The sequence below is a fragment of the Faecalibacterium sp. AF10-46 genome (assembly GCF_003604105.1).
GTDB lineage: Bacteria > Bacillota > Clostridia > Oscillospirales > Ruminococcaceae > Faecalibacterium > Faecalibacterium taiwanense.
Genome location: NZ_QVGY01000004.1, coordinates 57,672 through 98,928, shown reverse-complemented (window position 1 = coordinate 98,928; position 41,257 = coordinate 57,672). Strand labels below are relative to the sequence as shown.

General features: G+C 56.7%; 32 protein-coding genes, 8 tRNA genes and 1 pseudogene (1 of these 41 running past the window's edge). 20 read left to right on the top strand and 21 right to left on the bottom strand.

Annotated features, from left to right (window positions below):
- The 5 genes from DWV57_RS06390 to DWV57_RS06370 all read left to right on the top strand — a co-directional run bounded on the left by DWV57_RS06390 (position 1) and on the right by DWV57_RS06370 (position 586).
- A tRNA-Gly gene (locus DWV57_RS06390) sits at positions 1-76 on the top strand.
- Between the two features lie 6 nt (positions 77-82).
- Positions 83-158 (top strand) — tRNA-Val (locus DWV57_RS06385).
- Between the two features lie 3 nt (positions 159-161).
- A tRNA-Asp gene (locus DWV57_RS06380) sits at positions 162-235 on the top strand.
- Positions 236-404: 169 nt separating this feature from the next.
- Positions 405-480: transfer RNA gene (locus DWV57_RS06375), tRNA-Phe, on the top strand.
- A gap of 30 nt (positions 481-510) precedes the next feature.
- Positions 511-586: transfer RNA gene (locus tag DWV57_RS06370), tRNA-Gly, on the top strand.
- 192 nt (positions 587-778) lie between these two features.
- Here DWV57_RS06370 and DWV57_RS06365 read toward each other — a convergent pair.
- Positions 779-1,768, bottom strand: coding sequence for a nucleoid-associated protein (locus DWV57_RS06365; RefSeq protein ID WP_120020294.1), 990 nt, complete (start codon positions 1,766-1,768; stop codon positions 779-781).
- A gap of 143 nt (positions 1,769-1,911) precedes the next feature.
- On the opposite strand from DWV57_RS06365, the gene DWV57_RS06360 reads away from it, so the two are divergent.
- Positions 1,912-2,289 (top strand): PH domain-containing protein, encoded by a 378-nt coding sequence (locus DWV57_RS06360; RefSeq protein ID WP_097777588.1) that lies wholly within the window; start codon positions 1,912-1,914, stop codon positions 2,287-2,289.
- A gap of 91 nt (positions 2,290-2,380) precedes the next feature.
- On the opposite strand, the gene DWV57_RS06355 is transcribed toward DWV57_RS06360, so the two are convergent.
- Entirely contained in the window at positions 2,381-3,544 is a 1,164-nt protein-coding gene (locus DWV57_RS06355) for an MFS transporter (protein ID WP_120020293.1), read from the bottom strand.
- 170 nt (positions 3,545-3,714) lie between these two features.
- Between DWV57_RS06355 and DWV57_RS06350 the strand changes: the two genes are divergently transcribed.
- A complete protein-coding gene (locus DWV57_RS06350) occupies positions 3,715-4,704 on the top strand; it encodes a helix-turn-helix domain-containing protein (protein ID WP_243112314.1) in 990 nt (329 codons plus the stop codon).
- An 18-nt stretch (positions 4,705-4,722) separates the two neighbouring features.
- Positions 4,723-6,042, top strand: coding sequence for an MATE family efflux transporter (locus DWV57_RS06345; protein WP_120020291.1), 1,320 nt, complete (start codon positions 4,723-4,725; stop codon positions 6,040-6,042).
- A 143-nt stretch (positions 6,043-6,185) separates the two neighbouring features.
- Here DWV57_RS06345 and DWV57_RS06340 read toward each other — a convergent pair whose 3' ends face one another.
- The 3 genes from DWV57_RS06340 to DWV57_RS06330 form a co-directional block, all read right to left on the bottom strand.
- Positions 6,186-7,712: a hypothetical protein gene (locus DWV57_RS06340; RefSeq protein WP_120020290.1), complete on the bottom strand. Its 1,527-nt coding sequence runs from the start codon at positions 7,710-7,712 to the stop codon at positions 6,186-6,188.
- A 133-nt stretch (positions 7,713-7,845) separates the two neighbouring features.
- Complete coding sequence (locus DWV57_RS06335) at positions 7,846-8,934, bottom strand: sugar kinase (RefSeq protein WP_005945787.1); 1,089 nt, start codon at positions 8,932-8,934, stop codon at positions 7,846-7,848.
- A 144-nt stretch (positions 8,935-9,078) separates the two neighbouring features.
- Complete coding sequence (locus tag DWV57_RS06330) at positions 9,079-9,999, bottom strand: radical SAM protein (RefSeq protein WP_120020289.1); 921 nt, start codon at positions 9,997-9,999, stop codon at positions 9,079-9,081.
- Positions 10,000-10,154: 155 nt separating this feature from the next.
- Here DWV57_RS06330 and DWV57_RS06325 point away from each other — a divergent pair, with 155 nt between their 5' ends.
- From DWV57_RS06325 to DWV57_RS06315, 3 genes are all read left to right on the top strand, one after another.
- Positions 10,155-12,173, top strand: coding sequence for a fructose-1,6-bisphosphatase (locus tag DWV57_RS06325; RefSeq protein ID WP_120020288.1), 2,019 nt, complete (start codon positions 10,155-10,157; stop codon positions 12,171-12,173).
- A gap of 269 nt (positions 12,174-12,442) precedes the next feature.
- Positions 12,443-13,726 (top strand): UDP-N-acetylglucosamine 1-carboxyvinyltransferase, encoded by a 1,284-nt coding sequence (locus DWV57_RS06320; protein WP_242959267.1) that lies wholly within the window; start codon positions 12,443-12,445, stop codon positions 13,724-13,726.
- A gap of 66 nt (positions 13,727-13,792) precedes the next feature.
- On the top strand, positions 13,793-14,581 hold the full coding sequence (locus DWV57_RS06315) for an MBL fold metallo-hydrolase (protein WP_120020287.1): 789 nt from the start codon (positions 13,793-13,795) through the stop codon (positions 14,579-14,581).
- A 38-nt stretch (positions 14,582-14,619) separates the two neighbouring features.
- On the opposite strand, the gene DWV57_RS06310 is transcribed toward DWV57_RS06315, so the two are convergent.
- The 5 genes from DWV57_RS06310 to DWV57_RS06290 all read right to left on the bottom strand — a co-directional run bounded on the left by DWV57_RS06310 (position 14,620) and on the right by DWV57_RS06290 (position 18,686).
- The gene (locus DWV57_RS06310; RefSeq protein ID WP_120020286.1) at positions 14,620-15,597 is read right to left on the bottom strand and encodes an ATP-binding protein; all 978 of its coding nucleotides are present in this window, start codon (positions 15,595-15,597) and stop codon (positions 14,620-14,622) included.
- A 9-nt stretch (positions 15,598-15,606) separates the two neighbouring features.
- Entirely contained in the window at positions 15,607-16,521 is a 915-nt protein-coding gene (locus tag DWV57_RS06305) for a DnaD domain protein (RefSeq protein WP_097777598.1), read from the bottom strand.
- Positions 16,522-16,524: 3 nt separating this feature from the next.
- Positions 16,525-16,902: a hypothetical protein gene (locus DWV57_RS06300; RefSeq protein WP_118526057.1), complete on the bottom strand. Its 378-nt coding sequence runs from the start codon at positions 16,900-16,902 to the stop codon at positions 16,525-16,527.
- A gap of 81 nt (positions 16,903-16,983) precedes the next feature.
- A tRNA-Gly gene (locus DWV57_RS06295) sits at positions 16,984-17,059 on the bottom strand.
- Between the two features lie 55 nt (positions 17,060-17,114).
- Complete coding sequence (locus DWV57_RS06290) at positions 17,115-18,686, bottom strand: peptide ABC transporter substrate-binding protein (protein WP_120020285.1); 1,572 nt, start codon at positions 18,684-18,686, stop codon at positions 17,115-17,117.
- Between the two features lie 255 nt (positions 18,687-18,941).
- Here DWV57_RS06290 and murD point away from each other — a divergent pair, with 255 nt between their 5' ends.
- The 4 genes and pseudogenes from murD to DWV57_RS06270 form a co-directional block, all read left to right on the top strand.
- A complete protein-coding gene (murD, locus tag DWV57_RS06285) occupies positions 18,942-20,345 on the top strand; it encodes a UDP-N-acetylmuramoyl-L-alanine--D-glutamate ligase (protein WP_005945808.1) in 1,404 nt (467 codons plus the stop codon).
- Positions 20,342-21,115: a GNAT family N-acetyltransferase gene (locus DWV57_RS06280; RefSeq protein ID WP_120020284.1), complete on the top strand. Its 774-nt coding sequence runs from the start codon at positions 20,342-20,344 to the stop codon at positions 21,113-21,115. The genes murD and DWV57_RS06280 overlap by 4 nt, the downstream gene beginning before the upstream one ends.
- A gap of 194 nt (positions 21,116-21,309) precedes the next feature.
- On the top strand, positions 21,310-22,572 hold the full coding sequence (locus DWV57_RS06275) for a methionine gamma-lyase family protein (RefSeq protein ID WP_120020283.1): 1,263 nt from the start codon (positions 21,310-21,312) through the stop codon (positions 22,570-22,572).
- A gap of 29 nt (positions 22,573-22,601) precedes the next feature.
- Positions 22,602-22,874, top strand: a pseudogene (locus tag DWV57_RS06270) (aminotransferase); the annotation flags it as partial.
- 78 nt (positions 22,875-22,952) lie between these two features.
- Here the strand turns inward: DWV57_RS06270 and DWV57_RS06265 are convergent.
- The 4 genes from DWV57_RS06265 to proC form a co-directional block, all read right to left on the bottom strand.
- Entirely contained in the window at positions 22,953-23,393 is a 441-nt protein-coding gene (locus DWV57_RS06265) for a methylglyoxal synthase (protein WP_097777603.1), read from the bottom strand.
- Positions 23,394-23,829: 436 nt separating this feature from the next.
- Positions 23,830-25,092 carry a glutamate-5-semialdehyde dehydrogenase gene (locus tag DWV57_RS06260; RefSeq protein WP_120020282.1) on the bottom strand — a complete coding sequence of 421 codons (1,263 nt, stop codon included), beginning with the start codon at positions 25,090-25,092 and terminating at the stop codon, positions 23,830-23,832.
- 4 nt (positions 25,093-25,096) lie between these two features.
- The gene (gene proB / locus DWV57_RS06255) at positions 25,097-25,873 is read right to left on the bottom strand and encodes a glutamate 5-kinase (RefSeq protein ID WP_097775355.1); all 777 of its coding nucleotides are present in this window, start codon (positions 25,871-25,873) and stop codon (positions 25,097-25,099) included.
- Positions 25,874-25,880: 7 nt separating this feature from the next.
- Positions 25,881-26,687 (bottom strand): pyrroline-5-carboxylate reductase, encoded by an 807-nt coding sequence (proC, locus tag DWV57_RS06250; protein ID WP_120020281.1) that lies wholly within the window; start codon positions 26,685-26,687, stop codon positions 25,881-25,883.
- A 337-nt stretch (positions 26,688-27,024) separates the two neighbouring features.
- On the opposite strand from proC, the gene DWV57_RS06245 reads away from it, so the two are divergent.
- Positions 27,025-27,606, top strand: a complete 582-nt coding sequence (locus DWV57_RS06245) for a TetR-like C-terminal domain-containing protein (RefSeq protein WP_118526041.1) — start codon at positions 27,025-27,027, stop codon at positions 27,604-27,606.
- Positions 27,607-27,766: 160 nt separating this feature from the next.
- Entirely contained in the window at positions 27,767-29,200 is a 1,434-nt protein-coding gene (locus DWV57_RS06240; protein WP_118526039.1) for a radical SAM protein, read from the top strand.
- A gap of 262 nt (positions 29,201-29,462) precedes the next feature.
- Here DWV57_RS06240 and DWV57_RS06235 read toward each other — a convergent pair whose 3' ends face one another.
- The 6 genes from DWV57_RS06235 to typA form a co-directional block, all read right to left on the bottom strand.
- A complete protein-coding gene (locus DWV57_RS06235; RefSeq protein ID WP_120020280.1) occupies positions 29,463-30,989 on the bottom strand; it encodes an Ig-like domain-containing protein in 1,527 nt (508 codons plus the stop codon).
- Positions 30,990-31,046: 57 nt separating this feature from the next.
- Complete coding sequence (locus tag DWV57_RS06230; protein ID WP_118526035.1) at positions 31,047-32,159, bottom strand: HlyD family efflux transporter periplasmic adaptor subunit; 1,113 nt, start codon at positions 32,157-32,159, stop codon at positions 31,047-31,049.
- 2 nt (positions 32,160-32,161) lie between these two features.
- Positions 32,162-32,611, bottom strand: coding sequence for a hypothetical protein (locus tag DWV57_RS06225; RefSeq protein ID WP_097777610.1), 450 nt, complete (start codon positions 32,609-32,611; stop codon positions 32,162-32,164).
- Positions 32,612-32,976: 365 nt separating this feature from the next.
- Positions 32,977-35,307 (bottom strand): peptidase domain-containing ABC transporter, encoded by a 2,331-nt coding sequence (locus tag DWV57_RS06220; protein WP_120020279.1) that lies wholly within the window; start codon positions 35,305-35,307, stop codon positions 32,977-32,979.
- Between the two features lie 459 nt (positions 35,308-35,766).
- Positions 35,767-35,843, bottom strand: a tRNA-Asn gene (locus DWV57_RS06215).
- 159 nt (positions 35,844-36,002) lie between these two features.
- Complete coding sequence (gene typA / locus DWV57_RS06210) at positions 36,003-37,826, bottom strand: translational GTPase TypA (protein WP_005945857.1); 1,824 nt, start codon at positions 37,824-37,826, stop codon at positions 36,003-36,005.
- A 216-nt stretch (positions 37,827-38,042) separates the two neighbouring features.
- On the opposite strand from typA, the gene DWV57_RS06205 reads away from it, so the two are divergent.
- On the top strand, positions 38,043-39,650 hold the full coding sequence (locus DWV57_RS06205) for an MBL fold metallo-hydrolase (protein ID WP_120020278.1): 1,608 nt from the start codon (positions 38,043-38,045) through the stop codon (positions 39,648-39,650).
- A 48-nt stretch (positions 39,651-39,698) separates the two neighbouring features.
- On the opposite strand, the gene DWV57_RS06200 is transcribed toward DWV57_RS06205, so the two are convergent.
- A tRNA-Gly gene (locus tag DWV57_RS06200) sits at positions 39,699-39,773 on the bottom strand.
- Between the two features lie 145 nt (positions 39,774-39,918).
- On the opposite strand from DWV57_RS06200, the gene DWV57_RS06195 reads away from it, so the two are divergent.
- Positions 39,919-40,614 (top strand): DNA alkylation repair protein, encoded by a 696-nt coding sequence (locus tag DWV57_RS06195; RefSeq protein WP_120020277.1) that lies wholly within the window; start codon positions 39,919-39,921, stop codon positions 40,612-40,614.
- A 129-nt stretch (positions 40,615-40,743) separates the two neighbouring features.
- Positions 40,744-41,257 carry the 5' portion of a UMP kinase gene (pyrH, locus tag DWV57_RS06190; protein WP_120020276.1) on the top strand. Its footprint extends 197 nt past the window's final position, so 514 of the gene's 711 nt are visible here — the first part of the coding sequence; the start codon lies at positions 40,744-40,746; the stop codon falls past the right edge of the window.

Here is a 41,257-nt window from a genome sequence, read left to right as displayed (position 1 = left end):
GCGGCCGTAGCTCATCTGGTAGAGCGCCACCTTGCCAAGGTGGAGGTAGCGAGTTCGAGCCTCGTCGGCCGCTCCATTTTGTGGAAGTTTAGCTCAGCTGGGAGAGCATCTGCCTTACAAGCAGAGGGTCAGCGGTTCGAGCCCGTTAACTTCCACCATTTGGCCCGGTAGCTCAGTTGGTTAGAGCACCAGCCTGTCACGCTGGGGGTCGTCGGTTCGAGCCCGATCCGGGTCGCTTCGTCGAAAGTCCTGCAGTTCATCGGGCGGTCTTGCAAGCAAGACTGCCGTGATGAACGCCAGACTTTCTCCTCTTCCCCACAAAATCTTGCTTCGCAAGCTTTCGCGGGGGCCCCGAAATTCGAGAGAATCGCTCGGGAGGGTGCAGGGATAATTGCACCGCTTATGCCTCTGTAGCTCAGTCGGTAGAGCAGGGGACTGAAAATCCCCGTGTCATTGGTTCGATTCCGATCGGAGGCACCAGTCAAGGAAACCCAGCAGGGTTTCCAATATGCGGCCGTAGCTCATCTGGTAGAGCGCCACCTTGCCAAGGTGGAGGTAGCGAGTTCGAGCCTCGTCGGCCGCTCCAATACGAAGCCATCGTTGATGCAGAAATGCAAAAACGATGGCTTTTTTGTTGTTCCCCGTTACGGCTCCTTCCTGTGAAAAAAGAAAAGCCGGAAAATCCGCAGATTTTTCGGCTTTTGCAAATATGAAAATAATGATTCCGCTGATATTGTCAGAGCGCGATCCGTGCGCGGAGACAATTTTAAATCGTTTCTTACAGGATCACATTTTTAATGAGCAGCGAAATGCTGCCGTCGTCGCTGTGCAGAAATTCCACCTCGTTGTCCGAGTTGAGCAGTTCGGTGGGAATCTTCACCTCAATGCCGTTGGCGGTGTGGATGCTGCGGCTCTCCATGCGGCGGATGCGCGCGGGGGTCACAGTCACGGGCTGCTCAGGCGCTTCCAGCACATCACTCTTTTCCACATAATCATCAAAGGGCACGGCGGCAAGGGGATATTCCTCTTCCAACTGCTGACGCACCTGCTGGATGGATACCTGATTGTCGTTGTCAACGGCCTGATTGGCGATCAGCATCGCGACCTGAGCCTCTACGTGGGGCTGGTCAGCATAGTTTTCCTGCACGGCCTGAACAGCGGCTTCCTGAATGGCCTGCAGCTTCTTTTTCTCCGGCTGAGCGGTGGTGTACTGGAACACCACAGTGGAAAGATAAAAATCCTTGTGCCCGTCGATATCAAATTTTTTTTCCAGCAGCTTCATGGAGTAGTCGGTCAGATTGACAAGGGCACCTTCCTCCACCTTGCCGCTCTGGCTGGGCAGGCAGGCCCGCTGCTGTATGATGGAGTTCACCGGGGCACCCTCTACGGTCTCGGTGTAGTGGGTGTAGCCGTTTTTGTAGTTCAACTTCAGGATGCCCAGCCACGGCTCACCATCGCGGGTAAAATCCACCACGGCAAGGTCTGCCCCCGGAATGGTGGTGTGCGCGTGCATATAGTCGAACAGAACGCCCGCGATGCGGCAGGAGAGATCCACAAAATCGTGGTTGTGCTCCAGCTCGTTTTTAAAGGCGGAATCCGGCAGCGGGCGGCACTGGCGGATATCGTCGCTGGCAAGCAGCTTTTCGATGTGGTACTGGAAATAGGCGGTCTTTTCGGCGGTCATTTCCATGCCGCTGCCGCTGAGTACAGGCGCATCCATGGTGGTGTCCAGCACGTGCAGAATGGCCTGATGAATGATGATCTCCATGGGAGTTACCTCGTTTTTATAAGAATCTCTTTGGCATACAGTATAGCACAGCCCGGCCCAAAAGGCGAGAGCACATCTTGTAAACCGCCTGCAGGAATGCTACAATAAGGGCAGGAAACCACGCAGGAAAGGGGACAAAAACCATGGAATTCCGTGATAAGCCAATGGAAAACCTCATCCGCCTTCAGGAAAAGGATATCTGCAAAAATGCCCGCGCGCTGCTGCTGGACGGTGAGAGCATCGTGGGTGCCTACAAGACGGTGCGCGATCAGGTGATCTTTACCACCCACCGCATCATCATGGTGGATATGCAGGGCGTTACCGGAACCCGGCAGCAGATCTTTGTGCTGCCGTACCGCAAGGTGCTGCACTTCGGGATCCAGACGGCAGGCTTTGGCGACCCGGTGCAGGCATCGCAGCTGACCGTCTGCTTTGCGGACGGACACGAGGCAAAGTTTGGCTTTATCGGCCAGCAGGAACTGTTTGCGGTCGCCAACGCCATCAGCCGGTGCATCCTGTAAATAACTCCTTTAAAACAGCAGGCTCCCCGCCCGAGACCGGACAGGGAGCCTTTTGCTGTATATGAAATAGGAGAATAGGAGAATGGCAGAATTAGCAGCGGCTTGTTTTGCGCACCAGCTGTTCGTGCATGAATACCATGAGCACCAGCAGTGCCAGCAGGTAAAAAGGGAACAGTGCCGGAGTGATGTTGTTTGCCAGCAGGCCGAACAGCGGCGGCATGGCCAGATTGCCCAAATAGGCGCTTGCCATCTGGATGCCGATGACCGCCTGCGATCTGTCCGCACCGAAGTGTTCCGGCGTGGAGTGGATGATGCTGGGATAGATGGGCGCACAGCCAAGCCCCACAAGAACAAGACCGCTCAGGGCAAGGATCTGCGGCCCGGGCAGCAGCAGAGCCAGCACCCCTGCGGCCAGAATGCACTGACCCATGCGGATCATCTGCGTATCGTTGAATTTCAGGGTCAAAAAGCCGCAGGCGGCGCGCCCGGCAGTGATGCCGATGTAGAACAGGCTGGCAAAGCTGGCGGCAGTGTCGGCGGCAACGCCTTTCGTCAGCGTGAGGTAGCTGCTGGCCCACAGACCGGCCGTGGTCTCCAATGCACAGTAGCAGAAGAAGCACAGCATCACCTCTCTGGCACCCGGCAGGCAGAATACCTGTCCAAGGCTCAGCGCCTGCGGCGAAGCAGCTTCGGCTTCAGTGCCTGCAGTACGGCCCTGCCATAGCGGCAAACTGAAAAAGAGCACTGCGCTCAGCAGGATCTGGAGCAGGGCAATGTACTGGTAGCCGGATGTCCACGGCCCGCCGCCTGCCAGCACCCGGCCCATGACCATGGGGCTGATCATGGTGCCGATGCCCCACATGCAGTGCAGCCAGCTCATGTGGCGGCTTTTATAATGTAAGGCAACATAGTTGTTCAGGGCCGCGTCTACGCTGCCTGCGCCCAGCCCGTAGGGCACGGCCCACAGGCAGAGCATCCAGAACTGTGTGGAGATCGAAAAGCCGAACAGCGCGGCAGCTGTCATGGCCACACTGAGGACGGTCACTTTTCCAGTGCCCAGCGCACGGGTGAGCCGGTCGCTGTTCAGGCTGGAAACGATGGTGCCAAAGGAGATAATCATGGAGATCAGCCCCGCATAGGACACCGGCACACCGAGCGCCGGATACATGGAGGGCCACGCCGACCCCAGCAGGGAATCCGGCAGGCCCAGACTGATGAACGAGATGTAAATGATCGGAAGCAGAAGCTGTACCATAAATCTTGAGTTCCTCCGGGAAGCATGTTATACTTGCAATGCATCGTGTGCTTTGCTGATGTAATAATATCACACATCGGAGCGGAATATTAGGATAAAAACGCCCGATTGGTACAACAAAACCGGCGCGGATGCGGATGTGCACCTTGACGGAAAGGAGATGGCAGACTGTGGCTTTTCAGACCAGCTGTGCAGCAGCGGGCGGGCTCAACTGCCCGCCGGATATTGTGGCGGATAGCGAGGGCAGGGAGCTGGTGCAGCACGGCAGCGCACTGTTTCCCATTGCCTGCTATGAAGAGGACCTCAAAAGCTACTCGGTAGCATGGCATTGGCATGAAGAGTTTGAATACATCCTTGCCGTAAAAGGTCCGCTGGCGGTGGACGTGAACAAAGCCCGTCTGATTTTGCAGACCGGGCAGGGCGTGTTTGTCAATTCCGGAGTGTTCCATGCGGTGGAGCAGGCTGAGACCGGGGATGCTCTGCTGCATTCCGGGGTATTCCATCCGCGCCTGATCGGCGGCATGGATACCATCTTCTGGCAAAAGCTCGTACACCCGCTGCTTCAGCCGGGAGCACCGGCGTTCTTTCTGCTGAACGAGGCACACGACGGGCAGAAGGCCGTGCTCTGCCATTTGCGGGAAGTCTGGGACGCAGTGGCCCAAGAGGTCTTTGACTATGAGAATCAGGCGCGGTACCATCTTTCGGCGGCGGTGCATCTGCTGGGAATGCAGTGCGAGGGTGGAAAAACAAAGGTCTCTCAGCAGGAGCAGATCGCGGCCCAGCGCATGAAACAGATGCTGCGTTTTGTGGAAGAGCATTATGCTGAGGAACTAAACGTGGAGCGCATTTCCGACTGTGTGGCCCTGAGTGAGAGCGCCTGCCTGCGCAGCTTCCGGCAGCTGCTGGGGATCACACCCATCCAGTATGTCAAGCAGTACCGCATTGAAAAGGCCGCCGAGCTGCTGCTTTCCACCAGCATGAAGATCGGCGAGATCGGTGCCGACTGCGGCTTTTCGGATACCAGCTACTTTACAAAGACCTTCCGGGAGATCAAGCACTGCACGCCCAGAGAGTACCGTCAGAAGTTTGCAGGAAGAGAGCAGTCTCTTTCAAGGCGGGACGGCGGCAGAGCCAGTGCACCGGCTGAAACAGCGTTATAAAAAGGAGAATCGGAAACAATGCAGCGTAGTTTGACCAAAGGCCCCATCACCGGCAGCATTTTGCTGTTTGCTCTGCCGATGATGCTGGGCAATCTGCTGCAGCAGATGTACAACATTGCGGATACATGGGTAGTGGGCCGCTTTCTCGGCGCAGACGCGCTGGCGGCAGTGGGCTCGTCCTATACCCTCATGACCTTCCTCACCTCTATTTTGCTGGGCCTGTGCATGGGCAGCGGTGCGGCCATTTCCATGCAGTATGGCAGCGGCGAGCAGGACCGGATGCGGCAGAGCGTGTTCCTTTCGTTCGTCCTCATTGCAGGCATCTCGCTGGTGCTGAACGTGCTGGTGTATCTGGGACTGGACGGAATCCTGTGGGTGCTGCGGGTGCCGGAGGAGCTGCGCCCCCTGATGAAGGAATACCTGCTCATCATCTTTTTGGGCATTACGGCTACTTTTTTGTATAACTACTTTGCAAACCTGCTGCGCGCCATTGGCAACTCGGTGGTGCCGCTGCTGTTTCTGGCGGTTTCGGCGGTGCTGAACGTCATTCTGGACCTTGTGTGCGTGCTGGTGCTGAACTGGGGAGTGAAGGGCGCGGCGGGCGCAACAGTGTTCTCGCAGTTCGTGTCCGGCATTGGCATCGTGTTGTACACTCTCAAAAAATTCCCGCAGTTGTGCCCCAAAAAGGCCGACTGCCGCTGGGACAAAAAGAATCTGGATATCATCCTCAATCTGTCCGTCATGACCAGTGTCCAGCAGTCCATCATGAACTTTGGCATCCTGATGGTGCAGGGTCTTGTGAACAGCTTTGGCACCGTGATCATGGCGGCGTTTGCGGCGGCGGTCAAGATCGATTCCTTTGCCTACATGCCGGTGCAAGACTTCGGCAATGCGTTTTCCACCTATGTGGCCCAGAACTACGGCGCGGGCCAGACCGACCGCATCAAAAAGGGCATCCGCAGTGCGGGCCTGTGCAGCGCAATGTTCTGCGTGTGCATCAGCGTGCTGGTGTGCGCCTTTGCTTCGCCGCTCATGAGCATCTTCATCGACCCGGGCGAAGGGGCCATTATTGCAGCCGGTGTGCACTACCTGCGCATTGAGGGCGCGTGCTACATTGGCATCGGCATTCTGTTTTTGCTGTACGGCTATTACCGCGCCGTCAACCAGCCGCAGATGTCGGTGGTGCTCACCATTGCATCGCTGGGCACCCGCGTGGCGCTGGCCTATCTGCTTTCGGCCACGCCGCTGGGCGTTACCGGCATCTGGCTCAGCGTGCCCATTGGCTGGGCGCTGGCAGATGCCATTGGCATTGGATACTACCTGAAAAAGAAGCGCTAAAAAAGCAAATAGCACAAAAACAGGAACCCGGAACCTTCTTGAGCCGCTTGGCTCGGAACAGGTTCCGGGTTCCTACTTTTGCACGATGCTAGCGCATTTTTATTTTGCAACAGCCCCTTTTTTGCTCTGTGAGAAAGCAGGCATCAGCCTGCAGCGTCCAGAACGACCTTTTTATGATTGAAGTATTCCGCCAGAGCTTCGTTCTGCCAGTATTCACCGTCATCTTCGGATGCGGCAAGAAGATCATCCTCAAACGGCGGGCAGGGCGGCAGAAGCCCCGGAAGAACACAGACATCAGAAGGTGTCAGAAGAAGCTCCAGACGTTCCTGATAAGCCTGTTCATGCCGGTCTGCAGAGCCATCGACAATGGCAGTGATTGCCTTGCCGGAGGTAAGCCGCTGGAGAGAGGGCAGAGGATCCTCCGGTCCCACCAGACCGACGGCCAGCATGAGGATGCCTGCCAGAAAGAAAGCTGCCCGGTGGGATGGTACAGCAAGAAAAGCGGGCAGCCCTGATGGCTCGGAACGGGTGTGTTTGAACCAGTTGATCCAGTAATAGAGGATTGCAAAAATGCACCAGTAGGAGCTGTAGCAGTAAATGTTGATCTGACGCCCGGAGCCGATGTAGCCCATAGCATACAGCGGCGGGGTGTACTGCGAAGCGTAAAGGCCAAAGATCAGAGTACTTGCCAGCACCGGATGCCGGAACGGAAGGATGCGGCGATCCGGCAGGCAGTAGAAAAACACCCCGGCGATCGCAAACAGGACGATCTGAGGTAGATTGACCCAGCTCATCACCCAGATAACAGCGTTGGACAGAGAAAGAAGAATGGCCAGCACGGGGGAAATGGATGCCTCGCGGGCAGCCCGGACAGCGTTTCCGGGCGCAAGAACGCTGATTGCAAAGGAAACCAGCAGGATCAGAAGAATCACAGCAAGGCGGAACCGGCCGGGCTTTTTGAAAAATAACCATGCGGCGCAGAGAACAGAGGCGATGAAGCTGGTGGTCAGGGCGGTGCTGTAATTTCCGCCGCCGATCAGAACCGCAAGCAATGCACAGCACCCAGTCAGCACCGGATGCACTTTTTTGCCGGCGTCCAGCAGCAGGGTACCGATCCCGGCAAAAAAGAGAAGCGAAAACGAATAAAAGACCGCATAATAGGAAGCGCCGTTGAACCAGTAAAACGCCTGCGCCTGATTGGTCACCATCTGAACTGAGAGCAGAAGCGTCAGCGCGGAGAGGATCACGGCCTGACTGCTTTTTCCGCCCAGAAGCCTGCAATAGACAAAATGCATCAGGACGAAGGTGGAAAGGCTCAGGCAGCCGATAATGATGAATGGGGTGAGAAAATAGGCAGACTCTGAAAAAGCCCCCGGCTGTAATGCAAATAGAAAAATTGCTGAAAACGTCCCCTGACAAGTGAAATAGTAGTCGCGCACCGTTTCCGCTGCAGCGGACAGAATCTCCGGGATCCCGCCGCCGGAAACAACCGCCCGATGCACAAGCAGTCCGTATGTAAAATCGTCTGCCAGAGGGTGACAGTAAGATGAAAACAGGAAAATCGGGATCAATGAGATCAGATAGAGAAGAACGGCCAGAAAGGCGATCCTGGATGGCATCAGTGCGGCACCGAACCTCCGGTGCAGGCGCTGGAAACGGGTCGAATGCATGAAAAACCTCCTGAAATAAAGTACAAAATGACATACCTGTAGTATAACAGAAAAAACCGGCAGGAAAAGTGTTTGCCCACAAAAAAATCTGGTCTCCTGCACAAAAGCAGGAAACCAGACCGGGAAAAAGCGCTTACCGCTTGATATCGTAGTTCATGTTCATCAGGTTGCGGATAGTGCTCACATCATCGGTGATGTTGGCATCGCCGTGGATGGTGTGCTTGATGGCACTGCTTGCCACCGCAAAGTTGATCATATCCATGGCTCTGTAGTTGTGCAGCATGGCGTAGATCAGGCCGCTGGCAAAGGCATCGCCGCCACCCACGCGGTCAAGGATATTAAAGGTGAACAGCTTGCTCTCGAAGGTGTGGCCGTCGTACCACATGAAAGCCTTCAGGCTGTTCTCGCTGCCGCTGTGCGCATAACGCACATGGCGGGCAATGCACTTGAGGTTGGGATACCGCTCGATGAAGTGCTGGAAAATCTCGTCCTGCTGCTCATAGCTGGGCTGCAGAGGCACGCCGTCCTTCCAGTCGCCCTTGGAGTGGTCGCTCTCATCCTTCCACAGGTGGTACGGCTCAATGCCAAGCAGCACATCCACATAGGGCAGGCACTCGGTGCAGAAATCGCGGGCTTCTTCCCAGCTCCACAGGGTGGAGCGGAAATTGCCGTCGAAGCTGACGGTCAGGCCCTTGTTTTTGGCGACCTTGAGCATATCCAGAATGAGGGTGCGGCAGTTGGGTGCCAGTGCCGGGGTGATGCCGCTCAGGTGCAGCCAGTCGTAGCCGTCCAGCAAAGCATCCAGATCCACCTGCGAGAAATCGTACTCAGTAATGGCACTGTGCTTGCGGTCATAGATGACCTTGGACGGGCGGATGCCGTAGCCGGTCTCCAGATAATAAGTACCCAGACGGTTGGAAGGAGTCTCGTTCGGCTCGGTCAGGATCATAGGGGTGCAGTGCACGTCGTTGGAACGCAGCCAGCGCACGGCGCTCTTGCCCAGACTGTTGTTGGGCACCACGCTGAAGAAGGTACTGTCCACACCAAGGTTAGCCAGTGCCAGTGCAATGTTGGCCTCGCTGCCGCCGTAGCTGGCCTCAAAGCCGGATGCCATACGGATCTTCTCGTAGTTCGGCGGGGTCAGGCGCAGCATGATCTCACCGCAGGTGATGAATTTCTGGCCGGTGGTATCGTTGCCAAGGATCGGGTTGAAATGTTCCATAACGCTCCTCCTGATATTTACAGCTCATCAGAGCTCTGTTAACACATCGTTGTATCCATTATAACCCGGCCCGGATGGGATTGCAAGCACTTCCGCGGGGATGAAAGAGAAAATAATCAGCCTTTTTTGGGAGATTTGACGAATTCATACCCCTGTCAAGTCGAAAGAAGGCGTATACTCTTCCTTTGCGCTGCTCTTCTGCTGCATGTAGCCCTGCGCCAGTCCCTTGTCTATGGCATAGTTGACCACCCGGCGGTATTCATAGGTGGTAATGCGCCGTCCGATGCCGTGCTCTGCGGCTTTGTAAAACGGTGTGTACTGGCTCATGACGCTGGGGATGAAGCATCCGGGGTCTGCATCGTTCCACGCGGCCATCTGGTCAAGCACCGCAAAGCTGTCGTCAACATGGCCGGGCAGGGCAAGGTGCCGCAGAATGACCCCCTTTTGCAGGATGCCCTCTGCATTGAACACCGGGTGCCCGGCCTGTGCCATCATGGCTTCAATGGCGGGCTTTGCCTGCGCAAAATAGTCCGGTGCAGAGGAAAGCTCTGCCGAGAGGGCGGAGGAGACGTATTTCAGGTCGGCCAGCCAGATGTCGATGTATCCGCGCCATGCTTCCACGCTTTCCACCGTTTCGTAGCCGCCGGTGTTGCATACGATGGGCAGATGCAGGCCCTTAGCCCGGGCAATATCCAGCGCGGCAATGATCCAGGGCCGCCACTGGCCGGGCGTGACTAGATTGATGTTGTTGGCACCCTGCTCCTGCAGATTCAGGAAAATCTCTGCCAGATGTTCCAAGCTGATCTCTTTGCCAAGGCCCTCGGCGCTGATGGGATAGTTCTGGCAGAAGCAGCATTTGAGGGTGCAGCCGGAAAAGAACACCGTGCCGCTGCCCTTTGTGCCGCTGATGCATGGCTCCTCCCAGTAGTGCAGGGCAGCGCGGGCTGCTTTTAAGGTGCCGCCCGCGCCGCAGAAACCGGTGCGTCCGGCAGCACGGTCGGCCCTGCACCGGCGCGGGCAGAGGGTGCAGGAAGAGGGAATGGAGACGAAATCGCTTTTCGGCATAATATCCAAAGTCCTTTGCTGAAAGTTTGTCAGCCCCAGTATACCACTTTTCGCCCCGGACGTGCTATACTATAAGATAAGGAAAAAATAATACATATGGAAAGCAACATCTTTGCAAGGTCCGTGTGGCGGACTGCGGCGGAGAGAACGTTGTGATGGAGGAGACCATGCGCACCGAAACCGATGAGATCCGCGATAATCTCAAGTACCTGACCCTGCTCTCGCGGGATTATCCTTCGCAGGCGGCGGCAGCCAGTGAGATCATCAGCACGCAGGCACTGCTCAAGCTGCCCAAGGGTACCGAGCACTTCATGAGCGACCTGCACGGCGAGAATGAAGCTTTTGTGCATATTCTGAATTCCGCCTCCGGTGTCATTCGCGAAAAAGTGGATCAGGTGCTGGGCGATACCGTGCCGAAGCATACCCGCGCCGAGCTGGCAACGCTGATCTATTACCCCAACGAAAAGCTGCCCCAGCTCAAGGCACGCTGTACTAGCGAGGAAGCACTGAATCAGTGGTACACCGAAACGCTGCTGAGGCTCATTGATATCTGCCGTCTGGTGTCCTCCAAGCATACCCGCGACCATGTGCGCAGATGCCTGCCTGCCAGCTGCGGCTACATTCTGGACGAGCTGCTCCACGCCCATTTTGAGGATCACGACAAGGACCTGTACTACGGCCAGATCGTGGGCAGCATCATTGAAAATGGCCGCGCCGACCGCTTTATCGTGCGGCTGTGCGAGCTGATCAAGCATCTGGCAGTGGACAAGCTGCACATCGTGGGCGACCTGTTCGACCGCGGCCCACGCCCGGATATCATCCTCGATCTGCTCATGCGCCACCACAATGTGGATATCCAGTGGGGCAACCACGATGTAGTATGGATGGGTGCCGCTGCGGGCAGCCCCATCTGCATCTGCACGGTGCTCAAGACCACGCTGGCTTATCATAACCACGGAATGCTGGAGGACTGCTACGGCATCAACCTGCGCCATCTGCAGCGCATGGCCGAGCAGTTCTACGGCAATGATGATCTTTCCATCTGGATGCCTCATACCGATGCGGCCCGCGGCCCCTACACCAGGGGAATGCTGCACCGCTGTGCCGTGATGCACAAGGCCATCAGCATTCTGATGTTCAAGCTGGAGTGCCATGTCATCGACCGCAACCCGGACTTCCAGATGCAGGAGCGAGATTATCTGCGCCGCATCGACTGGGAAAAGCACACGGTAAAGATCGGCGAAAAGGAGTATCCGCTGCGGGATACCTCGTTCCCCACGGTGGACCCCGCCGACCCGGCCACACTGCACCCGGATGAACAGCTGGTGCTGCGCAAGCTGGTGCAGTCCTTCCGCCAGAGCGAAAAACTGCAGCAGCATGTGGAATTTCTCTATGCAAAGGGCAGCGTGTACCACATTGAGAACGGCAACCTGCTCTACCATGGCGCTGTGCCCATGACCAGCCGCGGCACCTTTGCCATGGAGCGCTTTGAGGGCCACCGCTACTCCGGCCGCGCACTGATGGACTACTGTGATGCCCGCGCCCGCCGAGGCTACTATGCGCCGGAAGGCAGCGCTGCCCGCCAGAGCGGACAGGATTTTTTGTGGTATCTGTGGTGCGGCAAGCTTTCGCCGCTGTTTGGCCGCAGTGCCATGACCACCTTCGAGCGGCTCTATGTAGAGGACGCTTCCACCCACACCGAGGTGAAGGACCCCTATTATACATGGTATAACGATGAGGCCGTCTGCCGCCGCATTCTGGCCGAGTTTGGCCTGCCCGGTGCCAGCCACATCGTCAACGGCCACGTGCCGGTGCGGGAAAAGAACGGCGAAAGCCCCATCAAGGGCGGCGGACGGCTGGTGGTGATCGACGGCGGTTTCTGCCGTGCCTACCACGAAAAGACCGGCATTGCGGGCTACACGCTGGTGTATTCCAGCCGCACCATGTCCCTGCGTACCCATCAGCCCTTTGAAAGTGCCGAGAAAGCGGTGAAGGATAATCTGGATATCATTTCCCAGAAAAACATTCTGGAAACCGAAAATCATCGCATTCTCGTGGAGGACACCGACGAGGGCGAGGTGCTGCGGGAGCGTGTGCACGACCTCAAGCAGCTGGTGGCTGCCTATCAGCTGGGCTGGATCACTGAGACTCGGTGCGAAGACCACATCTGGTAAAGAAAGCGCAACAGCAATGGATCTGGTTTTTGTAAAATACCTGAAAAAGAAATCAAAATTTTGGAATATCCTGCGCGAAAATGGGCAAAACAGAAAATAATAAAACAACACCAAGCGGGGCTTTGCTTTTTTGTGAAAGTTGTGTATAATAAGATAGCTGTACGTGTACGGCCTTATGGCCCATGCACATCAGGCAGCTTTTATGGAAAATGCTTTCAGGAACCTTAACAGGCCTGCGGCTGCGGGCCTCCGACAAGGAGATCATAAAATTGGAGAAATTTGTTATTACGGGCGGCAAGCCCCTGCACGGCGAAGTTACCATTTCGGGTGCCAAAAATGCGGCGGTGGGCGTCCTGCCTGCAACCATTCTGGCAGCGGATGTCTGTGTGATCGAGAATCTGCCGGATATCAGTGATGTGGCGGTGAGCCTGAAGATCCTCAGCGTTCTGGGCGCACAGATCAAAATGATCAACCGCAACACCTACGAGATCGATACCACCCATCTGAACGGTACCAACGTCCCGGACGACCTGTCCCGCCAGATGCGCGCCAGCTACTACTTTCTGGGCGCACTGCTGTCCCGTTTTGGCAAGGCTCAGGTGGCCATGCCCGGCGGCTGCAACCTCGGCCCCCGCCCCATTGACCAGCACCTGAAGGTGTTCAGTGCTCTGGGCGCAGAGGACAGCGTGGACTACGGCATGATCACCGTGCGCGCCAAGGAGATGAACGGTGCACACATCTTCTTTGATAAGGTCAGCGTGGGCGCTACCATGAACGGTATGCTCTCCGCTGTAATGGCCAAGGGTCAGACCATTCTGGAAAACTGTGCCAAGGAACCCCATGTGGTGGATCTGGCAAACTTCCTGAATATGTGCGGTGCGAACATCCGCGGCGCAGGCACCGATGTGATCAAGGTGCGCGGTGTGGAAAAGATGCACGGCTGCACCTACAGCATCATCCCGGATCAGATCGAGGCTGGCAGCTACATGGTGGCTGCTGCTGCCACCGGCGGCGATGTTCTGGTGAAGAACGTCACCCCCAAGCATCTGGAACCCATTACCGAAAAGCTGCGCCGTGCAGGCGTGGAGGTGGAAGAATTTGACGATGCTGTGCGTGTGCGCCGCACCGGCGATATTCTGCCGCTGAAGATCAACACGATGCCGCATCCCGGCTTTCCCACCGACATGCAGCCCCTGATGGGCGTGCTGCTGAGCGTGGCCAAGGGCACCAGCACCGTGACCGAGAGCGTGTGGGACAACCGCTTCCGCTATGTGGACGAGCTGCGCAAGATGGGTGCCAACGTGCAGGTGGACGGTCAGGTGGCTGTGTTTGAGGGCGTGGATAAGCTCACCCCTGCACCGCTGCGCGCACTGGATCTGCGTGCAGGCGCTGCCATGGTGGTGGCTGCCCTGATGGCAGATGGCACCAGTGAGATCGAGGAGATCGGCCACATCGAGCGCGGCTACGAGAATATCGTGGAAAAGCTGCGCGGTCTGGGTGCAGACATCAGCAAGGTGGAGCGTATGCCCGCTGCACTGGATCAGGCACTGTAACTTATAAAAAGCAAACAGCCTGCTGCATATGCGGCGGGCTGTTTTTGAGTGTATCAGAGGTTTTTCATGGCAGAATTCATCTCGTTATATTCGGGTTCCTCCGGCAACAGCAGTGTGGTGCGCTGCGGGCAGCGGTATCTCATTGTGGATATGGGCAAGGGCGTGCGTACTACCTCGACGGCGCTCAAGGCGCTGGGCCTTGCCGTCAGTGACTGCGACGGCATCCTTGTCACCCACGAGCACAGCGACCATGTGAAGGGGCTTTCCACCTTCCTCAAAAAGAACACGCTGCCGGTGTACGGTGCAGCGGCAACGCTGGATTTTCTGGACAGCAACGGCATCGTACCGGCCAGCTGTGAGCTGCACGAGCTGGAAGGCAGGGAAGAGGACGTGGGCGCGTTTGGCGTGCAGAGCTTTCCCACCAGCCACGATGTGCCCTGTGTGGGCTACCGTATCCACACCCCGGACGGCAAGACCATGACCATTGCAACCGACCTTGGCGTGCTCACGCCGCCGGTGCACGAGGCGCTTTCCGGCTGCGACCTTGTGGCACTGGAGAGCAATTACGACCTGCACATGCTGCGCAGCGGGCCATACCCCTATTACTTACGGGCACGCATTGAAAGCACCCGGGGCCACCTTTCCAACGACGAGTGCTCGGCAAAACTGCTGGAACTCATTCAGGAAGGGTGCAAAAAGTTTGCGCTGTGCCATCTTTCGCAGGAGAACAACACGCCTGCGCTTGCCCTGCAGACCGTGTTCAACACGCTGGGCGCGGCGGGCGTTGTGCCGGAGAAGGACTGCATCGTGCAGGCACAGCGCCGCAACGAAATGAGTCCGGTATTAGAGTTTTAAATAAAACAAACGGCAATGCATTTGCATTGCCGTTTGTTTTATTCAGCTGCTTTCTGTGTACGGATGTCATCGCCTGCAAAAAGGCAGGGGACAAAGGCAGAAAGGCGGCTGGAAATTTTTTCGGTATACAGCTTTTCCAGCAGAGCACCGTCAGTGATGTTGGTGGTGACGATGGTGGGCAGCTTTGCACCCAGCCGGTTGTTGAGCAGACTGTACAGACTGCTGATGAGGAAGGCGGAGTTGAACTCCGAGCCAAGATCATCCAGAATGAGCAGATCGGCCCCGGCAGCGGTCTGCATCAGCGTTTCCTCCTCGCCTGCCGGGTCTGCACCAAAGTGCAGCCCTTCCAGCTTGGAGAAAAAGTCCGGGCTGGAAACATAGATCACATCGTAGCCCTTTTCCAGCACGATGCCCGCAATGGCAAGGGCTGCGTGGGTCTTGCCAAGGCCCGCATTGCCAAACAGCATCAGGCTCTCGCTGTGGTGGTCAAACTCTTCCGCGTAGCTGCGTAGGTCTGCCAGCATATCGGCCATGTAAGGGCGGATGGAACCGCCCACCTTTTCATCGGCACGGTTCGGGTAATAGCGCAGCTCCATGGTGTCAAAGCTTGCAATGGACAGGCTGGACAGCGCCTCGATCTCCTTGCGGCGCAGCTGCTGCATCACCTTGTGCACGCACTCACAGGTGCGGCCATTCACGCTGCCGGTGTCCTGACATTTGGGGCAGACAAAGCGCGGCTCCAGTGCATCAGCGGGCCGTCCGCTTTGTGCCAGCAGGGCGGTCAGCTTCTGCTTTGCATCGGCAAGGGCGGCGGCAGCTTCGGTGCGGTCCTTGCCCGCAGCACCGGCCAGTGCGCAGCGGATGCCCCGCACCCGCACCTCTTCTTCTGCATGGCGCAGGGCGGGAATGGCGGCTTCGGCTTCGGCGCGGGCATCCTCGGCTCTGGCTCTGGCCACCTGCCGCCGGGCGGCCACGGTGCGCATGGCTTCCTGATACAGTTCGTTTTTGGTACGCATGGCTCCTCCTTATTCCGGCTTCTTTTTCAACGGACGGCGGCGGGCAGCGTTCTTGAGAAAATCGTTGCCGCTGGGGGCTTCGCGGTCTACCCGGAGGTTTCGGCTGGCACCCGCAATGGCCACCGGGCTGCGCACATCGTGCACGGTGCGCAGGCCCTTGGCGTTCCATGTTTTGAGGATACTGTTCCAGTACCACAGGTCGCGCTTGGCCCCGGCCTGCACGGCAGCTTCCTGCACCATGGCATCGTCGTAGCCGTAAACCTCGTACCAGCGTGCAATGGCCTTGCGCCCGCCAAGGGTCAGCTCGCTTTCCGGGATGTTCAGAAGGCCGCTGACATACTGCTCGCGGCTCTGGCGCAGTGCCAGCAGTTTGAGGTGGGCATCGGCCTGCTCACCGGTCTCCACGCCCTCGGTGCGCCACACCTTCAGCTCATGCACTACGGCGGCCATGGTGCTGCGGCCGGTGCTGGCAACGTAGGCGGTGCACAGCATCACGGTCTCCGGCGCAAAGCCCTCCTGCATATAAAGGTTGACCAGCTTTTCCATCTCCCTGTGGGTCAGCGGACGGGCAAAGCCGGTCTGTGCGCAGTCGATCAGGCTGGAGATCATGGGGTCGGTGCGGCTGGCCGCAGCGATCTCGGCCCAGGTCATGGGTGCGGGGGCGCTGGGTTCCTCGCCCGGTGCAGCGTTCTCTTCGTACCGCTCCAGCAGGCCAGCGCCTGCCCAGAAGGAGAGGGCGCTCTCGGCGCTGATGCGGCTGCGCAACTTGAGGTCGGCACAGATCTTGTCCGGGTCGGTGATGCCGGTCGCCAGCACATACAGAGCCACGCGCACATTGTATTCTTCGGCGATGCCCAGTTTGGAAAACACCAGCTGCGGCACTGCAATGGTATCGCCCTTGAGTTCTTTTAAACGATAGATCATGTTTTATTCCTTCGGCTTGTCCGGCTCGGCTTCGGCGGCAGGCGGCTCCCACGGGTCGCTGTCCATCATGCTGGGGCAGTTTTTCCAGCGGTCAGGATCGGCATTGAACGCGTCCTGCAAAAAAGCGGCTGTGGCCTCCCGGCCCTCGTCGGTGAGCGGAAACACCTTCTGCACCCGCAGGGCAGGGTCGGTCTTTTCAATGGTCCAGGGGTCCGGCCAGTAGTCCACGGTGAGGATGCTTTCCTCCTTTACGGCACCCTCGCCGCCGTCCGGGTCCGGCACGGTGCGCTTGCCGGGGATCATCCGGTATCGCAGGCCGTATTCGTTGCCGCTGTAGGAATTTTTGCATTTGAAGTAATGCAGCAGGGGAACAAAGATCATGGCAGAGTCCTTTCGTATTTTGCAGGGAGCGGCTGTAAGCAAAAACGGCAAACCGATATTCCACGGTTTGCCGTTTGTTTTTGGAGCAGGGTACGGGACCCGAACCCGCCGCCTGCTGCTTGGGAAGCAGCCGCTCTACCGGATGAGCTAACCCTGCAAGTTGCTCATTTATTGTAGCAAAGAGGGACGGGATTGTCAAGGGCCGGAGAATGTCAGTTTTTCTGGGCATCGGTCAGGTCCAGCACCGGCGTGAAGGGGTCGAACACAAGGCCGGTGATGCCGTCCGCCACCAGCAGACGCCTGTTCTGGCCCAGCAGCGGCACCACGGCGCAGCCTTCCAGCAGCTGGCGCTCACAATCGGCCAGCAGGGCACAGCGGGCGCTGCCGGTCTGCTGGGCACTCTCGGCCAGACGCTGAGAGTAGATGGGGTCGGACCAGCCGGTCAGGCCGCCGCCCTCGGCCGTGAACTGCTGCAGCATCTGGTATACGCTGCCGCCTTCGGCGCGGATGGGAGCCAGCGCAATGGTGTAGCTGCCCGCTGCAAGGCGTTTGTCGAACTCCTCCTGCGGAACCTCTTCCACTGAGAAGAAAAGGGAGCAGTCCTTCTGCCATGCGCCGTTGATCTGTTCGGCCAGTTCGGTCAGGCCGGCTTCCTTCGGCAGCAGGATGGTCACGCCGGAAAAATCCGAGCTGGCCATGCCCTGCCGTGCATTCAGGTACAATGTACGGGGGTCGGTGATGGTGGGCAGCGGGTTTCTGGCAGACTTGCGGTAATCGATGCCGTCTACGGAAAGGCCGGTGGGCACAAGACCCTCGGCAGCGGTGTACAGACCGGAAGAGGGCACATCCACATTCTCCCGGGCGATGCCGGCAAGCGCCTGCCGCAGTTCCTGATCGGAAAACACAGAACCTTCGGCGCTGTTGAACAGCAGTGCCCAGGTGGTGTCGGAGTAAGCCACCGACTGCAGCGAGGTATCCTCGCCGGTGTCGTCCAGCGCGGCGGAGCATTTTTCGTCTGCAATGAGCTGGGCGGCGCTCTTGCCGGTGCTGCCGGTGTTCTGCACCAGACGCAGACTGCCGATCATGGGGGAGGAGACATCCCGGCGCAGGAACAGGCCGCTGGCCGTCCAGTTGTAAAGATAGAAGCTGCCGCTGGAAAGGGTGGTCTTGGCGGTCAGGCCGTAGGTGCCGCGGGTGCTCTCAAAAAATGCTTCATCGCAGGGCATGGCACCGGGCAGGGTGAGCTTGGCAAGGAAGTTGTCGTCCTTTTCACTCAGGCGGAACACCAGCGTCAGCGGGCCGGCGGCCGAAACGCCCAGCGTGCTGGCATCGGCTGTGCCAGCCAGCACGGCAGCACTGTTCTCAAGGGCGGCAAACTCCACGGCATAAGGGGAATTTGTCTGCGGCTGGAATATGCGCCGGAATGCAAACACAAAGTCCTCGGCAGTGATGGTGTGATCCGTGGAAGCGCCCTTGACGGCCTTGTAGGTCAGGCCGTCCTTGATCTGGAAGGTGTAGGTCTTGCCATCGGAGGAGATCGTCCAGCTCTCGGACAGATCGGGCACGATCTCGCCATCCGCTTTTTTGCGGACAAGCCCGCTGTAAAGGTTCTCGCAGGCGATCACGTCCGGGACAGCAGAAGCCACCTGCGGGTCGAGGTTTGCGGGAATGGTATCCACGAACCATGTAAAGCTTGGCGCACTGGAACTGCTGCCGCAGCCGGTGAGCGCAAGCAGGAACGCAGCAGCAAGCACTGCTGCGGTAATACGGAAGAACTGTTTCAAGGGGATGACCTCATTCTATGGTATTTGCGAAAAAAGGCTTCTTGTATACAAAAAGCACTCTACTTCGACAAGTGTAGCAGAAACAGCGGCAAAATACAATTGCAGAATTGTGAATTTACCTTGCTTTTTGGGGCAAAAAGGGCGTTTTTCCGTTGCCAATTGCGACTAAATGGACTATAATGGTACAGCGAAACATCTCTGCACCCGTTTTGAGGTGCGTTCTGAATACGATATTATGGAGGAGGAACTGTTTTTATGCAGAAGGATCAGCAGAAACTGATTGAACTCATCAAAGGCAAAAAAGTGGCCTTCATTGGTGCCGGTGTCAGCCACAAGACCCTGATCAAGGAGTTTGTGGAGCTGGGTGCCCATGTGACCCTGTGCGACCAGAAAAAGAGCGTGGAGGACTTTGGCGATTACGCTGCCACCATCAAGGAGCTGGGCATCGACCTGAGTCTGGGCGAAAACTATCTGGATGGCTTCAAGGGTCAGGATATCATCATGCGCACCCCGGGCTTTGTGGGCTACTTTGAAAAGCCCCTGCAGGATGCCATGGCCGCAGGCACCATGGTCACCAGTGAGGTGGAGCTGTTCTTCGACTTCTGCCCCTGCGAGATCGTAGCCGTGACCGGCTCCGACGGCAAGACCACCACCACCACCCTGATCTCCAAGTTCTACGAGGCCGCAGGCCGCAAGGTGCATCTGGGCGGCAACATCGGCGCAGCTCTGCTGCCCATGCTGCCCGAGGTGGCTCCCGAGGATGTGGCTGTGGTGGAGCTTTCCAGCTTCCAGCTCATCAGCATGCATTCCAGCCCCAACATTGCCGTGGTGACCAATGTTACCCCCAACCATCTGGACCACCACAAGGACATGCAGGAGTACATTGATGCCAAGCGCAACATCCTGCTGTACCAGAAGCAGCCCTGCCGCGCTGTGCTGGGCTATGAGAACGAGATCAGCCGTTCCATGCAGTCCGACTGCAAGGGCAAGCAGGTGTGGTTCACCCGCCTGCACGATACCGACAACGGTGCCTTCCTGCGCAAGGAGGACAACATGCTCTGCATGGCCGAGGATGGCGTTGTGACCCCCTTCCTGGCCCAGAAAGATGTGAAGCTGCGCGGCCTGCACAACATTGAAAACCTGCTGGCTGCTGCCGCTGCCGTGTGGGGCGAGGTGCCCGTGGAAGCCATCCAGAAGGTGGGCAGCACCTTTACCGGTGTGGAGCACCGCATTGAGCCGGTGCGCACGCTGGACGGCGTGCTGTACTACAACGACTCCATCGGCACCAGCCCGACGCGCACCATTGCCGGTCTGCGCAGCTTTAACCAGAAGGTCATTCTGATCGCTGGCGGCTACGACAAGCACATTCCCTATGAGCCGCTGGCACCGGAAGTGGTGGCCCACGTGAAGAACCTTGTGCTGATGGGTGCCACCGGCCCCCGCATCGAAAAGGCTGTGCGCGAGGACCCGAACTTCAACGAAGCAGAGCTGCCCATCCAGCACGCCGACAACATGCAGCACGCTGTGGAGCTGGCCCGTGCCTGCGCAAAGCCCGGTGACATCATCATCCTGTCCCCGGCCAGCGCATCGTTTGACCTGTACCCCAACTTTGAGGTGCGCGGCCGCGAGTTCAAGAAGATCGTCAACGAGCTGAAGTGATCGCGCAGGTCAGCACAAAAGCCCACCGCGCCCGCTTTTTAAATGCCTGCCGGGGGAAATGGGTGCTGGGGGCGACCCTGCCGCTGGATCTTGCCCTTTTTAGCAAAAGCCAGCCGTGGCGATTCTATGCAGGGCCTACACTGGCGCTGGAACTCAGCGGCAGCACCGCATGGGCAGCAGGGCACGCAAACCCGGAAGAGCTGGCCAGCTTTCTGGCTTTCTGCGGGTGTGAGAGCATCATTTTAGACGAAAACGAATGCCCACCGCCTGCCGGGTGGTGCAAAGCTGAAACGCTGACTGTATTCGGCCTTGCACCCGGCAAGGCTCTGCCGCTGCCCGCTGCAGACGAGACTCTCTGGGCCGGACTGACCCTTGACAGAGAACCCTCTGCCATGGATGTGGCACGGGCGCTCTACCCGGCGGATACGGCAAAGCAGGAGGACTTTTACTCCGAACTTTGCACAAAGCGCACCCGCGGCAAAGCCCTTGTGTGGGCGCTGCGGCAGGGAAGTGAAACGATCTGCACGGTAGGGGCCTATGCCCTTGCGAACAGGCAGGCCTACATGGCCTGCGGGCAGACAGCCCGGCCTTTGCGGGGCAAGGGCATCGGCGGGCGGCTCATTGTGCAGATGGCGAACGAGCTTGCCGCCAAGGGGGAGCACCCGGTGTTTCTCTGCAGCCCGGAGCGGGTGCACTTTTATACCCGGCTTGGCTTTGAAAAGCTGGGGGAATATGCAAGATATGAACAAACTCCTTCAGTCAAAACCTGACGGTTTTGCCAGCTCCCTCAATGAGGGAGCCTTTGGCAGGACGGAAAAGCTTTCTGCATAAGTGAAACGTTCTGGTTTCGTCAGGAGCTCCCTCCCTGAGGGAGCTGGCGCACGAAGTGCGGCTGAAGGAGTCATTCCGACAGAAAGCCTGCGCTCTATAAAATCTATAAAATTAAGGAACCGTTATAATGTCAATGCTGAACCACTTTTTCAATTACAAACCCGAAGTTCTGGCGCTGGACGAAAAGGCTATGGAGCTGTGCCAGCCCTACTTCCGCCATATGGAGGAGATCCGCGATTTTAACCAGCTCAAAATGCTGAAAGCCTTTGCGGATACCCAGATGTCCTCCACCGATATGCTGGGCACCACCGGCTACGGCCTGTGGGATACCGGCCGCGCAAAGCTGGAGCAGATCTTTGCCGAGGTGATGGGCGCAGAGGATGCTCTCGTGCGCAGTCAGTTCCAGAGCGGCACCCACACGCTGGCTGTGGCGCTGTTCGGCCTGCTGCGGGCAGGGGATATCCTGCTGGCTGCCACCGGCCGCCCCTACGATACGCTGGAAGGCGTGATCGGTCTGGACGGCAAGGGCAGGGGCACCGGCACCCTGATGGATTACGGCATCCGGTACGATGAAGCTCCGCTGAAAGCCGACTTCACCCCGAATTATGACCTGATCGCCCAAAAGGCCCCCGGTGCAAAGGTGTGCCACATCCAGCGCAGCCGCGGCTATCTGCAGCGCAATGCCTTTGATCTGGAAACGATCCGAAAAATTGCGGATACCGCCCGCGCCGCAAACCCGGACATCATTATTTTTGTGGATAACTGCTACGGCGAGTTCACCCAGACGCAGGAACCCTGTCAGATGGGCGCAGACCTTGTGGTGGGCAGCCTGATCAAGAACCCCGGCGGCGGCATCGCTCCCACCGGCGGCTACATTGCGGGCCGCAAAGACCTTGTGGAGCTGTGCGCTTACCGCCTGAATGCGCCCGGTCTCGGCAAGGATCTGGGCTGCACGCTGGAAACGCCCCGTGATATGTATCTGGGCTTCTACTATGCGCCTGGCGTGGTGTGCGAGGCCATCAAGACCGCCATTTACGCCCAGTGTATGCTGGAGCTGCTGGGCAAAAATCCAGTGCCGCGCTACTGCGACGACCATAACGACATCGTCACCTGCTTTGATGCAGGCACTGCGGATGCGCTCATCGGCTTCTGTCAGGGCATTCAGGCTGCAAGCCCCGTGGACAGCTATGCCGCCCCGGAACCTTCTCCGGAGCCGGGCTATACCGACGAGGTGGTCATGGCAAGCGGCAGCTTTACACAGGGCAGCACCATCGAGCTTTCCTGCGACGGCCCGCTGCGTGAGCCGTACACCTGCTACCTGCAGGGCGGTCTGAACTTTGCTGCCAGCCGTGCAGGCGTGCTGCTGGCCATCCAGAAGGCTTATTTCAAGGACTGAAAAGGGGAGAGCGCATGCCTGTTCTAAGTGACCGTGTGGGGCTGAAGCACAATGTTCCGCAGGGTACCTATTTTGTGATGATCGATATTTCCGATTTTCTGGCGCTGCCCCAGTTCAAGGGCTGGACCGACCTGCAGTTCTGTGAGTGGATGATCCGGGAAGTGGGCGTGTCCGCTGTGCCTGGCTCCAGCTTCTTCCGGGAGCCGGTGAACCATCTGATCCGGATGCACTTTGCCCGCGGCACCGATGTGCTGGACGAAGCCGTCCGCCGGCTGGAAAAGCTGCAGGCATTCCTGAAATAAAAGCAAAACAAAAAACAACAACGCCGCAGGAAGTTTCCTGCGGCGTTGTCTCTTTCCCGATACTCTATACACGATTCATCACACGGCGTGGCGCTGCACGGTGGGCATTGGCTCCACAAGAGCGGGATGCATCCCCTCGCGGTAGTCCAGGTCGCCCTGATCCATACCGCGCAGCAAGACCTCGGCGGTGGCAATGTTGGTGGCAATGGGTACGCTGTGCATATCGCACAGGCGGAGCAGATTCTGCTCGGTGATGCTGGCGGCATCCGCTTTCAGCGGGTCACGGAAGAACAACACCAGATCCACTTCGTTGCACGCAATGCGGGAAGTGATCTGCTGCACACCGCCCAAGCGCCCGGAGAGATAACAGTGCACGGGCAGGCCGGTAGTCTGCGCCAGCATCCGTCCGGTGGTACCGGTAGCGATGATTGTGTTTTTGGACAAAATGGCGCTGTAAGCAGTGCAGAACTGCAGTGCAAGCTCTTTGCGGGAATCGTGTGCAAGAATGGCAATCGTCATAGTACTCTCTCCTTTGCTGTCAGTATAGTACTGTATACGGTGAACAATTCATAGACGGAAAATGAAACACCGTGAAATCGTTATCAAAATTTCCAATATAGTTTTACCGCAACAAAACCGTGCTTGTCAAGAGTTTTTTATACTTTTTACCAGATAAAATAGAGAAAGTGAGATTATTGCTTTGTAAGAATTGGAGAAAACTGGGATACAATCATCTATATCAGTGAGCGAATAGGAAAGGCAGATTGAAAACATAATTCAGCTTTTTGTCTTTATTGAAAGAACATTCCATGGGAATAAAACAAAAAAACAGGCTGGCGCAAATCGCACCAGCCTGTTTCGGAAAAAGCTTTTCAGTTTCGTTTCTAAATTATGAATATTATGGAGAAAACGCTCACTCCCGATTTCCGCACTGGAAAGGTGGGTTCAGCGGGCTTTAGCGAATCTGACCATTGCCGTGGATGATATACTTGTAGCTGCACAGCTCGGCCAGTCCCATGGGGCCACGGGCGTGGAGTTTCTGGGTGGAAATGCCCATTTCGCACCCAAGGCCGAATTCACCGCCATCCGTAAAGCGGGTGGAACAGTTCACATACACGGCGGCGCTGTCCACTGCGGCAGTGAACAGGTCGGCATGGGCCTGTGTCTGGGTCAGGATGGCCTCGCTGTGGCCGGTGGAGTGCTCAGCAATATGCCCGATGGCCTCCTCCACGCTGTCCACGACCTTGACCGCGAGGATGTAGTCCAGAAATTCGGTGTCAAAGTCCTTTTCTCCGGCAGGGGTGCCGGAGATGATGGCGGCTGCGCGCTTATCCAGCCGCAGCTCCACCGGGTGCAGGCCCTTTGCCGCGCGGTCCGGGCCAAGGCGCTGGGCCAGACGGGGCAGGAACTGCCCGGCAATGGCAGAGTGCACAAGGCACACCTCCTCGGCGTTGCACACGCTGGGGCGGCTGGCTTTTGCGTTCTCGATGATGTCCAGAGCTTTGTCCAGATCGGCGGTGTCGTCTACGTACACATGGCAGATGCCGGTGCCGGTCTGGATGCAGGGGACCTTGGCGTTCTGAACGCAGGCACGGATCAGCCCGGCACCGCCGCGCGGGATCAGCAGATCCACATAGCCTACAGCGGTCATCAGAGCATTGGCAGAAGCGTGTGTGGTGTCCTCGATCAGGCAGACCGAAGTCTCGGGCAGACCGGCCTTTTTCAGGCCCTGCCGCAGAACGGTGACGATGGCGTTGGCACTGCGCCAGGCCTCCTTGCCGCAGCGCAGGATGCAGGCGTTGCCGCTTTTGATGGCAAGGGCAGCGGCATCGCTGGTCACATTGGGGCGGCTCTCGTAGATAATGGCGATTACGCCCATGGGCACAGCCGTCTTTTCAATGACGAGGCCGTTGGGGCGCTCCACCCGGTTCAGCACCCGGCCCACCGGGTCGGGCAGAGCGGCAACCTCGCGGATGCCCTGCGCCATGGCTTCGATGCGCGGAACGGTCAGGGCCAGACGATCCAGCATCACATCGCTGATGTGCCCTTTGGCAGCAGCCATGTCCTCGGCGTTGGCGGCAAGGATGGCAGACTGGTTCTGCGCATCGCATAAAGCGTCCGCCATGCCCAGCAGGGCCGCGTTGCGGGCGGTGTTATCGGCCAGCGCAAGGGCACTTTTGGCGCTGCGGGCGGCTTCCAGAATTTCCTGTGTGGTCATGTGTTCAGTCCTCCTTGCGGGCCGCAAAGCGGGTGCCTGCGGATCTGCCTGCGGCAATGTCGTACAAAAGCTCCGGGTGTGCGCCGTTGGCAATGACCATATCGGCACCGCTGCCCGTTACCATGCGGGCAGCGCGCAGTTTGGTGGCCATGCCGCCGGTGCCAAGGGCCGAACCGGCACCATCGGCCAGAGCCATCACCTCGGGGGTGATCTCCTCCACCAGCGGGATGAGCTTTGCATCCGTGTGGGTGTGGGGATTGGCGGTGTACAGGCCGTCGATGTCACTCAGCAGCACCAACATGTCAGCCTTGGCGCAGCAGGCCACGATGGCCGCCAGCGTGTCGTTGTCGCCAATGGAGGTGATCTCATCGGTGGCAACGGTGTCGTTTTCGTTGATGATGGGCAGGGCACCCAGCTCCAGCAGGCGGGACAGGGTGTTCTGAAAGTTCACGCGGCGTTCGGTGTGCTCCACGTCCACGCCGGTGAGCAGGATCTGCGCCACGGTGTGATTGTAGGCGTTGAACAGCCGGTCGTAGGTGTACATCAGCTCACACTGGCCCACAGCGGCGCAGGCCTGCTTGGTGGTGGTGTCCTTTGGGCGGGTTGGCAGTGAGAGCTTGCCCACGCCCATGCCAATGGCACCGGAGGACACCAGAATGACCTCATGGCCCTCGTTTTTCAGGTCGCTGAGCACCTTGACCAGCTGTTCCGTGTGGCGGATGTTCAGCCGTCCGGTGGCGTATGCCAGAGTAGAAGTGCCTACTTTTACAACGATGCGCATGATATCCTTAACCCTTTCCCATTTCCTTTGTCTTATTGTACGAGGCGATCACGGCATCCATCACCGCACCGCGCAGGCCGTGCTCTTCCAGCACGCGCACGCCCTGAATGGTGCTGCCGCCGGGGCTGCACACAGCATCCTTGAGTTCGCCGGGATGCTTTCCGCTTTCCAGCACCAGCTTTGCGCTGCCCAGAACCATCTGCGCGGCATATTCCTGCGCTTTGGCGCGGGGCAGGCCGCAGGCCACGCCGCCGTCGGCCAGAGCCTCAATAAACTGGTACACCCATGCCGGGCCGCAGCCGGAAACGCAGCTGGCGGCATCGATCAGACTTTCCGGCACGGCGTCCAGACGGCCCGCAGGAGCCATGATCCTGAGGAAGGCTTCTTCTTCCTCAGCGGTGACATTGCTGGAACAGTACTGGATCATACCCTCGCCCACAGAAGCCGGGGTGTTGGGCATGATGCGGATCACAGGAAAGTCCTCACCGGCCATCTCCTGAATGCGGGCGATCGAAAGGCCCGCCGCCATGCTGCACAGCACAAAACGGCTGGGGCGCTCGTCAAAGGTGAACTTGAGCGGCTGGAGCAGAGCTTCCATCATCTGGGGCTTTACCGCCAGAAAGATCAGGTCGCAGTCACCGGCCACCTCGGCATTGGTGGCTGTTTTGCAGCCCAGTTCTTTGGCCAGTGCCTGTGCCTTGGCCACAGTGCGGTTTGCCAGAAAAACTTTCTTAGGGTCAACAGCTTTGCAAACGGCACGGGCGATGGCTCCACCCATGTTGCCGCAGCCCAGAAAACCAATGGTATCCATCATAGTTTGTACCCTCCCTCAAAACGGCACTTCAATCACAGCCGTCTGCTCCCATTCTAAGCGTAGAGGAATATAAAATCAAGGGCCTTTTCCGCTTTTTTGCCGGAAGAAGCCGCTTTTGCAGGCATTGCGCACCGCCGGAAGGGGTTTGGGGGGCTGAGAAACGGCTTTTGAAACGAGAAACTGCCGGAGTGAAAACGCAGGAAGTCGTTCTTTGTTTACAAAATGGACAGAATCAATGCTTGCAATCGGGATGGCTTTTGCGGTATTATAATGTACGAAGCTGCCAATCGCCGTACGCAGCGGGAAAAATTTCTACGGTCGGGAAAGGAAGGTCTTTGTGTCACAAACAACGAAGCGGGCACTGGAAGCATCGCTGAAAAAGCTGCTGCTGGAAAAGCCCCTCAATAAGATCACGATCAACGATATCACCGAGGACTGCGGCGTGAACCGCATGACCTTCTACTACCACTTTAAGGATATTTACGATCTGGTGGATTGGATCCTGATGGAAGATGCGGCCAAGACGATGGAAGGCCGCCAGAGCTTTGATACATGGACCGAAGCATTTCTGGACATCCTGCACCAGATCCGGGATAACAAAGCACTGGTACTGAACGTATACCGCTCTGTGGGTCGTGAACAGGTGGAGCAGTATCTGTACAAGCTTCTGGACCCTATGCTGAAGGAATTTGCGGATCGCGAATGCCGCGACATCACCGTGCAGGACGATGACAAGCAGTTTGTGGTGGATTTTTACAAATATGCGCTGGTGGGCGTGGTGCTGGAATGGATCCGCCGGGATATGAAAACGGATCCTGCTGTGATGGTAGAACGTACGGGACGGATGCTGCAGGGCGATCTGCGCCGCGCGTTATGCCGCCTTGCCAGCAATAAGATCCATCTGGAACAGGACGGTTGAACCGGAAGAGCGACAAAATTTTATCATAATCCGCGCCGTGATGGGTTTTCTATCACGGCGCTTTTTCTGTTTATGGCAACTTGTGGGATAAAATGGTAGAGTAATGGCATAGAAATAGAAAAAGAGATCTCCGAAAAATACCGTTTGGAGGAAAAGGATAATGAATACTTCTGTTGAGAGCCTGACTCATAAAATGCAGCGTGCTGCCGTTGGTAAAATGGTGGACGTGGTGCTTTCTCATGCCGATAAAGACCGTCAGAAAACCGTGGGACAACTGGTGGATGTCGCAAAGCAGTTCTATGGCAGTTCGTTCAGCGCTGAAGCCTACGAACACGCCAGACAGACCCTGACCGACCCCGACAGCAAGTGGTCCAAGCTCATCAACTGTGTGCTGGATCAGACCGACCCCAATGTGGCCCGCACCATGGCGCTGAATCTGGGCTACGAGGCTTTCTTCCGCGGCACCAAGACCATCCGCGAGAACCGTGTGAAGTACCAGTGCAACATCCCCTGGCTGATCCTGTTCGACCCCACTTCCGCCTGCAATATGCACTGCGTGGGCTGCTGGGCCGGCGAGTATGGTCACAAGAATAACCTCAGCTTTGAGGATATGGACAAGATCGTTACCGAGGGCAAGGAGCTGGGCGTGTACCTGTACATGCTGACCGGCGGCGAGCCGCTGGTGCGTAAGGCTGATATCCTCAAGCTGGCCGAGAAGCACAATGATGTGCAGTTTGCCATCTACACCAACTCCACCCTCATCGATGAGCCCTTCTGCAAAGAGGTGGTGCGTCTGGGCAACATTGCCTTCATGCTGTCCATCGAGGGCACCCCGGAGACCAACGATGCCCGCCGCGGTGAGGGGCACTATGCCGCTGTTATGCATGCTATGGATCTGCTCAAGGAGCACGGCATCGTGTTCGGCACGTCCATCTGCTACACCCGCGATAATATCGAAGCTGTTACCAACGATGAGTTCATGCGTTTCCTGTGTGAGAAGGGCGCACACTTCGGCTTCTACTTCCACTACATGCCCGTGGGCAACGAGGCAGCACCGGAACTGATGCCTACCCCGGAGCAGCGCAAATATATGATCGACCGCATCCGCTATCTGCGCTCGGAAGAGTGCGATATCCCGTTCTACCCGATGGATTTCCAGAACGACGGTGAGTTTGTGGGCGGCTGTATTGCCGGCGGACGCAACTACTTCCACATCAACTCTGCCGGTGACGCAGAGCCGTGCGTGTTCATCCACTATTCCAACGCCAACATCCACGACCAGAGCATCCTGGAGATCCTGCACAGCCCGCTGTTCATGGCTTATCACAACGGCCAGCCCTTCAACAAGAACCATCTGCGTCCCTGCCCGATGCTGGAAAACCCCGAACTGCTGCAGAAGATGGTGCACGAGACTGGTGCCCACAGCACCGACCTGCAGTCCCCGGAAAGCGTGGAGCACCTGTGCGAGAAGTGCAAGAACTATGCGGCCAACTGGCAGCCCACGGCGGACGAGATCTGGTCCCACACCAAGATCCGCGAGAGCCGCTACGAGAACTACAAGGACTGGAAGCCCTCGCAGCCCATTGAAAAGTAACGAAGGCAGACATCATAACGCAAACAAAGTCCAGGCGTTCCATTGAAGTGCGCTCCGTCAAGTAGACAGAGAAATAATATCAGTTTTTGTTCGCCGTTTCCACAAGGAGACGGCGAATTTTTTGTGCAAAAGTGATTGTTCTTCCTTGACATGAAAATACCCCCAGAGTACGCAGAGTTTTTGTTTTACTCTGTCTACTCTAGGGGGAGCATATCACACTCAGAGAGGGTCTTGCTGTTTCATGAAAGAGTGGTTTTGAAAATTACCAGAACCAGTAGCGCTTTTTCAGCACAACATATGCAATGCCGATCAGAACCACTACAACACCACCGGCAATGAAGAAGGTCCAGTTGATATTGGCAAATTTCAGGTTCTGGTTGGTCAGCAGATAACGGCCTGCAGTATCGGCAGTGATGATGCCGTCGGTGTAGCTGTTCAGGTACTGCCACTTGTTGGAGACGGCGTTGTACAGATACAGGCGGGTATAGGTGCTCACATCCAGATCGATGCGCACCGAGCAGGGAAGAGCCTTGCCCTTGTCCAGCTCGAACTCGATGCCCTGATCGGACTCAGTCAGGATGAGCATGGTGTCCAGCTCACTGGTGGTGCTCTTGACACCGCTGCCTGCAATCTGCATGGTGTAGCCATCGCCCACCACGCACAGGGTCTTGCCGGTGGTGCGCAGCGCATTGAGGATATCACCGGTCACGGTAGGCACCTCGGCCTGTGTGAAAACGATCTCGTTGTCCTCACTGTCCTGAATGGCCTGCACAACGGGATCGATCTCGATGGGAGTATCGTTATCCGGTTCGGTGGAGCTGCTGTCCGAAGAATTATCGGAAGAAGATGCAGCCGAACGGTTGACGATGACCGTGACCATGGCGGATGCAGTGCCATTGGAAACGGTAATGGAAGTAGCGCCGGTGCCCACAGCCGTGATCACGCCGCTGGGGCTGACCGTGGCAATGTTGCTGTTGGCGGACTTATAGGTGAACTTCTGGGAAGCGGAAGAAGGCTTGACACTGGCGGTCAGGGTGCGGGTGGCACCGGGCTTGAGCACAACGTAGGAAGGATTCACCGTGACGACCTGACCGCTGTTGGAAGAACCAGCGCTGGTGGTGCCGGTGCCGGTGCCGGAGTTGGGAATACTCATGACCGTGACATTGGTGGTAGCAGTCACCGAACCGCAGGTAGCGGTAATGGTGGCGGTGCCGGGGGCAATGCCGGTAACACGGCCGAAATTGTTCACCGTGGCGACCTTCTCATTGGAAGAGGTCAGGGTGACGGTGGCATAGTTGGAAGCCGAAGTAGGCCGCACCTGCAGCTGTGCCGAGACCGAGTTGCCAACATAAATGGTGTTGGAGGAAAGGGAAAGGTCCATCTCAGTAACGATCATGGAAGAATCCATGGAGACAACGATGGTGTAGGCACAGATCTGGTTGCCTGCGGCAGCGGTGATGCGGGTGGTGCCTACGCCCACAGCCTGCACGACACCGGAGTTGCTCACGGTCAGGATGGAAGTATCGTCCGAGATAAAGACAACCGAGTCGGTAGAGTTGCGCGGACGCACCACAGGAGACAGCTGCTGAGAGGAACCCAGCAGCATGTTGGCGGTATAGCTGCCGGCCTCAATGCTTTCGGCAGGCACGTCCTGATCCCACGGCATGGCAACGCCGCTCAGGGTAAGGCCGGAGACAGGGCTTGCTGCGGCCGCAGACACAGCTGTGCCGCAGGCCAGCAGGCAGAGCGCTGCCGCACAGACGGCCAGTTTTTTTGCGGTTGATTTCATAGTAAGTGTACCTCTTTGGGTGATATAACGGCGGCTGGCAGTCAGCACAGCTCCGGTTTAGCGGAACAGAACGCCCAGGGCTTCCATTGCGTACTCGAAATAGGTGACCTGATCGTACTCCACACGGGCAGTAACGCTCATGCCGTTGGAAAGATCCACCTTGTCGCCGCTGCGGCTCACCACATAAGTGGCATCGGGCTTAATGGTCATCTTATAGTAGGAAGCGTTGGAGCTGGCCGTCACGTCACTGTCAATGGCCGTTACAGTGCCGGTCAGGGTGCCATAGGAATACTCCGAAAGGCCGGTAATAGCGATCTTGCACGAGTCACCCACATGAAGCAGCGGGCGGTCATTCACGGTGACCATGGCAACGATCTCCAGATCGTCGTTCTCGCTGGCAACAGTGGCCAGCGGGGAGCCTGCGCTCAGCACCATGCCCTCTTTGTAAGGAGTATCCATGTGGATCACACCGGAGGTTGGGGCGTAGATGTAGTAATCGTTGGCACCGGTGTTCAAGGCATCGAGCTGAGCCTGAATGTTGTCCACGTTGCTCTGTGCGCTGGTAATGCTCTGGGAGATGGACTGCATGGTGGAGTAATACAGAGCTTCTACTTCGCTCTGGCTCTGCTCCATCATGGTCTTGATCTGAGCATCGGAGTAACCGGCAGCCTGATAGGCCGTGGCATCAAAGGTCTTCTGGGAGACCTGGCTCTTGTAGGTTTCGTACTGATAGTAGTAGGGCTGATCTTCGGGGTTTGTCTCGCTGAAGTAGTTGGTATCATCCTGCACGCACTGCAGCAGCTTGTTGTACTGGTCCAGCTGGGTCTGGTAGATCTTGAGCTGGCTTTCCAGGTTATCCTGCTGCATGTCGATATCCGTGCTCTTGATGTGTGCCACGAGGTCGCCCTCGTTCACATAGCTGCCCTCCGAAATATACATCTCGGTAATGGAGCCGGAATAGCTGGACATGATATAGGTTTTATTGCTGGCCTGAACGGTGCCTGCGTTCTGGCTGACATAAATGCGGTTGGTATGGGTGCTCCACACCACCAGAAACAGCATGAAGATGCCCACCAGAATGACAAAAGCGTAGCCATAAGGCGGCAGCTTTTTTTCCATCATGATGCGGCGGTCCTGCAGATCCGAAAGGTTCTGAACTTTAATCGTCATAATTACTTGGTCTCCATAAAGACATCGACCACGGCATCATCCTCATCCTGATTGACATAGATGGTATAGGAGGTGCCGGTCAGTTTCTGCTCATTCTCAAAAGCGTGGACCTGCAGCTTGTAGGAAGCCAGCTGGCTTTCGGGCATGGGGCCGGTGTAGTGGGCATACAGGCAGTTCTTCACGCGCAGAATAGCATCCATATGGTAGTCCTGCTCCATCTGGCCGATGAACTGGGTAGCCTGCTGCATCATGTACAGGTGCATCTGACGGTCCTCACCAACCACCATGGCCTGCACAATGGGGCCAATGGGCTGTGCGTTGTTGCTCTTGATAAAGTTGTGCATCTGGGTCAGCACTACGGGCAGACTGGCCATCTCTTCCGGATGAATCTCACGGGAGAGCACATTGGTGAGCTTCAGGGTCTTGTTCTCGGCTACTTTGATCTCTTTCATGTTGAATACCTCGGTTCCTTTTCAGATTTACCTCAGAAGAGGCAGTAATAGGCAATCGAGAAAGGGGAGAAAACCGCTGCAGAGAGCAGCTTCCTCTCCGCTCCCGATCGCCTACTACTTATAAAAGTAATAGGGATCTTGCAAATAAAATGTGCCCGGAGGCATTTTGCCTCCGGGCACACCATAGTGAGGCATAGTTACCTGAGCAGGCGGGGCCTGTTCAGGATAACACCATCTACTTCTACTAAACAGAAAGTCTTTCTAGCTCTTTTTTATCTGACACAGCAAAACTATGTCAAACCAAGCTATCCATCAAGAATTACTCCCTTTCATATGTAACCGGGTGCGCACCCGGCTGCAACACATCAATAGGTGATCGACTCACCGTCGTCATCCTCTTCCACCACGGCCTGCATAACAGACTGCTTGGGCTCTGCCTTTTTGCTGCGGTAGATACCCTGCTGCATGTTCCAAAGCTCGTAGTACTTGCCTTCCTTGGCAAGCAGCTCCTCATGGGTGCCGCGTTCCACGATCTGGCCGTGATCCATCACAAGGATCAGATCACAGTCACGAACGGTGGACAGGCGGTGCGCCACGATCAGCATGGAACGATCTGCAAGCTGATCGTAGATCATGTTGAAGATCAGATTTTCCGTAGCAAAGTCCAGATTACTGGTGGATTCATCCAGAATGTAGAGGTTGGAATCCTTCAGGAAAGCGCGTGCCAGCGCAATGCGCTGCTTTTCACCGCCGGACAGGCCATTGCCTGCTTCCTCCAGATAGGTGTTATATTGCAGGGGCAGGTGGCGGATAAAGTCGTGTGCATCTGCTTTCTTGGCAGCTTCCTTGACTTCGTCCATCGTAGCGTCCATACGGGAAACGCGGATGTTATCATAAATGGTCTTGCTGAACAGCTCAACGTTCTGCGGCACATAAGAAATTGCGCGGCGGACAGAGTCATTGGTGTATTCAGCCAGATTCACACCGTTCAAGTCGATCTCGCCATCTTCCGGCTCATAATACTTGAGCAGAAGCTTGGTGATCGTGGATTTGCCGCTGCCGCTGCTGCCCACCAGTGCGACCTTTTTACCGGCCGGAATGGTAAAGCTGATGTGATCCAGTGCAGGGGCACGGTTGCCATAACGGAAAGTGACATCCTTGAACTCGATATCGCCCTCCACCTTGTCCAGATCGGTGCGGTCTTCGTCGCCGACCGTCTCGGAGGGATAATCCATGATCTCGCCCAGACGCTTCATGGAAATGCTGGCCTCCTGAATCTGCATCTGCAGACCGATCAGGTTGCTCAGCGGGGAAGTAAAGTAAGAGGACAGTGTGCTGAAGGCCATGAATCCGCCCAGTGTCATCTCACCCTTCAGAACCTGACTGATACCCACATAGGTGGTCAGCATGCTGAAACCGGTGGAAATGAAGGAGGAAATCAGGCCCTGCGTGGTACTGATCTTGCTGGAGCGCAGGCTGATCTTCAGGCTCTTGATGTACTCACGCTCGAGGTTCTCCATTTCGGTATCCTCGTTGGCGTTGCACTTGACCGTCTCAATGCCGCGCAGGCTTTCGATCATCTGGCTGTTCAGTGCAGCGGACTGCACCATGGTTTCTTCGTTGATCTTTTTGTAAGGCTGCTTGTAGATCAGCACCAGCAGAATGCTGACCAGAGCCATGAACAGCGAGATCGAGAAGAGCATCGCATTCATGCGGAACAGGATGATACCGGTGATAATGGCCATCGAGATATCCATGATCAGACTCAGCGCAATGCTGGTGAAGATGGATTTGATGGTGTTTGCATCCGAATAACGGGTGGTGATATCACCAGTCTTGCGGGTGGCAAAGAACTTCATGGGCAGATGGAAGATATGCCCGAAGTAGCCCAGCATCAGCGGAATATCGATCTTGATGGATAGGTGGATCAGAACCCACTGACGGACAAAGCCCACCAGCGTATTGGTGATGCTGACCATGCTGAACACGAGAATCAGTGTGACCAGCAGATTGTCCAAGCCATATGGCAAGACCTCGTCCATCAGGATCTTGTTGAACATGGAGGAGGCGATGCCCAGGATCGTAACGATCAGAGAACTCAGGATCGCATAGGCAAAGAGTTTTTTCTGGGGCAGCAACAGGTCGATGTAACGCTTGAACATGCCGCCCTTTTCGATCTTACCGCCCTTGAACTCCGAGGTGGGGTTCATCAGCAGCAGAACACCGGTAAAGTTCTTGTAGAACTCATCCAGAGAGATCTTTTTCAGCTCACTGCCGGGGTCGCCGATCACGACATAATCCTTGCACTTGTGTTTTCTGCCGTTCTTCTCATCTTCCTTGGCGGATTCGGCTTCTTTCAGCATGTGCCGACGACGCTCACCGTCATCTTTGATGGTGGTCTTTTTAAAGACGACCACAAAGTGGGCCAGACCCTGATCGGTGATGACCTGCGCAATGCAGGGCAGCGAGAAATCGCTGAGGAAATTTTCACGGTCTACGCGAACCGCTGCAGTGGTGAAACCCAACTCATTAGCGGCTTTCTGCAAACCAACAAGGTTCGTGCCTTTCAGGTCGGTACCCATCATATCGCGCAGGCGGGTGATGGTAACTTCCTTTTTGTAATGGAGGCACACCATTGCGAGGCAGGCAGCCGCACAGTCAGTGGTGTCGTGCTGCCGGACATAGGTATAACGCATAGATGCTTCCTTTGATCATATACAAATTTATTCAAACAGCGGCAGGCGTTTTGAAGAAGCGGCCTGCCGCAGATCTGACAACGTGAAAAGAGCCGGAGCCTGAAACAACAGCACAGAGACCGGTGTTTTGTCCTGTCCTGCGGAAAACCATGACAAAACACCGGTCGGCTGCTATCAAAAGAAGGGAGCACCTACCCTTTGATCTGTGTGCCGGACTTTGGAAAAACAGATACAAATTCCCAAAGCTTATAAGCAGTATACCACAATGTGACATCTTCTTCAAGTAGTCAAATTTTAAGAAATCATTATGCTTGATGCTTTTTTCGCATGGATGCTGTGTTTTTGGGACAGAGAAGCCCAAAAACAGAGGAGAAACACGACTGCATGGCTGTACAGAAAAAGGGTGTAGTATGGGACAAACAAAAAAGGCAATGTTCCGTGGAACATTGCCTTTTCTTCTGGCGCCTCTTGCCTGACTCGAACAGGCGACACCCTGATTAACAGTCAGGTGCTCTAACCGACTGAGCTAAAGAGGCAAATCACATTTGTGACTGCGAAAGATATTATACCGCATAAGAATGCCTTTTGCAAGCCTTTTTTAAAAAATGGATCATTTTTGGCAAAACAAAACCGTCCTGCAGTGTTTTGAAACGCTGCAGGACGGTAAAGTACATCGTATAAAAAGAAGGAAAATCTTATTTCAGCTTGCTCTTGGCCTTCATGCGCTGCTCGTGGTTCAGGATCTGCTTGCGGATGCGCAGATTCTCGGGGGTGACCTCCAGCAGCTCGTCCTGTGCCAAGAATTCCAGGCAGCCTTCCAGACTGAGCTTGCTAATGGGGATCAGGCGCAGAGCATCATCGGAGCCGGATGCACGGGTATTGGTCAGGTGCTTGGTCTTGCAGACGTTGACATCCACATCCTCGCCGGAAGCGGTGTAGCCAATGACCATGCCCTCGTAGACCTTTTCACCAGCGCCCACCAGAAGGGTGCCGCGCTGCTGAGCATTGAACAGACCGTAGGTGACAGCCTCGCCGGTCTCAAAGCTGACCAGAGAACCGGTGGAGCGGTTAGCGATCATGCCAGCCCAGACATCGTAACCGTCGAAGATCTGGTTGATGATGCCTTCGCCGTGGGTATCGGTCAGGAACTGGTTGCGGTAGCCGAACAGGCCGCGGCTGGGCATACGGAACTCCAGACGCACACGGTCGGTGCCCAGAGATTCCATCTGCTGCAGGATAGCCTTGCGCTGGCCCAGGCCGGTCATGACAGCGCCCTGATACTGGGTGGGCACATCGATGACGACATGCTCCATAGGCTCATAGGTCTTGCCGTCGATGACCTTAGTCAGAACGTGCGGGGGAGAGACCTGCAGCTCATAACCTTCACGGCGCATGGTCTCGATCAGGATGGACAGGTGCATCTCACCACGGCCCATAACGCGGAAGGAATCGGTGGTGGCAGAATCCTCCACCTTCAAAGCGACATCCTTCAGCAGTTCCTTCTGCAAACGGTCACGGATCTGACGGCTGGTAACATACTTACCCTCACGGCCGGCCAGCGGGCTGTCATTGACAGAGAAGGTCATTTCAACGGTAGGATCGTTGATCTTCACGAAGGGCAGTGGCTCCACGTTGGAGGGGCTGCACAGGGTGTTGCCGATGGTCACGTCGGGCAGGCCGGAGAATGCCACGATATCGCCGGCGGTGATGTTATCGCACGGCTGACGGCCATTGGCCTGAAAGTCGTACAGCTTGGTCAGACGGCCGCGCATCTTCAGATCCTGATTGTGCCAGTCACAGACGACAACTTCCTCGCCCACCTTGGCAACGCCGTTCTGGATGCGGCCAATGCCGATGCGGCCCACGAAGTCGTTGTAGTCCACAGAGGACACCAGCATCTGGAAGGGAGCCTCGGGGTCGCCCTCAGGCGGCTTGATGGTGCTCAGCAGAGTATCGAACAGGGGGATCAGGTCGGTGCCGGGCACATCCGGGTCCAGGCTTGCGGTGCCATCACGGCCGCAGCAGAACAGCATGGGGCAGTCCAGCTGTTCATCGGTAGCACCCAGATCCATCAGCAGGTACAGAACTTCGTCGATGACTTCCTTGATGCGGGCATCGGGACGGTCGATCTTGTTGATGGCTACCACCAGGCTCAGGTTCTGCTGCAGAGCCTTCTGCAGCACAAAACGGGTCTGGGGCATGCAGCCTTCGGCGGCATCCACCAGCAGCAGAACGCCGTTGACCATCTTCAGCACGCGCTCCACCTCGCCGCCAAAGTCGGCATGGCCCGGAGTATCGACAATATTGATCTTGACACCCTTGTAGGTGCAGGAGCAGTTCTTGGCCAGAATGGTAATGCCGCGCTCACGCTCGATATCGCCGCTGTCCATGACGCGCTCAGCCACGACCTGATTATCGCGGAATGCGCCGCTCTGACGCAGCATTGCATCCACCAGGGTAGTCTTGCCGTGGTCAACGTGAGCGATAATGGCAACGTTGCGCAAATCGTTACGAACCATAAAATTCAACCTCTCTATTATTAAAACTCATAAAATACGAACGAACGTCATACAAGTTTAAGTTTATAACAGAAAGGGGTGGTTTGTCAAGATTGTATAAAAATTTTTTCAACCTTTCGGCAGAATGCCTGAGAAAAGCCATGCGATTTGTGCGGCGTGTACCTTTAAAATATGCTATACTAAGGGTACAGAAGAAATAAAGCCGGAGGTGTTTTTATGAAGATCACATTTCTGGGCGCGAACCATGAGGTCACCGGCAGCTGCACTTTGATCGAAGCGGCTGGACAGCGCTTTTTGATCGACTGCGGCATGGAGCAGGGCAAGGACGTATACGAGAACCAGCCCATCCCGGTGGCACCCGGCGAGATCGACTGGGTGCTGGCCACCCATGCACACATCGACCATACCGGTATGCTGCCGCTGCTGGTGCGCAACGGCTTCCGCGGCAAGATCTATGCCACGAACCCCACGGTGGAGCTGTGCGGCATCATGCTGCGGGACTCGGCCCACATTCAGGAATTTGAAGCGGAGTGGAAAAACCGCAAGGGCCAGCGCTCCGGCGCAGAACCGGTGGAACCGATGTATACTGTGCAGGATGCTGAAGCAGCCATGAAGCTGTTTGTGGGCAAGGCCTATGAGCAGCGCTTCCAGCTTGCACCGGGCATTGAAGCCCGCTTTGTGGATGTGGGCCATCTGCTTGGCTCGGCCAGCATAGAGCTTTGGATCACCGAGGGTGAGACCACGACCAAGCTGGTATTCTCCGGTGATATCGGCAATCTGGATCAGCCCATCATCAAGGATCCTGCTTACATCAAAGAGGCGGACTACGCCTTTATGGAATCTACCTACGGCGACCGCAGCCACGGCCCGAAGCCGGACTATGTGAGCGAGCTGACGAAGATCCTGCAGCGAACCTTTGACCGGGGCGGCAATGTGGTCATTCCCAGCTTTGCGGTGGGCCGCACGCAGGAGATGCTCTACTTTATCCGTGAGATCAAGGAAAAGGGCCTTGTGAAGGGGCACGGCAACTTCCCGGTGTACATTGACAGCCCGCTTGCCATCGAGGCGACCCGCATCTTTAAAGATACCGACCCGGACTGCTTTGATGCGGACACCCGCGCTCTGCTGGAAAACGGCATTGATCCGATTACCTTCCCGGGTCTGCGCGTCACGGTGACCAGCGATGAATCCCGCATGATCAATGCAGACCGCGTGCCAAAGGTCATCCTCTCGGCCAGCGGCATGTGCGAAGCGGGCCGCATCCGTCACCACCTCAAGCATAATCTGTGGCGGCCGGAGTGCACCATTCTGTTCGTGGGCTATCAGGCGGTGGGCACGCTGGGCCGCACCCTGCTGGAAGGTGCCACGACGGTAAAGCTGTTCGGTGAACCCATTGAGGTGCAGGCAGAGCTGTGCCAGCTCACCGGCATGTCCGGCCATGCGGACAGAGAAGGTCTGCTGCGGTGGGTGAACTCCTTTGAGCAGAAACCAAAGCGTGTGTTCGTGATGCACGGCGAAGATGAGACCGAGGACCACTTTGTGCAGACCTTGACGGAACAGGGCTTCACTGCCTGCGCACCCTACAACGGCGCACAGTGGGCCATCGGAGCCGAAGGGGCCGTCTGCCTGCAGGAGGGCACGAGAGCCCGCATTGAGCACAAGGCGAATGAAGGCCAGAGCCGTGCCGCCAGTGTGTTCCAGCGGCTGGTCAGCGCCGGCAAGCGCCTGCTGCGGGTCATCGAGCACAACGAGGGCGGCGCAAACAAAGACCTTGCCAGGTTTGCCGACCAGATCAATGCCCTGTGCGATAAGTGGGACCGATAAAGCAAAACAAAAGCACCGTGACCCAAAAGGCCACGGCGCTTTTTTGCATGGAGCGGGCAATGGGAATCGAACCCACCTCCTCAGCTTGGAAGGCTGATATACTAGCCGATGTACGATGCCCGCATTTACGAACGATATTATAGCATGTTCCGGCACAAATGTCCAGCCCAATTTTTGTGTGTTCCTTAAAGCACCGGAAAAGAATGCCGGAACGGCCTTGCTTTTCCATACGGCTCTGCTACAATAGAAAAGAACGGAGGGAGAGAGGATGGAGCCGGAAGCAGAGATCATTCGTGCGCAGCTGTTTGCCTTGCAGGATGAAGCATACCGCACCTTTCACAGTGCGTTGATGCCCACCGTGCCGCCGGAAACGGTGATTGGCGTGCGCGTTCCGGCTCTGCGCAGGCTGGCAAAACAGCTCGCGGGCACAGCGCAGGCAGAGGTGTTTTTACAGGCCCTGCCGCATGGATACTACGAAGAGAACAACCTCCACGCGTTTCTGATCGAACTTATCCGGGACTACGACAGGGCGCTGGCTGAAACGGAAGCGTTCCTGCCCTACATCAACAACTGGGCCACCTGTGACTGCTTTTGCCCCAAAGTGTTTGCAAAGCACAAGAAGAAACTGCTGGTGCCCATTCGCCGCTGGCTGGATTCGGGCGAGGTGTACACCGTGCGCTATGGCATGGAGATGCTGATGCGCTATTATCTGGATGATGCATTCCGGCCGGAATATCTGGAATGGGTGGCCGATGTGCGCAGCACGGAATACTATATCAATATGATGCGGGCATGGTATTTTGCCACGGCACTGGCAAAGCAGCCGGATGCCGCGCTGCCGTGGCTCACAGAAAAGCGGCTGGATCTGTGGACACACAACAAAGCCATCCAGAAAGCGGTGGAAAGCCGCCGCATTCCGCCCGAAATGAAGCAGCTGCTGCACGGTCTGCGCAGCCGTTCATAAAAGCTTCCGGATTTCCGCGCAGATTTCCTGTTTACTTTATGGATGTTTTATTGTAAAATAAGCTATAGTAAAAAATGCCAGGGTATGCCTATGCCCTGACGGAAGATAAAAACAGGTGGTGTTTGGATTATGGCATTGAAATATCAGCGTATCCTTCTGAAGATCAGCGGCGAAGCACTGGGCGGCGAAAAAGGCACGGGTTTTGATGAGCCCACCATGGACGCGATCTGCGGCGGCGTGAAGAAAGCACACGAGCTGGGCGTGCAGATCGGCATTGTTGTGGGCGGCGGCAACTTCTGGCGCGGCCGTTCCAGCGGCAAGATGGAGCGCACACTGGCCGATAAGATCGGTATGCTGGCAACCGTGATGAACGCACTGGCTGTCTCCGACAAGCTGGAGCAGCTGGGTGTCCCCACCGAGGTGTTCACCTCCATCACCATGCCACAGGTGGCACAGCCCTTTACCCGCAAGGATGCCCTGCGCGCCATGGATGAGGGCAAGATCGCCGTGTTCGGCGGCGGCACCGGCAACCCGTTCTTCTCCACGGATACGGCAACCGCTCTGCGCGCTGTGGAAGTGAGCGCCGATGTGATGTTCAAGGCTACCATGGTGGATGGCGTCTACGATAAGGACCCCCACAAGT

Coding starts and splice junctions, on each gene's coding strand:
- DWV57_RS06365 (WP_120020294.1), bottom strand. CDS start 1,768: ATGGAGATCATCATTCATCAGGCCATTCTGCACGTGCTGGACACCACC.
- DWV57_RS06360 (WP_097777588.1), top strand. CDS start 1,912: ATGGAATTCCGTGATAAGCCAATGGAAAACCTCATCCGCCTTCAGGAA.
- DWV57_RS06355 (WP_120020293.1), bottom strand. CDS start 3,544: ATGGTACAGCTTCTGCTTCCGATCATTTACATCTCGTTCATCAGTCTG.
- DWV57_RS06345 (WP_120020291.1), top strand. CDS start 4,723: ATGCAGCGTAGTTTGACCAAAGGCCCCATCACCGGCAGCATTTTGCTG.
- DWV57_RS06340 (WP_120020290.1), bottom strand. CDS start 7,712: ATGCATTCGACCCGTTTCCAGCGCCTGCACCGGAGGTTCGGTGCCGCA.
- DWV57_RS06335 (WP_005945787.1), bottom strand. CDS start 8,934: ATGGAACATTTCAACCCGATCCTTGGCAACGATACCACCGGCCAGAAA.
- DWV57_RS06330 (WP_120020289.1), bottom strand. CDS start 9,999: ATGCCGAAAAGCGATTTCGTCTCCATTCCCTCTTCCTGCACCCTCTGC.
- DWV57_RS06325 (WP_120020288.1), top strand. CDS start 10,155: ATGGAGGAGACCATGCGCACCGAAACCGATGAGATCCGCGATAATCTC.
- DWV57_RS06315 (WP_120020287.1), top strand. CDS start 13,793: ATGGCAGAATTCATCTCGTTATATTCGGGTTCCTCCGGCAACAGCAGT.
- DWV57_RS06310 (WP_120020286.1), bottom strand. CDS start 15,597: ATGCGTACCAAAAACGAACTGTATCAGGAAGCCATGCGCACCGTGGCC.
- DWV57_RS06305 (WP_097777598.1), bottom strand. CDS start 16,521: ATGATCTATCGTTTAAAAGAACTCAAGGGCGATACCATTGCAGTGCCG.
- DWV57_RS06300 (WP_118526057.1), bottom strand. CDS start 16,902: ATGATCTTTGTTCCCCTGCTGCATTACTTCAAATGCAAAAATTCCTAC.
- murD (WP_005945808.1), top strand. CDS start 18,942: ATGCAGAAGGATCAGCAGAAACTGATTGAACTCATCAAAGGCAAAAAA.
- DWV57_RS06275 (WP_120020283.1), top strand. CDS start 21,310: ATGCTGAACCACTTTTTCAATTACAAACCCGAAGTTCTGGCGCTGGAC.
- DWV57_RS06265 (WP_097777603.1), bottom strand. CDS start 23,393: ATGACGATTGCCATTCTTGCACACGATTCCCGCAAAGAGCTTGCACTG.
- DWV57_RS06260 (WP_120020282.1), bottom strand. CDS start 25,092: ATGACCACACAGGAAATTCTGGAAGCCGCCCGCAGCGCCAAAAGTGCC.
- proB (WP_097775355.1), bottom strand. CDS start 25,873: ATGCGCATCGTTGTAAAAGTAGGCACTTCTACTCTGGCATACGCCACC.
- proC (WP_120020281.1), bottom strand. CDS start 26,687: ATGATGGATACCATTGGTTTTCTGGGCTGCGGCAACATGGGTGGAGCC.
- DWV57_RS06240 (WP_118526039.1), top strand. CDS start 27,767: ATGAATACTTCTGTTGAGAGCCTGACTCATAAAATGCAGCGTGCTGCC.
- DWV57_RS06235 (WP_120020280.1), bottom strand. CDS start 30,989: ATGAAATCAACCGCAAAAAAACTGGCCGTCTGTGCGGCAGCGCTCTGC.
- DWV57_RS06230 (WP_118526035.1), bottom strand. CDS start 32,159: ATGACGATTAAAGTTCAGAACCTTTCGGATCTGCAGGACCGCCGCATC.
- DWV57_RS06225 (WP_097777610.1), bottom strand. CDS start 32,611: ATGAAAGAGATCAAAGTAGCCGAGAACAAGACCCTGAAGCTCACCAAT.
- DWV57_RS06220 (WP_120020279.1), bottom strand. CDS start 35,307: ATGCGTTATACCTATGTCCGGCAGCACGACACCACTGACTGTGCGGCT.
- typA (WP_005945857.1), bottom strand. CDS start 37,826: ATGGTTCGTAACGATTTGCGCAACGTTGCCATTATCGCTCACGTTGAC.
- DWV57_RS06205 (WP_120020278.1), top strand. CDS start 38,043: ATGAAGATCACATTTCTGGGCGCGAACCATGAGGTCACCGGCAGCTGC.
- DWV57_RS06195 (WP_120020277.1), top strand. CDS start 39,919: ATGGAGCCGGAAGCAGAGATCATTCGTGCGCAGCTGTTTGCCTTGCAG.